This is a genomic window from Moraxella equi (assembly GCF_002027555.1).
Lineage (GTDB): Bacteria > Pseudomonadota > Gammaproteobacteria > Pseudomonadales > Moraxellaceae > Moraxella > Moraxella equi.
The window spans coordinates 1-57,671 of the sequence record NZ_MXAP01000029.1 but is presented as its reverse complement, the minus strand read 5'-3'; the positions used below and the strand labels follow the sequence as shown (position 1 = coordinate 57,671).

The following is a 57,671-nucleotide window of genomic DNA, read 5'->3' as shown; positions in this document are numbered from 1 at the left end:
CTGTACTTTCTGCCATAACCAAGACTTTTGTTATGGCAGATGAATCCACTCTTACCAACTCATCCAATCCGTCAATCAGCAATGAAAGGCATACTTTTGGATTTGAGTGGGCAAATATATTGGCGGCATTCTTTTTAATCCCTAATTGCTGAGCAAGGTTATCTAACAAGTAACTTTTACCTGCGCCAGGTTCTGCAAGTATTACGATAATCTTTTGTTTTTCTGATAATAATTGTAATTCTGTAAATTTGCGTTCATCAGAATTTTGTAACAGTCTAGGAATATAAATCATGATTGTGCCTGTAAGTTAATTTTACCATTAAGCCATTTGCCATTATTTGGTAAATTGGGATGTTTTTTTACTTTACAACACAATTAATCAATCATTATTTTTTAATAAGTACTTTTATATGCATACTTGTTTATAAATCCAAAAACCGCCCCTTTGGACAGCATTTTCACACAAACACCCTTTGCGCCAATATCATATACAAAATCGTCCCCACACCAATGGAGATAAACATATTTTTTCGCCATAGGTGTAGCCCCACGACCACCGCCCCTGCGATAAACTCCGCCATGCCGTGATATTGCCCCAACATATCCACGTTTTTATAGCAATACACCACAAGCAGTCCAAACACCGCGGACGGCAACGCCTTGCCCAAATATTGCACAAAATCAGGCACTTTTTTGTGAGCAGGAAACGCCCAAAACGCCACCCAACGGCACAGCTGAACAGCAACAATGGCAGTGGCAATGGTCAAAAGTTGTTCGTTTAGGGTCATTTTGCCACCTTATTGGTCAATTTGTCATGAAGTGCGGAGCGTCTAACAGTCAAATACACCAAAATCCCAAGCATGGCAGGGATTAAAAAATTACTCTTACCAAACACCACCAACGCCAAAACCGTCATGCCAATGCCAAGGAGCGAGCTTTCGTGCGTGGCCTCCCTACCCCATTGCTCCACAAAAATCACCAAAAACAGTGCTGTCATCGCAAATTCCGCCCCTTTCAAATCAAACGGCAATACCGCCCCCAGTGCCGACCCTGTTACCCAATAAATGTGCAAAAACAGCGTAACTAACACCATAAACCACGCCTTATCCACGCCTGCCTTGTCTGTGTCGGCGGTGTAGTTAATGGCAAAGCTCTCATCCACCATGCCTGCGATGAGATACCAGCGTTTCCACCCCGTAATGCCCCGAAACTTATCCAACATAGAAATGGCATAAAAAATCTGTCTGGCACTAATCATCGCCACAAGCAAAAACACCGATGACAGGTTAAATGCCATGATAAGTAGCCCCGCCACGATAAATTCCACCGACCCTGCAAAAATCAGCACCGCCATGATGATAGGATACCATGCCGAAAAGCCAAGCGAGTGCATATACACCCCATACGCCATGCCCAAAAACAAAAAGCCCGACAAAATGGGCAAGCTCTGGGTAAAGGCGTATTTGGCGGTGGTTTTAAAACAATAATCGGTGGTCATGGTGTGGGCAGGTTATAAAAAGAGAAATATTTTACTTGAAAAGACGACAACTTATCATGACAAATTATTATCCTTTAAAAAGCAAAAAGTTTGTAAAGTTTGTCATGCTAGGTTTGTACAAATCAAGCGATTTTGGCAAAATTATGTTAAAATAGCCTTTTATTATTTTGTAATTTTATGATGAAAACCTTATTATTTAGCCTAGCATTGGCACTCACCCTAACCGCATGCGGACAAAAAGGGGCGTTGTATCTACCCGAAAAATCGCCCACTCCAACACAAAACGAGCCTGTGGATATGCCTGTTAGCACCGATTCCAATGATTATTGACTTTATAAATTTTGATAAATGAAAAAGAGAATCCCATGAGTAAAGTTATCCCCCTATTAAACAAAGACGGCATTGAAAAAATGAAAGTGGCAGGACAGCTTGCCAGTGAAGTTTTGCAAATGCTAGATCCCCACGTCAAAGCAGGGGTGAGTACGGGCTTTTTGGACGATTTGGCGTATAAGCACATCACCGAAGTCCAAAACGCCATTCCCGCCTGCCTAAACTACAAAGGCTATCCTTACACCCTTTGCACCTCCATCAACCATGTGGTATGTCATGGTATGCCTGACCACGAGCGTATCTTAAAAGACGGCGACATCATCAACATTGACGTAACGGTCATCAAAGACGGCTATTATGGCGACACGTCCGCCATGTGGATTGTCGGCGAGGGTTCAGTCATGGCAAACCGCCTATGCAAAGTCGCCCAAGACGCTCTGTATGCTGGTATCAGCGTGGTCAAAAATGGGGCAAGACTTGGCGACATCGGGGCGGAGATTGAAAAGATTGTCCTGCCTGAGCGGTTCTCCATCGTGCGTGAGTTTTGTGGTCATGGCATTGGCACAGAGTTTCATTGTGAACCCCAAGTCCTACACTACGGCAAAGCAGGGACAGGCGTGGAGCTAAAAACCGGCATGGCTCTCACCATTGAGCCGATGATTAACCAAGGCGTATGGCAAACCAAAATCATGAAAGACGGTTGGACGGCTATCACCAAAGATAGGAAACTCTCCGCCCAATGGGAGCATACGCTCATCGTTACCGACAATGGCTGTATCATCACCACAGGGCGACCTGATGAGGATTTGAGCTGGGTGAAAAGCTAAAACCAAAACCCCGACATGGATTTTGTTGGGGTTTTTAGGGCGTGTTAAACATTGATAACATTTTATAAAACTAAGATGAAAATTTGACAATTTCAATCAATTTTTGCATGAAAAATGGCTAAATCTTGTGGCTCGAAGTCAAAAACTTGTCTGATAGAATAACTATCAGCCTCAAGTTTTTTTCTTGAAAAACGTGCGATTTTTCTCATTTTTCATGGCAAATACCAAAGGCAGGCACACCCTAACTTCCATTCCTTTTAACCTTTTAACACACCGTCAATTTAACACACTGCCATGACCCAAGCCAGCTTACCCCCCTTGCCCCCCTACACCCCTACCGCTTATAAGGCTTATCTAAATGAGCTAAATACCGATATTGATAGGCAGATTTGTGAGCAGGGCATACACGCCACACAGACGATAGACAGCCACATCGCTAGGCGAACGCAGGCGGTGGATGACATGCTTGTGAGTATGTTTGAAGCGTTATTTGGGACAGATAGCCAGCTTGGGTTATTTGCCATTGGTGGCTATGGGAGGGGAGAGCTGTTCCCAGCGTCAGATGTGGACATTTTGATACTAGGCGACGACACGGACAGCCATCAAGCCCAAATAGAAGCGTTCGTGGCAAGCCTGTGGGACATCGGCATAGAGCCTGCCATCTCGGTGCGGACAGTGAGCGATACGATGACTGCCGTCACCGAGCATACCGTGGCAACCGCTCTCTTAGAAGCCCGTTTTTTGGTCGGCAATGATACACTGGCTGACGTGCCAACCCTTGCCGTCAAAGGAGCATGGACTGCTAAAACCTTTTTTAGTGCTAAGATGAGCGAATCCAAAGCCCGCTATCTTGCCCATAACGCCACCGAATACAACTTAGAGCCGAACATCAAGACCGCCCCTGGTACACTAAGAGATTTGCACATTATTTTGTGGCTTGGTAAGTTTTATTTTGACGGGGTGCGGGACTTTCATGATTTGGTTGAAGTGGGCTTTTTAAGCCCTGACAAATACGCTACCTTGGAGTCTGCCAAACGCTTTTTATGGTGCCTACGTCATCATCTACACACCCATGTCGCACGCCATGACGACCGCCTGCTCTTTGACCGTCAGCGTGCCATCGCTGTTAGCATGGGGCTGGCACATGCCGATGATGACAACCGCCAAATCACGCACGCCTTAGAGCGACTCATGCGAACCTACTATCGCCATGCGATGACCACCGCCAGTCTCTCCGAGCTTTTGTGTGCGTATTTTAATGAAAACCATCTAAACCCTGAGTTTATCACCACGCCCATTGATGAGCATTTTTATGCCATCACCGAACAGGCAACCCCCATTGACTCATCCCTACACCAAGACGGATTGGCAAAGGACGTACTCATCAAGCAGGGCAAACTACCAAGCCACGACCCCAAGATTGCCGCGCATGACCCACACGCCTTTGACAAGAATCCCGCCCTACTACTTCGCATCTTTTTGGTCATGGGACAACAAGGCATTAAAAAAATCAGTGCCAACACCCTGCGTGCCATCTACCTTGCCACGCCACTCATTGATGATGACTACCGCCAGCATCCTACCCATCAAGCCCTATTTTTGGCAAACCTACAAGAACCCAACTACCTATTTCATCGCCTACGCCTGATGAAACGTTTTGGCGTGTTAGGCTCATACCTGCCTGCCTTCGGGCAAATCATGGGGCTTATGCAGTATGATTTGTTTCACCGCTACACCGTGGACGCTCATACCCTGCTACTCATTCGCATTTTGCACCGCTTGACGGATGTGGATAACGAGATTTATCAGCAAAAATTTGACCTAGTCAGTCAGATTTATAAACAAATCCACCGCAAAGACATACTGGTCATCGTCGCCTTATTTCATGACATCGCCAAAGGACGTGGGGGCGACCACAGCGAACTCGGGGCGATTGATGTGTATGAATTTTGTACATCGCACGGCATGACCGAGAGCAACAGTCAGTTTGCGTCATGGCTCGTGCGTGAACATCTGACCATGTCGCTCACCGCCCAAAAGCAGGACATCTCCGACCCTGATGTCATTGCTCGCTTTGCCCATTTTGTCGGCAGTGTCAGCAGGCTAAACCACCTGTATGTACTGACCGTTGCCGACATGAACGCCACCAACAGCGAGCTATGGAACTCATGGCGAGCCAGTCTGTTAAAACAGCTTTATATCAGCACCAGACGAGTGCTAAACCTTGGCATGGGTGTCGTGGACAAAGACGTCTATATCACCGGTCGCAAAAGCAAAGCCCAAGCCCTACTGACCGACATCAACCCCACCACCTTGCACGCCCTATGGGATGAGCTGGGCGATGAGTATTTTTTAAAACACAAAAAACTTGACATCGCATGGCAAAGCCGTGTCATCTTAGAACAAAAATCCGCCATTCAAGACGCTCGCCCCATCATCGCCATTCGCCCCCACACCGATTTGGCATTGGACGCCATTCAGCTATTTATCTGCACCCCCGACCGTGATGATTTGTTCGCCATCAGCGTGTGCGTGCTTGACCGTTTTGGCTTGTCGGTGCTGGATGCGACTATCGTCAGCGCCACCATCGATGGCGTGCCGTCCGCCCTGGACAGCTATGTACTCATTGACCGCTTTGCCACACGAGATGAGCATGGCACGCTCATGAGTGATTTTCTGACCGCCAGTGACAGACGGGACGAGCTTGTGAGCGAACTTAGCCAAGCACTCACAGGAGATGCCCCTAAGTGTCAGATAGCCAGTGCCAGTTTTGGTTTTAACTTGACCTTAAAACACTTTAACGTCCCCACGCAGGTACACATCGAACGTGCCGCCCCCTTTGCCCATCAAGGTCATCACGCCCTATCACTCATCACCAAAGACCGCCCTGCCCTACTTGCCAAAATCGGGCAAGTCTTCTCAAAGCTCGGCGTGGCGGTACATGGGGCGAGAATCACCACCCTAGGCGAGCGTGCCGAAGACATCTTTTATCTGTCTGACAAAGACGGCAGTTTGCTTGATGATGATAAAATTGAGTCACTCAAAGTGGCTTTGATTGAAATTTTACAATAAGTCAAGTACAATAAATCCGTTTTTCCATTCATTGCTTTTACTCATTTGGAATCATTCATGAACACTTCTTTTTTTACCCCATCCACTTCTCGCCCAAAGCTTGCCCTATGCCTTGCCCTATCCGTTTTTGCCACGACAGGCGTCAACGCAGAAGACAACGTCGATTCGGACGATTACGCACTCTTCGACTTATCAGAAGACATCGACGCCTGCGAAGATGACACCAAACTGCCGACAGGTTTTAGCTACAAAGAGTACACCAGCGACTGTCAGTACAACGAAAACATGACCGTCATCACCGATGGCACGGTGTATGGCTTTGCCAACAAAGACGGCAAGGTCATCATCCGCCCCACCTTTGAAGACGCTCACGACTTTGATGAAGGGCTTGCCTTGGTCAAACAGCAAGGCAAATACGGCTACATCAACCCCAAAGGCAACATCGTCATCCGTCCTGCCTTTGAAGACGCATGGGGCTTTTGGGAAGGGCGTGCCAAAATCGCCCAAAACGGCAAATACGGCTTTATTGACAAAAAAGGCAACATCGTCATCAAACCCAGCTTTGATGAGACAGGCAACTGGTTTGAGCAGGGCTTAGTGTCAGTCAAAATCAATGACAAATGGGGCTTTATGGACAAAAACGGTCAAACCAAAATCGCCCCCACCTACGACCATGTCGAAGATTTTAGCGAGCAGTTGGCTTTGGTTGCCAAAGACACGGGCAAAACCGACAACGATGGCGACCCCATTTGGCAATATGGCTACATCGACACCAAAGGCAAAATCGCCCTACCCATCAAATACGATTATGCCAGCAGTTTTACCGAAGGCTCTGCGATGGTCATTGCCGATGATGAGATTTATTTTATCAATAAAAAAGGCGAACGAGTCGAGCCTGAATTATAAGACTGTTTTTGTAAAATGGGTAAGATAAACACTTGCCCATTTTCTTTTTGATTTGACAAATCGTTTTTTGTAATTAATATGGCAACTCTTTTCTAATCAACGCCGAATATTCTTGCGATGAAATACTACCACGATTACCCAGATGAGCCACTTTGGGATTGGCAAAGGCACTCTTTTTCCAAACGGTCAAATCATGCTTATTATCAATCACCTCTTTATCATACAAATAATCCGCCAATCTGCCCGAAACAATAATGCGATAATCCATCGGTACATCATCAATCTGACTTGCCATTTTATAAACAACCGTTGTACAGTTACTAAATAGCGAATGATAAAATTTGGGCGTGTCATTTAAGCGATGACCATAATCCAAATAGGTCAAAAACAGATTTTTTATTTTCTCTTTATCATACAAAACAGGATAAACGGACACCTGCTCATCTCTGATATTGGTGCGAGTATAAATCAAATCCCGCTCATCCCCTGCAATGATGGACAAATCATACATTCTAAAAAATCCGCCAATCGTTGAAAACTCCTCGCCAATCTCTTTTCTTGTTTCCACCGAAAAAACAAGCCTGTCAGTATTACCTGCCCCATCATCAAAGCCAAACGACACCATAATATGGGCAATCTTGTCATTACCCCATGTCGTGCTAATCATATCAAGGCTTGATAGGTGATTGAGATTATAAGTGCGAGTATCCCAACGCTCGGTATAAGTATCGCCATGCCAATCAAAATCACGCACGTTATTTATGGTAATGATGTTATTATTTTGGGTATAAGTGAATTGATGACGAAATTCATCTTGCCATACTCTGTCATTGCTAGGCTTCATGCTAAAAAACCAAGCAAACACAATACCAACAACCAATCCAAAAATGCGTATAGAATAATAACTCAATTTATCAATAATCAGCGGATTGGCAAATTTATTAATATAACCATCAGGTAAAATTGCAATGATGGATAATAATAAAATAAAGCCAATGATAATATACGTTAATTTACCCAAAGGCATATGCACCCACAATGCCAAACACGTCCATATCGCCAATAAAATAATCATAAAAACATATAACATAAAAAGTTTGGTCATGGTTTGTCCTTAACATTTGTTATAAAATGGCTGTGGCAAATAGTAAAATTAAGCGGAGTTATGAGATGATAATAAAAACGAGATATTGCTATCATACCCCAAATTTGCTAAACTTGCATTTATTTTATTTGGAAAATTATCATGATAAAAACCCAAGCCATCGCTGATTTCACCCCCAGTGACAACCTAACCATTTGGGACGTGCGAGATACTGACAGTTATCAGGCAGGGCATATCGCCCATGCCATCAATGTGCCGATTGAGTATATCAATGCCGAGACACTCGCCCAGACCACAAGCGACATTTATGTGTTGTGTGGCGGTGGCACCAAGGCAGGACGTGCGTGTGAGCTGTTAGAGAGCCTTGACCCGAGCCGTACTTACGTCCATCTGACAGGTGGCACTCGTGGAGCCAAGGCATTAGGCTGGACACTCATTGAGAATTGATTTATTAAAAAATATTAAAAATCAATATCTTACAAAAATTTTTAAAATTTTTTAAAATAAATGATTGACACCGCCCAAAATTACGCTATAATACGCACCACTAACAGCGATGACACATCGCAAATTGGTAAATCGGGGCGTAGCGCAGCTTGGTAGCGCATCTGCTTTGGGAGCAGAGGGTCGGGGGTTCAAATCCCTCCGCCCCGACCATTTAAGGCCTGTTTGGGCTTTTTTTGTTAGTATCGTAAGTTGAGCGCCTGTAGCTCAGTTGGATAGAGCATCCGCCTTCTAAGCGGGTGGTCGCAGGTTCGAATCCTGCCAGGCGCGCCATTTGCCTGATTATGAATGGCACATCTCATTATGGTGGGTATAGCTCAGTTGGTAGAGCCCCGGATTGTGATTCCGGTTGTCGTGGGTTCAAGTCCCATTACTCACCCCATATTGAAAACCACCCAATTGGGTGGTTTTTTACATCTCACCTTTTTGTTTTTCGCCCATACCCATCTAATAAAAAGGGCGTGTTCAGCACGTCTCTACATCTACATATTATTAAATTTATGACAACTTTAAAAGCTCTTTGGTCGCACCTGTCTTTACTTATCTTAAATGACTGACTTCATCCACCAAGTCATCAAGCAGGACATCAAAAATATCATCGCCTGACAGCTGTTCTAATGGTTTATCGGGCTTATGAGTGGATTTTGGTAGTGCTTGCGTTTGTGTCTGCTCTGTCAATGTTTGGTTGGTTTGATTATTTTGGTTGGTTTGATTGCTCTGCACAGCATTATCCATCACGTCGCCATTTTTACTAGCCTTGTTATCCATAGCAGATTGTTGGACGGTGCTAGCACTTACCTGTGGTTTTACCTCCACTTCTTGCTGTGGCTTTTGACCTGCTATTGGCTCAGGCGGATTTTGCACGTCCTTGTCGCTAACATCTCTGGCGTCTTTGGCATGCCAAAAGCTGTAGCGATTAACCGTCCACCACGCCAAAAACCTACTGGCGGTAATGCTGTGTAGCTCATCAGGCAGTTTTACCACGTTTAAGCCTAGCTCTTGCCAAGCACACTCATCCGTCTCACCCTGCTCGCACGACTCCTTTGCCACAAAAATCTCATCTAACAAGCCATCATACACCGCTCGCCTATCCCACGCTTTTTGGGTCAGGTTCATGCGTGTGAGCTGATAAAACACGCCATCATGCCAAATGACATAACTGCGGTGTTTGGGGTGAACAAAAATCACATCTATCATTCTGTTGGCATTGCGACTGGTTGGATTTTTCATGGCAGGAACATTAAAAAGGGCTTATTTCTATTTTATCAAATTTTTTCATTATTTTAGCAAAATTCTCCCAAAATCCACCCAAAATATCCCTTGCATTCATGGGGGATTTTGCTATACTGTTACTAGATTTATAAACTAAGCGGTATCCTTTTCACACCTTTATTAAGGAGCTTGCCATGTATCAGCACGTGTTACTTGTTACCGACTTAAATGACGACACCGACATTGTCGCCAGTAAAGCCAAATGGATTTTGGATTCATCACCATCTGCTCAGCTGTCTGTGTTACATGTGGTCGAAGAGACCATGCTCGGCTTTGGCTATGAGCTAATCCCTGCATCTGCCCTGCACGAAGAGATAGACGATGAGCGTTGCCAAGTGGCTCGCACTCGTCTTGCCGAGGTGTTGGCACGCAATAACCTACACGCCCACAACGCCAAGATCAAAACCGCCATCTCAGGACGTAAAGGCATCGTGGATTACTGCAACACCCACGCCATTGACTTAGTCGTCATTGGTCGCCATAAGCGTACAGGGCTATCAGCATGGTTGGCAGGGGCAACCGCCGACAGCATTTTACCTGATGTGGACGCTGATTTACTCGTGGTGCAGTTGGGCTCAATTGATTAAACTATATCAAAATATTTATCAATAAGGGCAAAATTCAGGTTTGCCCTTATTTTTTGTGCCATTTTTAAAAATGCTTATTCATCCAAATTTTCTACAACCCCTTTAAAACGCCATTTTCCCATTATCACTTTTTTGGGTTTATTTTTCAGCTTTTTCCCATAAAACTTGACAAAATCCCCCCAACCCTTAAAATAGTAGCTTTATCACAACCAGCCAACCGCCATGACCAACACCCCCCAAACTCTCACCCTTATCCAGCCAGACGACTGGCACATTCATCTAAGAGACAATGACGCCCTTGCCACGACCGTACCGCACGCAGCCAAGAGTTTTAACCGTGTCATCTGTATGCCAAACCTAGTCCCGCCCGTCAAAACGACCGAACAAGCGACCCTCTACCGTGAGCGGATTTTGACCGCCCTTGACAAAGCGGATATTCCAAGCCAGCGTAAGGCTGAGTTTGACCCACGCATGGTCTTATACTTGACCGACCACACCACAGCCGATGAGATTGCCCGTGCCAAAGCGTCAGGCGTGGTGTCAGCCGTCAAGCTCTATCCTGCGGGGGCGACCACCAATTCGTCAGACGGCGTTACCGACATTTTGGGGCGGGCGGACGTGTTTGAAAGTATGCAAAAACACGGCATTCCGCTCCTTGTACATGGTGAAGTTACGCATCATGACGTAGACATTTTTGACCGTGAAAAGCGGTTTTTGGATGAGATTTTGTCTGTGATTGTCAAAAATTTCCCCGAACTTCGCATTGTGATGGAACACATCACCACTGCTGACGCTGCCGACTTTTGCCTTGCCCAAGCGGACAACGTTGGTGCAACCATCACGCCCCAACACCTGCTGTTTAACCGCAATCATATGCTGGTGGGCGGTGTCAAGCCCCATTATTATTGTCTGCCGATTTTAAAGCGAGCCGACCACCAAAAACGCCTGTTGGAAGTCGCCACGAGCGGTAATCCCAAATTTTTCTTAGGCACGGATTCTGCCCCCCACGCCACCCACACCAAAGAGTCTGCCTGTGGTTGTGCAGGGTGCTACTCCGCCCCCCACGCCTTGCCCCTGTATGCCACCGCTTTTGAAAGCGTGAATGCTCTTGATAAACTTGAAAATTTTGCAAGCCGTTTTGGGGCAAGATTCTACGGCTTGCCTGTCAATCAAAGCACCATTACTTTGGTCAAAAAAGAGCAAGCCATTCCCGACAATTACCCCTACCTTGGCGACAAAAGCCTAACCCCACTTTTGGCAGGGCAACCCTTAGCGTGGTCAATCCAATGAGCGACAAAGAAAAATCCCCCCTTGCCAAACGCTTTCGGGGTTTTATGCCTGTCGTTGTGGACGTGGAGACGGCAGGGTTTAATGCCCAAACGGACGCTTTGCTTGAAATCGCCTGCATTCCCATTTTGATGAATGATGACGGCAAACTTTATCAAGGCGAACCGCTAAACGCCCACATTGAGCCGTTTGTGGGGGCAAATTTGGAACCGTCCGCCCTAGAATTTACAGGCATTAACCCCGATAGCCCCTTTCGCAAAGCCATCGCCCAAGACGAAAAAAAGGCAATCCGCCAGATTTTTAAATCCCTAAAAGAGACCAAAAACGCTCACGGCTGTCGCCAGTGTATTTTGGTGGGGCATAATGCTCATTTTGATTTGGGTTTTTTAAATGCCTTGATTGCCCGCACCAATTCAAAAAATCAGTCGCCCTTTCACGCATTTAGTGTGCTGGACACGGCAAGCCTATCCGCCCTTGCTTATGGGCATACGGTGCTTGCCAAAACTTGCCTGATGGCGGGGATTGAATTTGATAATAGCCACGCCCATTCGGCACTTTACGACACCCAAAAAACGGCCGAGCTGTTTTGTCAGATTTTTAATGAAATGGACATGCTTGACATTAAGGGCGAGTGAAATTTATTTAAAATCAAAACCTTACCAATTTAATATTTTTAACTTTAATAAGGAAAAACCATGCCGTCATTTGACATCGTTTCAGAATTAAACGTCCAAGAAGTGCGTAACGCCATTGGCAACACCGACAAAGAAATTGCCACACGTTTTGACTTTAAAGGTAGTGATATCACGGTAGAGCTAAACGACAAAGCCAAAACCGTAACCATTACCTGCGACAACGAACTGCAAGCCGACAACGTCTATGCCATTTTTGAAAAACAGCTCATCAAGCGTGGCGTGGATTTGCAAAGCCTAGACCCACAGGACAAAGCCCAATCAGGCAAACACACTAAGCAAGTCATCAACCTAAAAGACGGATTAGACAGCGACACTGCCAAAAAAATCAGCAAGGCAATCAAAGAGAGCGATTTGAAAGTCTCGGCAAGCATTCAAGGCGATAAAATCCGTGTGTCCGACAAGAAAAAGGACAATTTGCAAGCGTGTATGGCGTTTTTAAAAGAAAAATCGTTTGGCGTGCCACTGCAATTTAACAATTTTAAAGATTGATAATTTTAAAAATTTGTTAAAATTCATCAAGTTATAAACTTTATTAAATTTTTTAAAAATCTTGCTTGACGGACAAAAATAATCTGCTATAATAGCCCCACTTTTGAGAGACACGGTGAAAGCGTTCAAAAGTTGGTAAAGCGATTATCGCTAAATTAGCAAGTAATCAGTTTTACGTCCTTGTGCTCCATTCGTCTAGAGGTCTAGGACACCGCCCTTTCACGGCGGTAACAGGGGTTCGAATCCCCTATGGAGTGCCAATATTTTAAATCCCCAAGTCATCACTTGGGGATTTTATTTTATCCAGTCATTCATTGTTCACTAAAAACACCTTTTAAATTTGCAAAATTACAACAACATTGTCTCTTGTAAATTTGCTATAATTTGCCATTTCCATTTATTCATCAACGCTCTTCATGCCAAAACAAAAGCTCAAAAACTGGCTCCCCACTCCCGAAAAATTGCGTGAAAACCGCATCGTAAGCCTGTTCGCTCCATTTTTGGCTGACCCACGTCTATGGCAGTTAAACCGCAACGCCCTAACCCGAGCGGTGTATGTGGGCGTGCTGTGTGCCTTTTTCCCCCTACCTGGTCAGATGCCCCTTGCCCTGATTGGGGCGTTAATCTTTCGTGCCAATGTGCCGATGAGTGTCGCCTTGACATGGATTACCAACCCTTTGACGACCATTCCGATTTTTTGGTTGGCGTATTCGGTCGGGGCAATACTACTGGGCGAGCCTGTCATTGGCATTCGAGGCATGGGGCTGATTGTGTCGGACTTGACACTATGGGTAACTGGCAACGGTGGCAATCCTTTTGAGATGCACTCGGTGTTTTCCTTTAAGGCGTTTGCGTGGGGACTGCTGGTGTGTGGCATGATTACCAGTGTCGTGCTGGGCATTGCCTTTCGCATATTTTGGCAGTATCGTATCGCCAATGATTGGCAAAAAAGACAAGGCTACAACGCAACCGCCCCCAAATTTCGCACCCAAAAAGGACATAAAGCCAGAGAACAGGCGAAAAATGTCGGCTCTGATGATTTTTCTATTTAAGCATTTTTTTAATCAACGCTTTACATCATTACACCCAACGCCCAAGGGTTGCATTGACCGCACTCTCAGTTCGCAAAATCCGCTCGCCAAGCGACACCGCACGCACGCCCACACTTGCCAAAAGCTCAATCTCATAAGGCACAAAGCCCCCTTCTGCTCCGATGATTATCATATCAGGCAGGGGGTTTTTATGGATAAACTCCTTAAAACTGGTATCAGCATAAGGGTGAAAGACGAGGGCGGATTTGTTATTTATCAAGCTAGGTAATATATCCTGCACAAAGGGCTTAAAGCGTTTGGCAAAGGTGATGGTAGGTGGCACGCTATCCACACCCTGCTGTAGCCCTTCTAAGACAAACTCATCAAGGCGAGTAAGCAGGGGCGAGCCCCAATAGCTTTTGTCGGTGCGAACAGAATTGATAAGAATAATATGATGAACCCCAAACGCCGTCATATCCATAATAAGCCGTCTTAGCACCTTAGGACGTGGCAAGGCGAGTATGACGGTTACGCCGAGTTTGGGCGGTGGGTTGGTGTCTAGGCGGACATTTTCCAAAAGGCAATGCGTGTCATCTATATGAGCAATTCGCCCCACGCCCATTTTGTCGCCCAATTTGCCGATTTTTAGGGTGTCGCCAACGCTTGCCTTTAACACCGTTTTGATGTGGTTAAGCTGTTCGGCATTGTCAATCGTGGCGGTGGTATCGTCAAAGGCGGACGGGGGCAGGATAATGACATTCATAACAATTTCCTTATCATATCAAATTGCACCTTATCCGCCCCTGCCCGCTCTTGTACCAGTCTTTGACCGCTCTCGCCTGCTTCTTTGGCAAGAATAGGATTATCAAACCATGCTTTGATATTATCATACAGTCCGTCATCATCGCTTTGCATGAGTACGCCCACATCGGCAAAATCACGCACTATCTCGGCACAGTTTTTGACATACCGCCCCATGATGACAGGCGTGGCAAGGCTCACAGGCTCAATGGGGTTATGACCGCCCTTATCCACAAACGAACCGCCCACCACCGCCACATCGGACAACTCATACCATATCATCAGCTCGCCCATGCTATCCGCCAGATACACCTGCGTACTATCGGCTATCGGCTCGCCTAGGCTGCGTCTGTGATAGGTAAACTGTGTGCAAAGGCTTGCAACCTCATCAAAGCGTTCGGGGTGGCGTGGCACTAGAATAAGCAGTAGATTGGGGAAAACAGCAAGCAGTCGCTTGTGTGTATCCAACGCCAATCGCTCCTCGCCCTCGTGCGTGCTTGCCATGACCCAAATGGGACGGTTTTTGACAAAATCGATAGAGTCGGTAAGATTATTAAAGTTATCAAGGGTTTGGGCTTTGCCAATCTGACCGCTCCATTTTAGAGAATACGCCTGCTTGACTTTATCTGGATTTGCCCCAAGTGCGATGAAGTTATGATAACTTTGCTCATCTTGGGCGATGATAAGGGATAAATTTGCCATCATGCTTTGGCTAAGCCCTTTGAATTTAGCATAGCTATCAAAGGAGTTTTGGGTAAGGCGGGCATTTGCCATGACGCTCGCTATGCCCCGCTTTGCCAATACCGATAAGGTATTTGCCCACAGTTCGGTCTCAACAAATACCGCCATCAAAGGGCGGATGTGTGCCAAAAACCGTCCCAATGCCGCCACATCATCAACAGGGACAAAGCTGTGCTGTACCGATTTGCCCAGTTCATCTTTAAAAAGCACCTTAGCACGGTTAAATCCCGTCTGCGTGGTACTCGTTATCCACAGATGATAGCCATCGGACAGCATACGTCTAAGTAGCGGATAGGCGGTGTTTAGCTCGCCCAAAGACACGGCATGACACCAAATGACGGGCTTATCATGACTAATAGGCAAATAGCCCTGTCCGAACCGCTCGGCAATCTCACGCTCATAATGGGGCAAAGTATCCTTTTTGTGTGCCAAAAACAAGCGATAAAGCGGTTTTAGGGCGGTAATGGCAAGGCGATAATATAAGGGCGGACGCATGTTAGGACATCATACTTAGCAAGATAAATAACAATACCGCCCCTACGCCCACAGCGATGAACAGCATGCCATAACGCTTGTCCGAGACCATCTCGGTGCGGTAGTCACTTTTTAGAAGTTCCACTTGATTCATGTAAGCACAGACCTTTTTGGCTTCGGGATGTCCGCCATCGGCTGATTTGCGAAGCCAATGCTCGCCCATGCTCACGTCCATCGCCATACCGCCATCATTGGGGGCAAAGCCTTGATAATACAGACGGCTAAGCAGTTTTTGGGCTCGGATATCGCCCATCTCGGCAGAGCGTTTGGTGAGCATGACCGCTTTATTGATGTCCACGCCCACGCCACGCCCACCAAAATAGTACAGGGCTAGGCGAAGCATGGCAGACGGATTGCCCTGCTTGACCAGTCCCACCAGTAAGGCAATTGCCTGTTTGCGTGCCTGCACCTGCTTATCATTAAACACAATCTCATCCATCTGCTTGCCTTCGGCGATTTTGGCATCGATAAAAGCATCAAATTTGGTCAGTACTGCTGTCGCCTTTTGGTACTCACTCACGGCATCGCTTGGGGTGTTGATATTAAGCAAATCTTGGTACGCTTCATCAAAGAGCTTGGGCGTGTGCGACGCTCTCGCCCTTTGCTTATAGGCGGAAGGGGGTAAGTTTGTGGCATTGGATTGGTGCGGACTTTTGGTTTGATGTGGTGTGTTTGGGCTTACAACATGAGCTTGACTGGCAGACTTGGCAGGTTGTAAGGTTTGCATATCTTGCACAACTGGGGCTGGGCTGTGACTGATTGGTTGTCCATCCACCATGACTTGATTAAAACTTGTTAAATCATCTTGCCCATCGTTTGTCAAAGGGTTTATTGAATGATTTTGCAAGTCGTTATTTAAATTATTTTGCCCATTATCTTGCAAACCATTTTGTGAGCCATTTTGCAAGTCATTTTGCAAACCATCTTGCAAACTATTTTTTAAAACAGCCTGCTCATCTTGCTCATCAAACGCTTGCACTGACTTATCTACTTGCGTTAAAAACAGCGGTTGCTCGCTAAATAACTGCTTAGCTCTGTCATCGGCAGTTGGGTCGTGTTGCAACTGTTTAAAACGACTGATAAAATCATGCACCGCCCAATACAGACTGTCTTCTGCCACGCCCACGCCTTGCCCATTATCATCAAGACCTGCCACAAAGGTGCGGTCAATCGTGCCAAACAGCCTTGCCCCGATGACAGGCAGGATAAAAAACCTATCCGCCACCGCTTGTCCTGCCTGCCCCACGCCTTGGCACAATACGCCCATGCCATAATAAAAGCCCTGCAACTGCTCATCTGTCATCTGACTTTGGGGGTCTGCCCCCATCTGCGAGAACAGGCGAGCATAGACACGGCTAAACCCTTGGGCGGTGTAGATATTCACGGTAGGCTTAACCACTGACTGGGCAAGCTCTTGCTTTATCACCTGCACGACATAATACACCAAGATGATGATGAGCCGAGCAAAGTCATCATGAGATAGCACACGAGCTTCGCTCACACTCTTGCCTGCCAAGTCTGATTTGACCGCTGATAAAAACACATCCAGCAGTTTAAGACTGTCCAAATCCGCCTTGAATGCCGTCTGCTGAGCGATGAGTGTAGACAGTCGCTGATGATAGGCAAAGCGTTTGCCCGTCACACTCATGCCCTGCCACAGCTCATGCACTTCTTTATCAAATTCAAACCACACAAATGGGGTGACACTCATGCTTTATCCCCGAGCATATTATTTAAAAATTCAAGCACGTTTTTGGAGCTTGCTTTTTGCTGTAAGGCGATAAGCTCCGACTTGACCATCTCTTTATCATCGCCCGATAGCGTGTACCAGCGAGCCAGAGCGGACAAGGAGCGAGACGCTAGCACAGGATTGATCACGTCTAGGCGAGCCACTGCCGACAGATACAGAGAAATGCCGTCTTTTGTCCATAGTTGAGTGGGTTTGCTTGCCAATCCGCCAAGCGTGGTACGCACACGGTTTGGCGTTTGCCAATCATAATCCGATCGCTCCATAAGAGCCTTGATAAACGCCACATCACGGCTGTCCGCCCCTGCTTGCACGCTAAACCATGAGTCAATGACAAGGTCGTTATCATGATATTCTTCATAAAACTGAGCGGTATAATCGTCTGCATTGGGCAAGCCGAACTCAATCATCGCCCCCAATGCTCCGAGCTGTTCACTCATGCAAGTGGCGTTGGTGTACTGGCGTTCGGTGCGTTCGGTCATGTCAAGTTTGGCGGTCAGTGCTAGATTGAGTAACACATTTCTAAGAAGTCGCACCCCACGAGCGTCAGGCGTGTCTTGATACGGCACGATAGGCAGAGCGTCATACCACACTTGTACATGGTCGGCTAGGGCGTGGGCGATTTGCTCTTTTAGGGCGGTGCGTGTCGCCTTGACCGCTTGTGGGTCATAGTCCTTATCGTACGCCACCGCAAGCTCGCTTTCGCTTGGCATATCAAACAGGCGAGCGGTCAGCATGGGGTCTTTGTGCATGAGCGTTGGCACGATACGTTTTAGGGTGTCAGTTAGCAAGGCGACATTGTCCGATTTGCCAAACAATAATCTACCCACCAACGTCTGCACCGCTTGCCATTGGTTAAAGCCTTCGTTTTCAAATTGTACGATTTTTACCAAATCTTCATCGGTATAATCAAATTCTAGCTTGACAGGAGCGGAAAAATTACGCAGTACCGACACCACAGGACGCACCCCGCCCAAATCCAATCCGTCAAAACCAAACGTATCGCTGTCTTTGGTCAAAAGTAGCAACTCTTGGGCGAGTAGCTCCCCACTCTCCCCATGAAAAATCGCCACATCTATCGGTATGGGCAAGGCTTTTGGCTCATCAAATCCTGCCACATGGCGAGTTTGTTGGCTAAATGTCAGTTTGACACTGTCGCCCGCCACGTCAAATCCGCCCGTCAGCACAGGCGTGCCTGCCTGAGTGTACCACGCCAAAAAGTCAAGCACACGGCCATCGCCCACACTCATCGCCGACAGGAAGTCTTCAATAGTAACGGCTTGACCGTCATAGCGAGCAAAATATTCGTCCGTGCCTTGGCGGAATTCGTCCTTGCCAAGCAAGGTCGCTATCATACGCACAATCTCCGCCCCTTTTTCATAGACGGTAACGGTGTAGCAGTTGTTAATCTCCACAAAACTGTCAGGACGCACAGGGTGAGCCAGCACGCCTGCGTCTTCTTTGAACTGATGAGCCTTTAAAAAACCCACGTCATCAATGCGTTGCACCGCAGGCGAGCGATGACTTGCCGAAAAACTTTGGTCTCTAAATACGGTAAAGCCCTCTTTTAGGCACAGCTGAAACCAATCACGGCAGGTAATGCGGTTGCCCGTCCAGTTGTGAAAATATTCGTGGGCAATGACCGCTTTGACATGAAAGCTCCGCTCATCAGTCGTGGTTTTTGGGCTAGACAGCACGCAAGACGTGTTAAAGATATTTAAGCCCTTATTTTCCATTGCCCCCATGTTAAATTGCCCTGTGGCGACAATCATATAACGATCAAGGTCATACGCCCGCCCGTAATGCTCTTCGTCCCACGCCATGGCGTCTTTTAGGGCGGTCATGGCAACGTGGCATTTGTCAATGTCGGCAGGCACGGCGTAGATTTCTAGGAGTACTTCACGCCCCTCACTGGTCGTGTAGTGGTCGCTTATCACCGCCAAATCCGCCACCACGCACGCAAACAGATAGCTTGGCTTTTTGGTGGGGTCATGCCAGACGGCAAAATGTCTGTCATCGCCCACGTCGCCTTTTTCTATCAAATTACCATTGGCAAGTAGCACAGGAAAACGCTTGTCCGCTTCTACCCTTGTGGTGTATTCGGTCAAAACATCAGGGCGGTCAGGGAAAAAGGTGATTTTACGAAAGCCCTCTGGTTCGCATTGGGTAACGAACATCAGCTCATCGCCCGTACCCGACTGGTACAAACCCTCTAAGGCGGTGTTGGTTTGGGGCGTGATTTTTACGTCAATGGCGACTTTGGCGACATCGGGGGCGTTGTGAATGGTTAGGCTCTCGTCATCTAAGGCATAATCATCAGCCGTTAGCACTTTGTCATTGATGCTAATATTTAAAAGTTCAAGCTCACGCCCTAGCAGGACAAGTTTGCCGTCATGCTCACGGCTCATGTTTAGCACGCTAGATACGGTGGCGTGGTCATCAAACACTTTAATGTCTAGGTAAATATCATCCACACGATAAGTCGGTGGCGTGTAGTCTTTTAGGTAGATTTTTTGGGGGTCTTTATTGCTACTGGTCATGGTTTTTCCTAGCTTAGGTTTGGATTTAAATTGATAAATTAACACGCCATACTATCAAATTTTTACCATGAAAAAAAGACCGTCTCACCCCCAAAATCACCAATATGGTCATTTATTTTGCCAACGCTTATCAAAAACCCCAAAAACAGCCAATTTTTCCGCCCAAATACCCCAAAAACAACCCTAAAATGACTTGCTAAGCCCATCAAATTTTGTCATTATAGAGCATGATTTTCTCACATGATTTTGCAAATTGTCATTAAGTAGCAAACTGTGGTAAAATGGTACAATCGTCAAAATGGTTTTATAATTCTTCAATTAAGGAGCGTTTATGCTTACTTCTAAAATCTCAAAAGCCCTAGTGTTAGCTTTGACTGCCAGCACCCTTATGGTGACAGGCTGTGCCAGCAAAAAGCCAAAATCACAAGTAGTCGTTGCCCCCCTAGGTGGTTACGGTACGAGCGGTGGCTATACTGGTGGTGCTTTGGTCAATAACTCAGATGCCATCCAAAACGCCGCTCGCAACATGCAAGGCGTGGTGCATTTTGACTTTGACTCTGACGCCATCCGTGCCGACGCTGCTGCCATCTTAGACCAACAAGCCCAATTCTTGAACACTAATCAAGGTGCACGCGTGCAAATCGCAGGTCATACCGATGAGCGTGGCACTCGTGAATATAACATGAGCTTGGGCGAGCGTCGTGCCGCTGCTGTACGTAGCTATCTTGCCAGCAAAGGCGTAAACACTGCCAATGTAGAGATTCTAAGTTTTGGTGAGGAGCAACCTGTCGCCACAGGCTCAAACGAAGCATCATGGGCTCAAAACCGCCGTGCCGAGCTAAGCTACTAATTCAATCAGCTTTATAAAATAAACCCAAATCTTGTGATTTGGGTTTATTTTTGCTACCTCAACCAATTGTAAACCAAAAAACAGCCCCATAAAAGAGCTGTTTTTATCATCGTTAGATTAGAAACGGTAAGTTGCACCAACTTTAACGATTGGGTACCAAGTAGGGTTATTATCTCTGATGGTACGCTCTAAGTCTGCTTGTAAATCCTCTCTTGATTTACCGTCAGAAACGTTAGCTTCGGTTAAGTCAACGTCAGTCTTCCACTTACCAGTATAAGCAGCACCGACCTCACCAAAGAATCCGACACGGCTATTGCTGTTAATATTTGGCTTAACACCCAAAGTTAAATAAGGAGCCAGAGCATTGCCTGATTCTGCTTTTACTTTGATATTGCCATCAACATTGTAGGTTTGACCATCGATTTGAATGGCTGCTTTACCCTGCTCAGAAGTTAAAGTTGCATCAAGTTCATTGTCTTGAAAGATAACGCCTGTACCCACAGTAAAGCGATTTTTCCAAGGGCGTAGGTTAACACCAACATAAGGGTTACTATAATCGCCATCAATTTTTAGGTTGCCGTTGTAGTCATTCCACTCATCGCCTAACACTTTTTTCCAGTTGATGATAGAGTCGCTACCACCGATGTCAGTATCCACATCAAAGCTGCCGCCATTCCAACCAGCAACCACTTCTGTTGACTCATTGGCAGACCATGCAATACTAGCACCATAGCCTAGCGTACCTATCTCAGCGTTTACTGCACCTGGCTTAGCTAAGGTTGTGAATACGGTCTTACCACTGTCTACGATGGTGTTACCCGCATCAGTTACAACGTTTGCCATGGCAGTGCTTGATAGTAATACAGCACTACTTAAAGCAACTAATTTTAAAGTTTTCATAACTTTTCTCCAAATAAAATTAAAATATATAAACCACTTAATAATTTATATAAGTTAATTATAATATTAAATATCCATTAAATCAATATTCAATTTTACAGAATTTGTGATATTTTCATGGCTTTAATGTTTTGTTATGTAACAAACATTCATTCCAAGACTTTGATTTGCAAGTGTTTTATTCTCGCCACTCATCGCCTGTCCCGCATTTTCCTGCACGGCATTTTCTACCATCTGCGTGCAATTGCAAGTTACCATCGTTCTTCATTTGTCCAGAAGCATTAGGCGTTGCTGTAATCACCCATTCATTGGATAAGAGGTCTATCTCTACGGCATATAATTTTTGACTCTCAGAACTCGCCGATGAGACAATTGATGAAGCAGGTATATTGGCATAGCCACCCAACAACATTTTCTTAGATTCAATTTGGCTAGCCATGTTCTGCATATCCGCCATCATATTAGCACGCTTGGTTTTAATTATATAATTCTGATAGTTAGGATATGCTATCGCTGCCAGCACACCAATAACTGCAACAACGATAATCAACTCAATTAAAGTATAACCTTTTGACTTATGAGAAACTACCATGCTACCGTCCCCGTACCACATTCACATTGATTATTAGGAGTTGTGCAAAAGCTATTTGACACACTCTTGCATCTGAGTCCACTACTGGTTAATAGCATACGACTCGCTCCAGTTAACGTAGCATCTGGCTCTGCAATCATAACCCAAGAAGTTGAATTCCTGGCACCCTCCAACTCCCTGCCATTAATACCACCAACAAAATCAGTGCCAGCACCATTTACAACACGAATTGTATATTTATTCTTTGTGGTTGTTAATGGCTGTTGCGGTCTAAAATTACGATAGCTAAGCGTACTAGCCCTCCATCTCTCAAGCTCCATCTGAAGACTCATCATTCTAGCCTGAGCTTGTGATTCAGCATTCTTGACAATATATCTTTGATATGAAGGAATTGCGATACTAGCAAAAACAATTAGGATGGCAAGAATTATCATTAGCTCTATTAAGGTAAAGCCTTTTTGTTTTTTCATGAAAACCTCCTATTCGTTCGATGTCGCAGACATTTCATACCATCTTTGCGGAGTTAATGTAGTACGACCTTCAGCTCCTAGACCTGGACTTCCTCCAAACTGATCTTGTTTTTCAAGATTAGTTTGGCTGATATTACCTTCTTTTGTCTTTGTCTGTTCAAACAGACCAGGTTGATTGCCATCTCTACCATATGCCGCATTACTATGATCAGAGGCTAACATTGACGAAATCAATACACGAACCCTTCTCTGTGCATCGCTAGATCCTGAAGGTCCAAAGGCTAATTCTTGAATACCAATACCTGCCCTTTGGTAGCCTGCAAGTGGACTGCCATTATCACAAACACCATAAGGCAAGCAGTAGAACTGTCTTTCAGAACCACCCTTAACTTGGGCTGTACAACTGTCAGCCTCCGTATAGCGCATGTCAGGATTGTAGACACTTGTGTATAGATAGCTTCTCTCTTGGCCATCTTGTAGCCCTCGCACCACTTCTGACTTGCCCATGCCTTTGCTATACAAAGCATTTTTAAAACCTTCAAAATAGAATAAAGGATAGTACCAACCTTGTTTGCTTTTATCGACGATTTGATTCTCAACTTCATCTTTTGTGATAGCACTGTCACCCATTCGAATGAGTTGCTCCTTACTCACAGCACCATCTCGAATAGCATAAGAAGGGCTAGATACAAATAATTGTGAATTAGGCTTGGTTAAATCATAGTCAAAAATAGCGTATAGTCTATCGGCAGTATCATTATTATTACGCATTGTTGAGAGCGGAGAGCTTCTATCACCTGATATCACCATGGCTAGCCCGTAAGTACCGTGGCTTTTATCAGCATAAAATTCAACAACTGGTTTTTCGTAAAAACGACGCTTATATTGCCCTTCGCCATCCTCATGAAGCACTCTAATCACGCCATAATTTCTAAACCCTTGGGCGGTTTGCTTATCTTTTAGTTTGTCTCCATGATTCACAAAATCAGCTCTAAACATTTGTCCACCCAGATCGGCAAAATACAAATGATCCATAAAGCCATCGTTATTGCGATCCAACACTTCAATACTACCTACGATACTATTTTTAATGGTATCTACCTTTTTTAGTTTGGTATCGGTAGCACTTGAATAACTTGATGAAGCGGACCAAATTAATTCGCCAGTCTTGGCATTTACAATATACACGGCGTTACCGTCAGCAACTGTTTTTGTGTTACACTCAGCATTCTTAGAAGTATTTTCACCAACTTGAAATGCCTCATCTTCATAACACATATCATAACCACCACCAAATACCAAAACATCGGTACCATATTTGTCACTAGCATTCATCTTGATACGAGCAAATGTTGGTTTATTCCATAAGTAGCTGATACGGTCAAAATTCTCAGTCTGTGGAGTGATAACAAAATCAAGGGCAGGCTTGTCTGTTGCAGTTGATGACTTGGACATTTTGGTCAAATCAATACCATACAACCCTTTGGCACCCATCCTAAAGCCACCAAAAGCATGCATACCACCTAGTCTATTTGTCGCTCTTTCTTTGCTTGTCTGTCCATTTTTGTTAACAGTAATCTCTGGTTGCTCACCTACAGTTACCTTATTTTTACTGGAGTCGTAGACATGGTTAGCAACCACCAGCCACGGGGCGTCAACGCCAAATGCCGGCTTACCCTCATCCTGATGATCTGACATTGATAGAGCTCTAGGCTGATTTTTTAGCATGACTTTAGGAATGATGGCCAGTTTTTCTTGACCTCCATTAGAACTATTTGTTTTATCATCGGTGTTCACCAAATGCAGTGCACCATTCATCGATCCAAACAGCAAGTAGTCATCACGACCATCAGCTCGAATAGCACCCGTATCATCAAACGTTGCTGAGTAAGACACCAAGCTTGGACTACTATGTAAAATAGCACCCAACTTAGGCTCAGCACCTGATGGTGTTACCTTAACAGTACCCAAATCAGACAGCCGAGTAGTGTCTGGCATACCATTATAACCAACAAACGCCAAAAGATGGTTTATCACATCTATGGTATAGGTAGCGGCATCTCTAAAAGTATTTGAATTGGAGATTTTTTGATTGTCTAATAAAAGCTCTCCAGTAGCATTAACGCCAAACTTACGTAGTGTTGGTTTATTATCTGCACCCATATCTTCAATAAACACAGCACGTTGCGAACCTGTATTAGCTCCTGGTTTTTTCAGATTGCTGTATACCCCGCCTGAGGTGACCTGACTATTTCCAGTTGCACCACTGGTAGCAGACCATAAATCCACGGCAGCAGGATTTAGACTGACACCTTTGATTCGCCCATTACCGCCTGATTCAGCATAAAGCCTGACATTACCTCTGCCATAGAAAGTACCATCCTCAATGCTATATTTCTTCAAGTTGCCCTGCCAAGCTGACTTACGACTCACCAAATCAGGTTGAACCATAGGCAGATAAGCAATGGGTTGCTGTGAAACCGTAGAATAAGGGTCATCAGGAATGGTGATCGAACCTGCAGGCAGTGCTGAGATGTCGTTGTCAGCCGTCAAATCACCAATAAAGTCAGTCACAGCATTTGCTAAGGCAGATGCACTACTGGTAGAAGTAAAACCGCCATTGCCCCAACCACCTGTCTGTTTGCTGTTATGCTGACCAGGATACTCACCCCATAGGCACAGATTCTTAGCATCAACGCTACGTGCGGTGTTGCAGTCGGGAATAATTTTATCCTTAAATCCTGAGCTGGACTTAGGATCAGGCACTTTAATGGTCTTTGTGCCAAAGCCTGCAAAATCACCACCAAAACCGACCGTAGCAGTGCGTATCTCTTGCTTTTTGGGATTATTAACATTACGCAAATGCTTGGCATACGCACCAATATACTGCCAACCCGAACCTGCTTGTGCCTCAGCACCTGCTATAGATAGATCGTTAGTACCACGCCCTGATACACTTAAATTAGACCCTCTTAAACTAGTATTCATAGAAGTGGCGGTTGCTGAATCGGATGTGTTAGGCACACCATCAGTTAAGAAGAAAATACCATAACCATCAGGCCCACATTGATTCTCACCCTGTGCTTTGATTGGTGAGTTGTAATTACTGCCGTTTTTGGTCTCAGCAGCAGAGTAGTAAAAACCAGATACATTCCCAGATGTGCTGGTACCCAACATATACGCCCCCGCCTCAGCATAGGCGTTAGCACTCGGGGTAGAGTTATTTGCATTCAAATCTTTGATGTAATTGATAAGTTTCTTTCTGTGCTCAACAGTTAGCTCTGCAGTAGGGACACCTATACTGCCTGCATTCGCACCGCTCTTACTCGGCTCTGAATATCTACCAAGACCGATCTTATTTTTTTCATCAAGCTTAGTACCATCTGCCAGTAAGCTAATCAAACCTACTTTTAGACTAGAGAATCTATCCGCCTCACCACCAGCAATCTCATAACCATTACCAGTCTGGTGTAGTGTCAATGCATTTGCTGTGGTGGCACAGCCTGTGATGGTATAGCTAACAGAGCCAATCACTTTACCTTCCGCATCAGTAATGTCATTGGATACCACATAATCTCGAACATCCACCTGTCTTTGATTGTATAAATTATTACCACTACGGGTACCTACCACACAATGCCCAGGAAAGCTGTTGGAGCTTGATGACGAATTATTTAAAATTAATCTGCCATATACCGGTCGATTGGTCCAAGTATAACCCGAAAGCACCATCACCCCAACATTGTCCGCCTTAGGGTCAATAAATTTCATCGACCCTGAGGTGTCAAGCATCATGGAGATGATGGCAGCACCTTTTTCGCCCTGAGCTTTTTGATAGATTTCAAGGTCGCCAATATTTCTAGTGGCTGCTTGAGAAGATAATGCTGACATAACACCTAGTGTAGCAAGGGCAAGCTTAGTAAGTGAACTTTTTAATTTCATGTTTGGTTTTTTCATTACTGAGTGTTTCATAACAACCTCTTAAGAAAATATAATCTATCGATTAAGGTGAGTTTTAATTTATCTATTAGAAAGCTTGGTTTCTTCCGCCACTAAGGCTTGTTGATAAATAACCTTATAAGGCGAATTAGATCTAGACAGACAATCCATCAAAGGGCTAGGATTCCTACCGTCAGGCACTGATGAATTAGCGAAACAACCATCGGGATTGCCATAAGAAGGGATAACCGAGGTGGCATAAATATCAAATTTATACGACTTTTGGATAGATTTACCCTCTGGATTAACTTTATGTGCAAAACCTCTAGTATCTTCATCAGTATTATCTTTTGACTCTGGCAATACAATACTCACCTGAGTAGCCACGGTACCTCTATCTGTGGTGTAAGTATAATCCCCGCCATTCACCTGGCAAAAACCACTATCACCCCCCATACTACCACCTCCGCGAAATACAGTGGCCAGTCCCATCAGATAGTTTGTTCTATTACTATGACAAAAAACAAATTCATCACCACGGTTATAGTTGTTCGCTCTACTAGTAGTAAAGTAACCAAACGCTCCAATTTTTTTCTCAACAAGATTGCTGTAAATTGGAGTTCTATTGCCATTAACAATATTTTCTAGTTTCTGGTTGGCACTTTCTGAGGACTGAAGTAATACAGTTGACATTTGATCAGCGGTGGCTGATTTTAGATCTGTACTACTTCTCTTGACAGCCACTACACCAATCATAATGATGATTATTAATACAAGCAGTACTGCAATTAAAGCGGCACCTTGCTGATTGGGCATGGAAGAGGATTTCATTAATTTATTATTCATACTAAACTCATTTTCAGGTGTTTTAACTGACGTGCATAAGGCGTGCATTTCTCAAAAGGACATTAGTTTCATATACCGCCCTAACCTGAGGTCGTGCATCAGCTACCAGTGTTTGCTCGCGTCCAAAAATAGTAAATCTTGTCGCCGATTGCTCTCCTAAAATCGGAGTGCCACCGCGACTAAGAACAGCAACACGAATAGAGACAATAGGTTGATTCATGGCTTGGTATTGACCAACTGTTAGATAGCCCACATTAAAAGTAGTCTCATCTTGGGCACCGATCAAAACCTTAAACTGATCGACATTTTCCATAAAAATCGTGCCTGGACCATTGACACCTTCAGTAATACCTGTTGGTACACCATCTGCATTGGTAGTAGCACGACCAGCATCGCAAAATAGATGTAAATTTGGAGCCGTCCCCGACAGAAAGTAACGTTCAATCGCCATCTCATCTGGGTTTATTGCATTACCTTGGCAATCAAACATGGTTCTCCCCGAGACATTACGGTAAGATATCGTTAACTGGTCAGAGTTCACATTATTAACATTAGAAGGATGAGCATTATCCCGTGTCACCATATCAGGACCAATACCAGCAAGGTTAGCATCGGTTAGAACCACACCTCCAGCAGGTGTAGCTCCGTTAATCTTTCTATGACTATTCCCCAAATTTGCAAGTCTTAGACCATCCTCCAATCTTTGCAACCCAAAAATACTGGCATTTTGAATATTACTACCGCTCTCCTGTATATTATTGGTTCGAATACTCATGATATACACCTGCATGACAGCAGCAGCTATCAACAATCCTAGCACTAAAGAAATCATCAATTCAATTAATGTGAAACCTTTTTGACTCGCCACACTCATTAGTATGCCTCCATAACAAAACAGTTGGCATTCGGGTGCTGTACACCCGATGTATTAGCACAAGCAGGAGCATCTGCACCAAAGCTTGGCTGGGTGTCATCCCACGCTGCAATCATGCATTTACGTAACTGCTCACCACTAGTTCCTGGGCAGTCATGCAGACCCAATCTAATGCCATGATTGGCAGCAAATTGATTCAAAATTGCCGCATCTTTTGCCGCAATTTGATCCGGTGTGCAAGACAAAGCACCAATACAATCATTTGAACTTGCCTGTCCTACATTGGGAGTGTTAAGAGCTGCCTGAAAAGCATTAATGGCTTGAGCATGTCCACGCATGGTCTCTGCACCACCACGCATGATGGTTAATGCACGGGTTCTCATCAGACTTTCATCCGTTGTTCTGACTGCGGTCATTTGCAATGCACTAAACCCAAGAACTGCGATGGACAGCAAGAAAAGAGCCACCATCACTTCAACCAAACCAATACCTTGTTCGTTTTTAAAAGTTATCATGTGCAACTCCCTTGATTGGAAACCACTCGAATGTTTGCTGTAGGATCAATTAGGATGGATTTTACCGCTCTTGAACCATGATAACAAACAACAAAACCGTTGTTAGCATTTAAATTTGATGAGTTAGCACCATTCTTTACAACCTTGTTTGCTGTGAAAACAATGGTTGTTGGCGTATTTCCCAAAGGGGTAATAGTGACATTCTTAGGAACCTTAACTGGCTTAATAACACTCTGATTGTTAAGTCCAGTTGCTGAGAGCATCTGATTATTGCTTAATTGCACTGTAATATTTGTTCTTTTAATTAATGCTTCCGCCCTTGCCTCTTTTAGTGCGGATTCAATATCTCCTGCAGTCTGTGCCACACGAGCTTTAGCAATTTGTGATTGCAGACCAGGATAGGCAATGGCGGCAATTACCCCCATTACTGCGATTGTTATTATCATCTCAACCAAGGTAAACCCTGACTGATGACGGTAAGAATGTAAATTTAAATGAAACACGAGTCGTCCCCGACAGGCTGGGATACAAATTATCCCAATTAAATAGTAGTGAAAATTAATGATAATGTTGCAAGAATCATGCCCTAACCATCGTTGATTTTTGGGATGAATATGCCTAAAATATGGTTAAAAATACGTCACTTTATTGACAAAAATTGACAATTCATTCATCTATTGTAGCAAAAATCAGCACCAAAACCAACACCGCTTATCCCTGCCAATCCATGAATTAAGCGACTAAATAGGCTTGGGGTCTTTACCCATCCAAAATCGGCAGATGAATCCCCTCTCGCCCATGTAATGCACAAACGCCATGAATTTTGGCAGTGGGGTGTTCTACCCAAATGGCATTTGCCATGGCAAGTAGTGTTGAGCCTGTGGTCACAACATCATCTACCAGTATCGCGTGACGAGTCGGCAAAGGGTCGGTCAGATAAAAATCATGCTTGACGTTATGCAGGCGGTCGCTACGGCTAAGACCACGCTGATGAATGGCGTTATCCAAGCGAGCGACACCCTGCCATATCGGTATCTGCCATAAAAAGGATAAATATCTGGTCAAAATCAGCACAGGATAAAATCCCCGCTCCACCAAACGAGAGCTTGTGGTCGGTGTTGGGATAAGCACGGCATTATCAGCATTTACCCCTTGGGGTCGCTTGACATATCTCATCAGATGATACAGCACCATGAGTGATGACACATCGCATTTATCCTTAAAGGCGGTCATGACCTGCTTTAACGGCACATCATAATAAGCACTCGCATACAAAGCAATCTCTCGCCCATCATCACGCATGGCAAATATCGGCAATCTACCCGCCCACTGGGCATGACAATACATACAAAGCAGTGGAGCATGGTAAAAGGGTGCATGGTAAACAGGAATATGACAAAAAGAGGCATGGTCAGCCACACCCACTATATCCAACTTAGGCTTAACCTCTATCGTCTGCCCACATAACTGACAGCACTCATGCACGTATGATGAGAGCATGGCAAGGACATACGGGGGCAGGCGAGCGAGCAAAGGTTATAATCCCATCCAGTCATTTAACATCACGCCCACACCCACGGTCGTGGACTCATGATTATAATCAATGATGGACTGACCATAGCCATGGAACAGCTGAACATAACCACTCACGCCACGACCAATGGGGCGAACATAGTCAAGCTGAACCGCTCCTTTGCTGGTCTTAGGGTTATAACGCAGTGTGCCTGAGATATTATTGCCCTTATCAAACTGATACATAACACGCACATCACCATGACCATAATAGTCTACAATATCAGGGTTATCATCAGGACGGCTACTGTCACTGGTCTTAGCAACCTCCGCCCCTGCCATGATATAGGCACGGTTCCATGAGCGTGACAAAGGGTCATCTTCGCCGTTTGAGTGGTGTACCACACCCGCCCCGAGCATACGCAGTTTACCATCAAAGGGTAGGTCTGCGACCACAGGCTGAGTGATAAACAGCTCTGGCTGATAGTCATGAGCCCTAAATGGACGTGAGTTATCTTCGTTATAGACCTGCCAATGCGACTGCTGAGTATAGCCAAACCACATGTCTGCGTTCGTGCCAAACAAATCTTCGACAACTTTGGATTTGAATGAGAGTTGGAATTTTAACTCGGTGCTACGGATGTCATTATCGGTATAATCCACTGCTTCTTGGGTTGGGGCGCTGACCGAACGATTGGGTTTGGTATTGACAAACACTGGTAGGACATACATGGGGTTATGGGGACGAGCCTTCCACACTCCACCACTGTTTCTATCCAAGTCATAAGCCAAACTCAGCGGTGTGTATCTACTACCATCCACCTTGCCAAAGCCACTGGCACTGATGTCGGGATTTATCTCATCATCCGCCCCATTCTCTGTTGGGGCGATGTCAGCAGTCGGCAAATCACTGGCAGTCTCGGCAAGCACCACCTGTGGGTCGCCCTTGATGGTGCGTTTAAAGGTCTGTCCCAAATCAAGGGGGCGTTTGTCTTGAAGCACGCTTGGCACTTTGCCTAGGGCAATGCTGTCAAAACATGCCAAACGCTCACCATCATTGGCCACGGATGCACAGTCAAAGAACAGTCGTTCGCCCTGCACAGGGTCGGCAATGTCAGGCTCACTCGTCTGCACCGCACTCACTTCGGGCATGGGCAGGGCAATCTCTTCTGCCCATGCCTGCCCACTCATCACGCCTAACGACAGTGACGAGAGCGTCACAGCAAGGCTTAATCGCTTTGGGATAAACTTCATAAAATATCTCACACTGGGTAAATGACAAGCTTAAATCATTCTGCGTTCATGCTTGTCATGTTTTGTTAAATAATAAATCAAATTAAGACCAAAAGTTAAATTTTAAAAACATTAAACGCAAAGACCGCTATTCATATTTTTGCCCATCAAACATAATCCAGCCCCCTTGGTGTCTGCCCGCAGGGTCATGATGCGTCCAATGCACCACCCCACCTTTGTCGGTGTATTCATACTCGCCATAAAATGACACACTATCGCCCTTTTTTAGCCCTGTCACATAAGGGGCTAGGTCAATGTTATGGGCGATAAGCACCGTCATGTCCACCCCGTCTAATGAGACGATAAATTTTTGGTGACGTGAGCCTTTGTTGTCATCGGGCAGGGTTGCTTTGACCGTGCCACACCCTGCCACTTGGACATCAGAGCGTCGCTCGGCAAAGCTTGTGACGATGAGCTGATTTTGACAGCTTGGATTTGACTGCTTGGGCTGTGTGTTTTGGGCGGTTTGGGCATCCACCAAAGTCTGAGCCTGCGATGTTTGGGGAGCTTGCTTGCTTGGGTTATCATCAAGGCAAGCGGTCAATGCCAAACACATCACTCCTAATGTCGCCCCCAGTACAAATGGTCTTGCCCAGTGTGTACATACACCCAGTGCTGTCTTGGTTTGTCTAGCCTGTTTCATTTTATCTGTCTGTTTATTCATTTTGCCCAAATGTTTTACCCACAGTTTGCCCAAAGCAAGTCATCAGAACATGGCTTAAAACTGCATATTTTAACAAAAGCCAAACACGCTTGCAAAATAAAGTTGTAAACGCTCGGGTTCACAACTCTACCTCACCTAAGATTACCAATTTTTACCAAACTGACATTTTTTGTCAATGACTTACAATTTTTGTCAGTTGTTTGTTGTTGGCTTTGTAAATTTTATACCTGCATTTAAATGACGGCACTAATTTTTAGGGCGTGCCTACCCTTTATAACACTATTTACAATATAGAAATATTTTAGAAATAAACTAATCGTTTTTGCATGAAAATGACTAAATCTGGTTTTCATCGTCAAAAGCTCGTTTGATAGAATGACTATCAAACCTCACTTTTTTCTTGAAAAACGGGCGATTTTCCTCATTTTTCATGGCAAATATAAAAGGCAGGCACGCCCTAAAATAATTTTAAAAAAATTTCAAAATCATCAAAACTGTGCCAACGCCGTCTCAAAATCCGCCCGTTTGGTCTCGCCAAGTAGCATGGTTTGCAGCTGCCCTTGTTTATAAATAAGCAATGCCGGAGGCCCAAACAGCCCATAACGTGCCAGTACCGCTCGGCTGTCATCATTGGTCTCGGTAATGTCTAGCTTGACCACTTGATAGTCTGACAGTGCCACAGGGCGATTGGTAAACAGCGTACGTTCCATGATACGGCATTCGACACACCAGTCGGCGGTCACATCCACCAGCACTTTTTCATGACGGGCAAGGATGGGATCAAGCTCGCCCAGACTGCTGATTTTGATGTCCGCCTTGGACTCGGCAACAGTCGCGGTCGCCCCCAGTTTGGCGAGCGGTAGCCATGGGTCAGTTGTCCCCATGCTCGCCCCCACCACAAGGCACACCGCCCACAACGCCCCCACCAAGGCAAATGCGTGCGACGCCAGATTTTTCATTCTAAACAGCCACACTGCCGTCATCGCAAACCACACCGCCCAAATGATGAGCATGACAGGCGAGAACAGCAGTCGCTCTAATAGAGACAGCGACACCGCGAGCAATAACAGCCCACAAAATTCCTTGACACGGTTCATCCACTCGCCTGCTTTGGGCATAAGCTTGCCCTGTGCCAGACCGATGAACATGAGCGGTATGGACAAGCCAAGCCCCAACGAAAACAGAGCGATGAACCCAAAAGGCACGCTACCACTTACCGAGACTGCCGTCAAAGCCCCTGCCATGGGGGCGGACACACAAGGCGACACCACCAATGCCGACAACGCCCCAGCAACAAAGCTACCGCCCACACTGCCGAGCTTATCATCGGCAGATTGGGATTTTCTATGCAACATGTCTCGCACGCCCGACGGCAAAGTTATCTTGATAATGTCAAACATATACAGGGCAAGCAAGGCAAAAATAATGGCAAACACCCCCAGCACATAAGGGTTTTGCAGTAGTCCAAGCACACCCACCGCCTGCCCAAACCACGCAATCAGACCGCCCAACACACCATAAGCCGTCGCCACACCCAGTCCATAACTGCCCGACAAGGCAAATCCCTTTAAGGCGGTATGGGACTTATTATGAGCAACGATATTGGCGACAATCGGTATCATCGGATAGACGCATGGCGTAAAGGACAGCAACAGTCCCGCCAAAAAGAGCAGTAGCACCGCTAGGGCAGGATTTTTGTTAATGCCAAACGGGTCGCTTTGGCTGCTTACTGCCTGATGACTGGTGTCTGCAGCCGCCGTGCTTGTTTGGGCATTTGGGGAGCTTGCCATGTTAGCAGATGATTCATTACCCAGTCCGCCACCCATCTCATCATTTGATTCGCCAGTTGGGGCATTCCCCTGCTCATCGCCAAATACAGGCGTGACCAGTGGCGATGTTGGGGCTGACAGTGTTTGGTCGGGAGCGGTGTTTTGCGTGGCAGAGACACCTACCCCATCTTGGCTCATGCCTGCCTGTGACAACTGGGTAAGCTCTGTGGTCGGGCTAGTTTTGCCTAAGTCTAAGTTGTCATTTAGCTGATTATCCAAGCCAAGCCCCATGCCATCTTTGGGTGTGCTTTTGCCCGATTGGTTGGCTTTATTTGCGACCGTGGTTTGACTGCTTGGTGTGTCTGGTTTTTTTTTGGCATTGCCTGTTAGGCTAATGGTCGTTTTTAGTGTCTCAGGCGGATAACACAGCCCTGCCTTGGCACAGCCCTGCCAGCGGATATTTATCGGGGCGGTCACATCGGCAGTGGCGGTCAGTTTGACAGTTGCCACCACGTCTTCTTCAAATACCGCCACTCGCCCAAACTCAGGATCATCTATCATCGTGTGTGGTTTGTTAAACGACCACGCACCCATGCTCACGCCATCAGGCAGGGTCAGTTTGATTTTGTCTTTATAAACATAATGCTCGGGCGTTACCCCAAATGTCACCGCAAGCGTGTCGCCCTGCTGACTGGCAGAGACGTTAAAGGCTTGGTGAACGGGTAGGAATTTGGATTTGGACTGATGAGCAAACAGCCCTGATAGCGTGCCATCGCTTTTGGCGGTATCGGCAGACAGTGCCATCGCAGACATGGGCAACGCCAAAGCAAGCGATAAGGCGGACAGGCGGGATAAGGAAGTTAGTGAATGAGTAAATTTTGACATATTGTATCCTATTCTCAACTTTATATCAGCGATTGATTTATCAAGGACGAATTGCAATTCACCCCTACAACCCGAAAAATAACCATCAGATAATCAGTAAGTTACCATTTTAAGTTGAGAGTGAAGTATATTGTTTAGCTATGATAAAATGGCATAAGCCACAGAAAAAAACGGCTTATTATATCATAAGCCGTTTTTTAACGATTATACGCAAATCACACGTGATTGTGGATTTTTGTTAATTTTATTTTAAATGATTTAAATTAATTTTGTTTTAAATAAGGCCACGCCGCTTTTAGATAAATCATCATCGACCACAGGGTCAATATCACCGCAATAATCATCAAGGTATAGCCCAGCGTCTCCAAAATCTGCCAGTTGAGTAGTAGTACGGTAATGGCAACCATCTGAAATGTGGTTTTTAATTTGCCTACATATGAGACCGCCACCGATGTGCGATTGCCAAGCTCTGCCATCCACTCACGCAGTGCTGACACGGCAATCTCACGAGAGATAATCACAATGGCACTAATCGCCATCACGATGTTCGGATGCCACTGTACCAAGATAATAAGTGCCGCCGCCACCATCAATTTGTCCGCCACAGGGTCTAAAAAACGCCCAAATGCCGAGCTTTGGTTGAGCTTGCGTGCCAAATAACCATCAAGCCAATCAGTCAGTGCCGCCAATATAAAAACAAACGTCAGCAAAAAATGACGAAGCATGTTATCGCTGTATTCTAGCATACCAAGGCGGGCAATGGCATTATCAGGAATGGCAGGCATGCCAATACCGAGTGCAGGAGGCATATACGCAATCGCCACAAACAGTGGTATCATGACAATGCGAGCAATCGTCAAGTTATTGGGCAGGGTAAAAATGCTAGTCTTGTTGGGCTTATCGTTAGACATGGCGGGCTGAACATAAAAATATGGGCGTATGATACCCTAAAATGGGGTGTTTTTGTGTAAAAATTTAAGATTTTTACACAGATTTTGGGTAAAATAAAGCAATTTTTATGCCCACTTTATTTTTATCTTTTATTCTCTACACTCATCATCAAATCATCACACCATCATGACTCATCCGACCCCATCATCGCCCAAGTCCGCCACCCACTTTGACGCCATCATCATCGGTGCAGGGGCTTCTGGGCTGTTTTGTGCCTTTCATCTTGCCGAACGTGGCAAAAGCGTGCTGGTGCTTGACCACGCCAACAAAGCTGGCAAAAAAATTCTCATGTCAGGGGGCGGACGGTGTAACTTCGTCAATATGGACGTGCGTCCTGAGCATTTTATCAGCCATAATCCGCATTTTGTACGGTCGGCATTGGCAAAATTCACGCCCCATCATTTCATGAATTATGTCTATAAGCATGGCATTGGTTTTCATGAAAAGTCGCACGGGCAACTGTTCTGCGATGACTCATCCAAAGACATCCTAAACATGATCCTGACCGAATGCGACCATCATGGCGTAACCATCTGGCTAAACACCAAAATCAGCACCATCAACAAGAGCGACACATTCACCCTAACCACGCACAAAGACAACCGTGAGCACACCCTATCTGCCCACTCACTCATCATCGCCACAGGCGGTCTGTCCATTCCCACGCTCGGGGCGAGCGGTTTTGGCTATCAGATTGCCGAGCAGTTTGGACATCAGGTACTGCCAACATCGGCAGGTCTTGTGCCGTTTACCTTTACCGACCACATTGGAGCCATGGCAAAAGAGCTAAGCGGTATCAGCATGGACGTCATCGCTTTTAATGAAAAAGCCCAATTTGCCCTACCGCTACTGTTTACCCATCGGGGGCTGTCAGGCCCTGCCATGCTTCAACTGTCCAACTATTGGCAAATCGGCGAGTACATTCACATCAACCTACTGCCACACATGAGTGCAGGCGAGCTGTTAATCAAGCACAAACACACGCACCCCAAACAGCACATTCGCACCGCCTTACAACCCTATTTTGCCAAAAAATTACTATTGGCGTTAGAGAGTCACTTTTGGCAACAGCACAAAGACAGCGAACTTGCCAACATCAAGGACAAAGAACTCATCACGCTCGGCAACGCCCTAAACGACTGGCAAATCAAGCCATCAGGCACCGAAGGCTACCGAGTGGCAGAAGTAACCCTTGGCGGGGTGGACACCCGTGATGTATCTAGCAAGACCTTTGAGAGCAAACTGTGCGATGGTCTATACTTTATCGGCGAAGTACTGGATGTCACAGGTCAGCTTGGCGGTTATAATTTTCACTGGGCATGGGCAAGTGGCTTTGCGTGTGCGATGGCGGTGTGAGCATATGCTACCACCCAATCAATGCAATCTCATCATCACTTAGTCCATACAGCTCATACACCATCTGATTAATGGCGTCATCTAGGGTGTTAATTTGAGCTTTAATGTTCATTGTTTTTTTGTTGCTCACTGACAAAATCGTCTTCCCACTCGCTTTTTTGGGCAAGGGACAGCTTTATCTTTTTCTTGGCAAGCTCGTTGATGAAGTCTTTATAATCAAGCTCATACCACGATTGTAAATTTTTGGAACATTCTGATAAATCAAATTCACGGTCAAGCGTGCGTAAAAACCTGTTAATACTTTCTTGGAATTGTTGGTTTAAACAGAGCATTTGTTCTGTTTTTTCAATAAAGGGTTGTTGCTTGTCTTTTAATATTTCTGGAATGGGAAATTTACCAACCCCACTTGCAAAAAATTCAAAAACGCTACTACCCGTTTGCTTTCCAATGGACTGATAACGAAAGAAAATAATTTACTATTTAAAATTGATAGCAAATATTTCAAATCAATATCTGCATTAGTATCAAAAATAACCGTCGTATTTGTCAAACCGATATAATCACTACTCTCATCTAATACAAAGGCATTTTTGCTACTGCGGTAAGAACACCAAATTTTATTTAGATGATAACAGTCTTTGTGCATAGGTCTGGCATATCTATACCATATTCTACCTTCATTTTTTACAGTTGCGCGATTTTTTAAAATATCTTGATTACTTATTAAATGCTCTTGTATGGATTTTGGCAAATCATCAAAATTATCCACATTCTCAGAATACAAAAGATAATTTTCACTAGAATTTAAACGATAAGGGTTAATATTTTCGCCTATCATTTGTTTTCTGATAAATTCCTTAGGAAATTGTTTTGGAAAATAATCAAATGAAAACACAGAATTACAAGCTGTTTCCATGCCTTTTCCAATTAAAATAATATCTTGTAATTGCCTATGACTACCATCTATTTTTTGATTTATTTTTGCAATTTTATCATTAACTAAGGCAAAAACATTATTCATCTCAAAATTTACTTCAAATGCGTTTTTATCATCATCAATAAAATTTGCAATATCGGTAATTTCATAATTTTTGTCTTTTAATAAAAATACCTTTGTTTTATCTTTGTCTTTTTCAAACAAAATAACGCAAGATGTAATTGATGCGTCTTCAAAAATCATATACCTTTCAAAATTTACAACCGTTGATAAGCGATTATCTGTAATAATTTCATTTCTTAACTTTTGAGCTTTATCTGAAAATAAAAAAGCATTTGATACAATGTATCCAATTTTATCTTTACTGATTTGCATTGCCTTTTTTATAAAATAAAAAAGAATATCGCTTTTATCTTGCCAAATACTATCATATTCATTTTGCAAATAATGAACAATCGAAGATTTTGCCCCCAATGTCTGCACATTAAAATAAGGCGGATTACCAATCACCACATCAAACCCGCCTTTTTCAAAGACTTTGGGAAATTCTTTTTGCCAATCAAAGGCTTTGTCGCCTGCCACTGTGTCATCATCGATAAGAGAGTTACCGCATTTGATGTTTTGGTTGAGATTGGATAATTTGCGGTGCGGTTCGGCGGTGCGTAGCCATAGCGACAACTTGGCAATCTCCACGCTTTCGCTATTAATGTCCACGCCAAATAGGTTGTTTTCTAGGATATGATTACTGATATTTTGATAAGTCAAGCTACTGTCCGTCAGCTTGCTTTCTAATTCATCAATATAATGATGTTCGTCAATCAGATAATTCAACGCTTCATTCAAAAACGCCCCACTACCACACGCAGGGTCGCAGATGGTAATATCAAGTAGCCATGTGCGGTAGGCTTGTAGGTTTTGATAGAGTTTTTCTTGGGTTTTCTTTTGGCGGTTGGGGACGTATTCGGTGTCGATGATGTTAAGCGTGCTTTTTTGTCATCGCACAGTTTGCCGATGGTGTTTTGGACGATATAGCTTGTGATGTATTTTGGGGTATAAAATACACCGTCTTTTTTGCGTTTTGATTGGGATTTTTCTAGCGTTTCGCCATTCATTTTGGCTTTGATTTCATCGATTTCATTCAATGAATTTTCAAAGATATGCCCCAAGATATTGACATCAATCTCACTCTTAAAGTCATAATCCGCCAATTTTTTGATGTGCGTATAAAGCACATCGTCAGAGATGACAAGATTATCCAAAATCTCATCGGGCTTAAACAGTCCGCCATTATAAGCAAATATCTCAGTATGCTCGTCTTTGTAGCCTGTATTTAGGTAATTAAAATAGTTTTTGAGATGTCCATAGATAGAGATGTTAAGTTTTAGGGCTTTGGCTTGCTCCCATTCTTTTATCATCGTATGGGCGGTATTGGCAGGCAATAGGCGACTGTCTTCGGCAAAGAAAATAAATAGCAAGCGGTCAAGCAGTTTTTGGGTTTTGCTAAATAAAACAAATTGGTCAAATTGGCTATTATGTTTTGTCAAATTATCAAATAATGCTTGCTTAAAGTTGGAATAATCTTTATACAACGCCTTAGTGATTTTTTCTTCTTGTCCGATACTTGCTTTTTTGAGTGCTAATGGCAAATCATTTAACAGATTATTGGCATTTAATAATACATATAATAATTGAAATTCATCAAATGAGAGAGTAAATAAATTAAATTCCAAATACTCCACTGCATTGTCTATATAAAAGCGGATTTTTTAGAAATTGGACATGATGACATAACGGCAGTTGGGCTGGTTATTTTTGTAGCCGAATGCTTGGGCTTCTATTTTTGATAGGTCGGTTGTATCCATACCCTTTAATTCAATGACGGCAACCGCTTCATTGTTTTTTAAAATCGCCCCATCGCATTTTTTTGAGCCTTTGATGTTTTTTAGCTCGGTGGTTAGGTTAAAATTGGGCTGTGGATTGAGGGTGTAGCCAAAGATATGAACAAACAAATCTTTCAAAAAGCCTTCTTGATACTGCTCTTCTTTGGACGCACGGATGTTGTTTTGGATAGCCGTATCATGAAAATGAGCGGTGAATTTGTCATAGGCGGTCTGCATGTCGCTGATGTCTTGCTTGGCGATAAAATCCTGAATAATAATAGACTGAAACATAAAAAATCCTTGGCAAGCTTAATAAATGAGTATGGGATAATTTTGCCATTATAACAAATTTTATCCGCAAAAAATCGGGGACATGCCCCGATTTATAATAACGAATGGTTTTTTTAAATGATGTTTTAAGATGATTTTTGCAAACCTTTTAAAACAGTTTTAAAATTTTAAAACAACCCTTTTATCCAATCAACCAAACTCTCCCACATACGACTGACAAAGCCCGCCTGCTCCACGTCATCACCTGCGATGATGGGTGTACTGGCAACGGTCTTGCCGTCCATGACTGCCATCATCTGACCAAGCTCTTGCCCTTTTTTGATGGGGGCGGTAATGCTGTCATTGAGCTTGATGGCTGTGGTGAAATTACCCGTTTGGTTTTTGGTGGTGAGCACTTTTAGGTCGCTTAGCGTGCTGGCAGTTACCGTATCCGCCTTGCCAAACTTCACAGGTATCGCCCCTGCGTCTGTGCCTTGAGAGGCAACCATCACATTGGTAAAATGCCCAAAGCCGAAGTCTAGCAGTTCACGAGCTTGGTCGGCACGGGCTTGCATGCTCTTTGCCCCAAGCACGATGGCAATCAGACGCATGTTATCTTTGTGACTTGACGCCGCCAATGAATAACCCGACTCGGCGGTGTGTCCTGTTTTTAGACCATCGACGGTGGCGTCCGTGAATAATAAGGCGTTACGGTTGCCTTGTTTGATGTTGTTATAGGTAAATTCTTTTTCGCTATAAATGGGGTAGTACTGTGCTGAGTTCTTGATGACCGTGCGTGCCAATACTGCCAAATCCTGAGCCGATGAGCGATGTCCTTCGGCAGGCATGCCTGTGGCGTTGGCAAAGTGAGTATTAGTCATGCCCAGCTTGGCAGCTTCATCATTCATAATCACCGCAAAGGCAGATTCTGACCCTGAGATATGCTCCGCCACGGCAATTGACGCATCATTACCCGACTGTATGATGATACCCCGTAGCATGTCAATGGCGGTAGCACTCTCGCCCAGTGGCACATACATGCATGACTGACTGCTTGACCCACGACACCATGCCTTCTCGCTGACCTTGATGGGCGTGGTCTCAGACAGCTCGCCTGAGAGCAGTTTTTGCTCCAAGATATAACTGGTCATCATCTTGGTCAATGACGCTGGGGGCAGTGGTTCGTTGGCGTTATTTTGGGCAAGTATTGTACCTGTGTCATAATCCATAAGCACATAGGCAGCATTGTCTTGCTTGGGGGGATTAATGCCGTTATTGGCAAGGGCGGTGACAGAGACTGTCAAAAACGCCAAGGCTAGGGAAGTTTTCTTAAAAAAAGTCATCATACCGCAAATTCACTCAAATTTATGCATAAAAAGTGCTAACTATACCAAACTTTACTAAAAATATAAAATTGTTTTTGTCGTTTTGACAAAATTCCTTTTGGTCATCCAGTCCAAACTGCCTTAAAATGCTCGGCTCACATTGGCAAAATCAGTGCATAGTTCTCGGTTTTCGTTTTGGGGGAAACTTTTTGTCCATGAACGCACGCTTTGGAGTACCGCTCGGTAATCTCGCTGTGTGGACAAATAATCCAATATCTCTTCGGGGTCATCAGCACTGGGAATGAATGCCCGAAGCTGATTGTTATAGGCTTCATAAAACTGGCCCTTTTGTCGTCCGCTTAACATCTGTGGGCATATCTCTGCCATGACTTGCACCAATGCCAACTCGTATTTGGTCACTCGAATGTCTGCCACGTCATTGGCACTGATGGTGTAGGCTTTGGCGGTTTTGGTGCTTTTGGCATGGGTCTGCATGGGTAGGCTTGCGGTAACACAAGTTACCAAAATAATGATAAAAGTTTTTAATAATTTAGCGACATCTGCCACATCAACGCCATGACAACGCACCATCAACTCACGGCGGACAGTGGCAACAGCAGACTTGGCAAGACTTTTGGGGGATACTGACATAAGCATGGGCGATAACCGACTTATTGACCAAATTAACGGCACTATCATACCCATAAATCTTTAAAACAATATCTCAAATTTGACCAAAAATGTAGAATAATTGTGTTTAAAAATCAAGTTTAGCAATGATACAGCAACAGTTATGTTTTACTTGTGAATGGCTTGATTTGACATGAGATTTACTCTTGTCTTCACTCCTACTTTTTGAAAAATTAATTCATAAAATCATCACATTGTCTGTATTTTTCTTTATAATAGTCCTTTTTAATTTAATAACATCATCATGAATCATAACCGCCTAATCGACCCCAACACCAAAAAAGATGACAATCTCGACCGTGCCATTCGCCCCACCACCCTATCTGACTACATCGGACAACCCAAAGTGCGTGAGCAGATGGAAGTGTTTATCACTGCCGCCAGACAACGGGGGGAGGCGTTAGACCACACGCTCATTTTTGGCCCCCCTGGACTCGGCAAGACCACCCTTGCCAACATCATCGCCCGTGAGATGGGCGGAAATCTACGCTCCACCAGTGGCCCTGTGTTAGAGAGAGCGGGTGATTTGGCTGCCATGCTCACCAACTTAGAAGAAGGGGATGTATTATTTATTGATGAAATTCATCGCCTATCGCCTGTCATCGAGGAGATACTCTACCCTGCGATGGAGGATTTTCAGCTTGACATCATGATCGGCGAAGGCCCTGCCGCCCGCTCCATCAAACTTGACCTACCCCCTTTTACGCTCGTGGCAGCGACCACTCGGGCAGGGCTTTTGACATCGCCCTTGCGTGATAGATTTGGTATCGTCCAACGCCTTGAATTTTATGATGTGGCGGACTTGACTACCATTGTGAGACGTTCGGCACGCCTGTTGGGGATTGACATGGAGGAGATGGGGGCGGTCGAGGTCGCCAGACGCTCTCGTGGTACGCCCCGTATCGCCAACCGTCTGTTACGCCGTGTGCGTGATTATGCTGAGGTCAAGGGCGATGGCGTGGTTACAGGGCAGATGGCAAGCCTTGCCCTAGACATGCTTTCGGTGGATAAACAAGGGCTTGACCACTTAGATAGGCGTTATCTGTCCATGCTAAAAGAGCGTTTTGATGGGCGACCTGCGGGCGTGGAGGCGATTGCGGCGGCGATGGCGGAGGATAGAGGGACGCTTGAAGACGTGATAGAACCATATCTTATTCAGCAAGGTTATATTCAGCGAACACCAAAGGGGCGGATACTATTGGATAAGGGCATGATGGTGGAAGATTAGGCGAGAATTGTATGGGAAATCTAACCCCAAAAACAAAACCACGCTCTTTGACGTGGTTTTGACCCATTAAACCGTCTTAGATTAAGTCGTCTTAGACTTTTTAAACCACCGTCCCACATCGTCCATCAGTGTATAGACCACCGGTATCACCACAAGGCTCAAAAACGTGGACGTGATAAGACCGCCAAGCACCGCCACTGCCATCGGACGGCGAAAGGTCGAATCCACCCCACCCCAGCCGAACACCAATGGCAACATACCTGCCCCCATCGCAATGGTTGTCATAATGATAGGGCGAGCCCGCTTACGACACGCGTCCAGTATCGCATCTAGGCGAGATTTGCCCTGTTGCTCGGCAATGATGGCATAGTCCACGAGCAGGATAGAGTTCTTGGTGGCGATACCCATGAGCATGATAAAGCCAATCATGGACGAAATGGACAAGCTAGACCCTGTTACCACCAAGCCAATCAACGCCCCACCGATAGATAACGGCAACGCCATCAGGATAGTAAAGGGCTGTAACACCTTGTGGAACAGTAGCACCAACACGCCAAAGATGCAAAATATCCCCACGCCCATCGCAATGACAAAGCCTGTAAATAGCTCCGCCATACTATCAGCTTGCCCCTCGTCCATCGCACTCACACCATCAGGCAGGTTGGTTAGGCTTGGCAAGTCCTTAACGGCACTGACCACCTCGCCTAACTCCTGCTCGGACTGTACCGTGATTTTGATACTGCGTTCACGATTGAGACGGCGAATCTCCGCCTCGCCTGTGGTAAAGTCAATATCCGCCACTTCCGAGAGCTTGACCGCATTGCCCGTACTGCTTGGCACATACAGGCTAGACAACGTCACAGGGTCGGCACGCACGCTGTCAGGCAGTCGCACGACAATGGGGATTTGACGTGTGTCAAGGCTCAGCTTAGAGAGTGCCTGTTCATAGTCGCCCTGTGTGGCGATACGCAAGGTATCAGCAAGCGACTGCGTGGTAACGCCCTTATCCGCCATACGCATGGGGTCAGGGATAACGGCAAGCTCGGGCTTAGGCAACGGCTTGTTACTGCTCACCAATGAGACGCTTGGCAGTCCACGAATCTCCGCCATGACCTTATCCACCGTCTCTTCTAGCAGTCTGGGGTTATCCGAACGTAGCGAGAACCCATAGCCCGTATCGCCCCCTGCCGACATACCCACCGTAAAGCGAGCAGACGGCACGCCTTTGATGACGTCCGATATGGCGTGTTCTATCTCTGTCTTTGTAGGACGCTTGCCACGTGGGGCAAGCACGACATTGAGTGTGGCGTTATTTTCCGCTCCTGCGGATGCATTGCGACTGTCCGCCCCACCGCTTGCCGTCCCCACCGACACGAATACCGACTGCACGCCATCGATGTGGCGGATACGCTCGGCAGTCATGTCTGCGATGACGGTCGTGTCTTTTAGCACCGCATCAGGGGTTAGCTCTAAGGTGAGCTGGGTCTGGTCGCTATCATCTGCTGGCACGAACTCACCCGAGAGTAGCCCTGCCATCGCCAACGAACCGATGAACAGCACAATGGTCGCCCCAAGCGTGATAAAGCGGTGCTTTAATGTCCATGACACCAGTTTGAGATAGGCGGTCATGGTTTTGCTTGTCGTCTCGGTTTTAGGCTGTTCAGGTTTTAGGATGTATGCCGCCATCATGGGCGTAACCAGACGTGCCACCAATAACGAGATAAACACCGAAATCGCCGCCATCCACCCAAACTGCTTAAAAAACTGCCCCACCACCCCACTCATAAAGGCGGTCGGCAAAAACACGGCAATGAGCGTAAACGTGGTCGCCACCACCGCAAGCCCAATCTCATCTGCTGCCTCCATCGCCGCCTCGTATGGGGTCTTACCCATGTGTAGGTGTCGCATGATGTTTTCCACTTCAACAATGGCATCATCAACCAACACACCGATGACGAGCGACAAGGCAAGTAGTGAGATGATGTTTAAACTAAAATCAAACACATACATCGCCAAAAAGGTCGGTATGATCGACAACGGCAGTGCCGCTGCTGCCGCCAAAGTCGCTCGCCAGTTTCGCAAAAACAGCCACACCACGACCACCGCCAAGATACAGCCCTCGATGAGCATTTTCATGCTGGCATTATAATCTTCAAAAACGGGCTGAGCGTTGTCATAGATTTTTTGGACACGGATATGCGGTATCTCTTGGGCGAGTTTGGCAAGCTCATCATCAATGCCCTTTACCATATCCACTTCGCTTGCCCCACGTGAGCGAGTAAAATTAACCGCGACCACCGTCTGTCCGTCCAACTTTGCCACGCTACTTCGGTCGGCATGAGCGTCATCAATACTGGCAAGCTGACCTAATGGCACGCCCCCTGCTGGGGTAACGACTTGGATATGAGCCAGCTCCTCAACACTGCGTGCCGCCCCTAGCACTCGAATGGTCTGCATACCGCCACCGATTTTGGCGGTGCCACCTGTGGCATCTGTCTGTGAAGCACTGATTTGGTTGGACAAATTACCAATGGGTAACCCCCACCCATTTAGCTTTGTCACATCAGGAGCGACGATGATTTGGCGTTCAATACCGCCCACACGGCTCATCGTCCCCACGCCTGCGACATTAGAAAGACGTTTGTTTAATGTATCATCAACAAACCACGACAGCTCCGCCTCGCTCATGTTATCAGACGCCACCGAATAGCCTGCCACAGGAAAGCCTGCGGTGGAGACCTTGGTAATAATCGGCTCTTCGGCAGCAGCCGGCAAATCACTGCTAATCTCATCTAGTGCCGAACGCACGTCATCGACCGCCTCCGCTAGGTCTTTTTCTAGGGCAAATTCGGTATGTACCGTTGCCACGCCTGTCTGCAAGGTCGAGCGAATGTGCTTAACCCCTGATATGGACGTGATTTTGTTTTCTATTTTTTTGGCGACGTCTGTTTCTAGCTGGGCAGGGCTTGCCCCCGAATACGCCACCGTAACGATGACGGCAGGCACATCAATGTCGGGGAACTGCTGAATTTTCATGTTGTTAAAAGCAAGCAATCCACCGAGTGTAAATAAGGTAAATAACAAAATCGCCACTAAGGGATTTTTGATAGAATAGGCTGAAAAATTCATGGTTGCCCTGCCTTATCCCCTGCCATGTCTTGGGTCATGACGATATTTACCAAATCATTTTCATTTAAAAAACTCACCCCATTTGCCACAATGAGCGTATCAGACGGCAAATCGGTCGCCACTTTATCCTGCTCACGAGCCAAAACGGTGATTTTTTGGCGTTGGGTTTGGTAAACGTCCGTCTTGTCGGTTTTGGCAAGTTGCCACACATAGTCATAGCCGTCCGTACTCATGACTGCCGAGCTGGGTATGGCGTGATGACTTTGACTGCCTAGCACAAACTGTCCACGCTGATACGTCCCTGCTCTTAGGGCGAAGTGGGCGGGCATGGCGACATGCACGACTATCTCACGCCCTGCATTGGCGGTTGGCGACAGATGAGTAACCGTCCCTACCACGCTCTCATCGCCCACCATGACCTGTGCCTGCTGTCCGACATCGATACGCTCGGCATCGGCAGGCGAGAGTGTCGCTTGCCATTCGAGCCGTCCGCCTTTGATAATACTAAATAATGGCGTGCCACTAACCAGTACGCCCACCTGTGCGTTTTTGGCACTGATAATCCCTGCCACAGGGGCAGTGATTTGGGTGTTATTTAGGTTGCTTTTGGCGGTGCTAAGGCGTGCCAAACTCGCCTTTTCGGTCGCTTGGGCTTGTTTTAGGGCGGTGCGATAGCTGTCCACTTGCTGACGGCTGACCGCATCAATGGCAAGTAGTGGCTCCACGCGTGCCAAATCCGCCTGTGCCTGCTCACGGCTCGCCCTTGCCTGCTCATAATCCGCCTGTGCCTGCACCGCATTCTCACTCATGGTGTCTTTATCTAGCACGGCAAGCACCTGCCCTGCCTTGACATAATCGCCCACTTCAACGAGTACCTGCTCAATGGTCGCCCCTGTGATTTTGGCACTGACTTCGGCAGTCTCTTTGGCACTCATCACGCCACTGGCGGACAAGCTATCTGATACAAGCATGGGGCTTGGTGTGGTCGCCTGTACGGTCATGGCGATTTTGGTGTTATCGGGTGCGTCAATGGACGTGGCACGTTCGGTCTCTGACGGCTTGGCGGTCAGTCGCCCTATTAGCACACTAGACACCACAAGGGCAATGGCACACATCGCCCACAATAAGGCATTTTTGGGATTAAAAGTCGGCTTGTTCATGGTGATTTTATGAGTGATAAAAACAGCATTGTAGCAAGGTCGGGGGGATTGTCAAGGGTATTTGTGCTACTTCACGTCCGTGTTTTTATCAGCTCCCTTAGCCTATCTTTCTGCCCTATCAGCTCCATTTTTTGATTATCAAAATACTCCTGCCAATCATCGATACTGCTTACCACTTGATGGCTTTGACTTGCTTTAATCTCATCAATGATAGCTTTAAGACTATCCAGCTTTTGGGATAATTGACTTTTGATGAGTTTTAATTTGTCGCTTTGGCTGACGGTCTCTGAGCGAGCCTTAAATATCCCTTTTTGCAAATCATCAAGTATCCGCTCCACCGTTTTTAGGTCATTTTGTTCATAGGCTTGTCGCAACTCATTAAACACCGCCATTGCCATGTCCTTTTGCTCGTCATTGACACGGTCGGGGTGGCATATTTGACTGGCTTTGCGGTAGGCTTGTTTTAGGCGTTTTTGTTCATCGGCATTTAGTTCATAATGCGTTTTGGCTTTTTCTTTGTCCAACTGCTCATTAAATGTTTGCTCGTCTTGTTTGGCTTCATCGTAGGCATTTTGGTCGCCTTGCTGTTTGGCAAGTTGTTTTCGCAAAGATAAAATTTCACTGATTAAATCACCCAAATTCATGCTGTGCTGATGATTAAAATCGGCAAGTAATTTTTCTAATTCCGCCTTTTCGCTGTCGTATAAATTGATTTCATGTTCCAATAGCCGAATTTCCAATTTTAACGCCATAATATCAGCGTCAGCATAAATCGCAATCGTATGATATTTTTTGACAAACTCATCAATTAAGCTAATCGCTTGGCTAAATTGCAAAGATTTAATCGACCCATAAATACTCGCAATATCTTGCTCACTTTCAAATTGTTTTAGTTTTTGATTTTCCCTTGTAATGTCGTCCAAATCTTCCAATATCACATAATTTTTTAAAATCTCTAAGCGTTTGATGATTTGGGCGATTGGTAAAATAATCTCATTATTGGGAATGGGTTTATCAATAATTTTGTAAAATTGTTGATAAAATGCCTTTGCCAACATTGTATCTTGGCTAATGGTAATGTTTTCAAAATTATTCTTTTCGGCTCGCATACTCCAATTAAATGAACCTGTAATTACCACTGAATTATCAATCACGCAAAATTTATTGTGCATTAAGTCTTTTTTACCGTCCCCAATCCAATAAGTCTGGCAATCTGAATAATGATTTAACTCATCGTGATTGATTTTGACTTTATCGCCTTTGTTGATACGGTCATTTGATATAATCAGTTGCACTCGCACACCGCTTTTGGCTTTGGCAATTAAAATTTCAAAAAAGTCGGCACGAGTAAACCACGCTACCGCAATATAAATGCTCTGCGTGGCTTTATTTAATTCAGCAATAATATGCTGTGGAATATTATCAAATAAGGCTTGGGTTTGCATTTTTTGTCCTAAAAGTAAATATAGCAATTTGGTAGTTGTTGTCTTAACCATTCAATATCTTGGGGATTGATTGGATTATCTCTCAAATCAAGATCTTCAAGATTTATTAAATTAACTAACACGGAAATTTCTTGGATTTGGTTTTTCCAAAAATAAAGTCTGGTTAATTGCTTTAAATTAGCGAGTATAGAAATATCTTGAATATCATTATCTGACAAATCAAGTTTGGTTAATTGAGTTAAATTAGCCAGTGCAGAGATGTCTTGGATTTGGTTATGGCATAACCAAAGTGTGGTTAGTTGAGTTAAATTAGCAAGTGCAGAAAAGTCTTGGATTTCGTTTTCGTTCAAAAAAAGCACTGTTAATTGCGTTAAGTTGCAATTCTTTTAAATAACTAAAAGTCAATTCACGATTAAGCCAATCAAAATCTTTTTGATAATGATAGTTTTCATCAAAACCCCAATCATTATTTGGCCATAACTCCAATTTTAATCCAAGTCTTAAAAATAACCACTTCCACTCATCACTAAGCGATAGCCACCATTCCCACAGCTCATCATCACTCATCTCACCAATACCCTTTACCCCTGTTTTGGCAAGGAGTTTATTGGTAAGGCTTATCAGCGTATCGGTACGGCGTAGGGTTAGCCCTGTTTGGCTTGGAATTAGGTTTGACATGATTTTTCCTTTTTAAAAGGGTGATTTTAGCATAATATTCACGCCCCCACAAACTCCCCACTCTCTTTTAGCCATAGCCCTATCATCGCTTGGGTTAGGGCGGTTTTGTTGGGTTGATTGATGAGATGATTGGCAAGGTTTTGGGCGATGTGGAGCAGGCTCTCATCTCGCACGATGTCCGCCAGATAGTAGCCCATGTCACCCGTTTGGCGTTTGCCCAGTAGCTCGCCTGCCCCACGCAGTTCTAAGTCCTTTTGGGCGATGACAAAGCCGTCCGTGCTATCCCTTAGGATATTGAGCCTCTCGATGCCTGTGGGCGATAGGGGCATTTGATACAGTAGCACACAAAAGGACTTTTCTAAGCCACGCCCCACACGCCCACGCAGTTGGTGGAGCTGAGATAAGCCGAGCCGTTCGGCATTTTCTATCACCATAAGAGACGCATTTGGCACGTCCACGCCCACTTCTATCACGGTGGTGGCGACCAGTAGGTCAATGTCGCCTTGATTAAAATCATTCATCACCGCTTGCTTATCACTGGCTTTCATTTTGCCATGTACCAGTCCTATCCGTATGTCCAACCGCTCGCACAAATCTTCATATAACAGCTCTGCCGACTGTGCGTCTAGGGCGGTGGACTCTTCCACGAGCGGACACACCCAGTAGGCTTGTTTGCCGTTTTTGCAGTTGATGCGTATCCGCTCAATCACTTCATCACGGCGGTCTCGGTTAATGGTAACAGTGGTAATAGGCGTGCGGTTGGGCGGTAGCTCATCTATCACCGACACGTCCATGTCGCCATACATACTCATCGCCAGCGTGCGTGGAATGGGGGTGGCGGTCATGACAAGCTGATGCGGGGTGCTGTTTGCCACGCCTTTACTGACGAGCTTCAATCGTTGCTCCACGCCAAAACGGTGTTGTTCGTCAATGATAACAAGCCCCAATTTGGCAAATGCCACACCGTCTTGGAAGAGGGCGTGCGTACCAACCACGATTTGCACCTCATTATTGATAATGGCACCTAAACTGGTATTACGTTCTTTGGTGGTCTGTTTACCGGCAAGCCAGCCCACGCCAATACCCATCGGCTCAAACCATTTTTTAAAATTAATCAAGTGCTGTTCTGCCAAAATCTCGGTCGGTGCCATGATTGCCACTTGCCAACCGCTGTCAATGGCATGACACGCTGACAGACCTGCCACAAGCGTTTTGCCCGCCCCCACGTCCCCTTGCACAAGGCGGAGCATGGGCGTACTGGTGGCAAGGTCGGCAACTATCTCGCTAACGACACGCTGTTGGGCATTGGTCGGGCGAAAGGGCAGGCTCGCCACAAGCCTATCGGCAAGCGGACTGACACGCTCGCAAAAAGGGGCTTTGTGGGCGTGTAGGTTTTGCTTGCGGTACAAAAACACAAGCTGATGAGCGGTAAGCTCTTCTATAATGAGTCTTTGACAAGCAGGGTGGGTGCGGTCTTTTAGCCCTGTCAAAAGTGCCGTTTGGCTAAAAATATCCGCCTGTGGGTCAGGCAGGTGTATGGCACTCAAGGCGGACAACAAATCGCCCTGCACGCTTACGCCCACGCTGTTAAAATCATCATCAGACAGGCAAGTTAAAGGCGTCTCACGAACAGCGTTAATCGCCATGCGGACAAGCTGACGCAGTTTGTTTTGATGAAGCCCCTTGACGGTCGGATAAATGGGTAAAAGCCCACTTTCAAACGTCTTTGTCCCTGTGATGTGGTACTCTGGGTGAGCCATTTGCACGCCATAGCGACTGACCTTTATCTCGCCAAATGCGGTGATGTTCGCCCCCATGGTCATGGTTTGCAACAGAGTCGGATAGGTTTTAAAAAACTGCAAAACAACCATGCCAGTGCTGTCTTCTAGGCACACCGACAGCCGTCCTTTATTGCTCGCTACGTCCGTGATAACCCCTGCAATCATGCACACTTGCCCATTTTCTACCGTATTCATCGGCACGGTACAGCTACGGTCTTCATAATCGCGGGGCAGGTGCATGAGCAAATCAAAAATGCGATGAATATCAAGCTCGGCAAGTTTTTTTGCCAACGGCTGACTCACGCCTGCAAGGGCGGTAATGGGATATTGGGTGGGGGCAAGGGTTGTCATGGGCATTTAATCAAATATTTTTTGTCATTTTAAGGCTTATGGTATAAATTGACAAGAATTTATCTTTTGAAATGATAAATTTTAGTAAAACAATTATTCACCTAATCACATTTTTACGCCATTTAACCAAAAAAATAAACCGTTTATTTTTTTATGGCATAAACGGCAGTTTATACCCTACCGAAAACCACGAATGTTGTGCAAGTTTTGTGATACATTATTTACAATTTGATGACTTTTGGTGTAAAATGTCATCAGCATTACCCTATTTGGGGTTCATTTAAAAATACAATACGGCACATAACTTGCAATATCGCCAGCATTGGCAAAGCACGAAGAGACACACATGGCAAAAGTAGCAACTGAACAGTTAATTGATTTTAAATACTCGGGCACCAACCGACGTGGACAAAACGTCAAGGGTGAGATGACCTCTAAGAGCATTGAACTTGCTCGTGCCCAACTACGCAAGCAGGGCATCATCGTTCAAGACATCCGTCAAAAGCCCAAACCGTTATTTAGCATGAAGAAGTCAATTAAAGCCATTGATATTGCCATTTTTGTGCGTCAGCTTGCCACCATGATGAAAGCAGGTGTACCACTAACACAGTCCTTTGAGATTGTCGCCGATTCACTTGACAATCCTAGCATGAAAGACTTAGTATTAAAAGTTAAAGCTGACATTGAATCAGGGAGCAACTTTGCCACTGCCCTGCGTAAGCACCCCAAATACTTTGATGACCTCTTTTGTTCATTAGTCGAGTCTGGTGAACAGTCGGGTGCGTTAGAGACCATGCTTGAACGTGTCGCCACCTATAAAGAGAAAAGCGAGTTATTGAAAGCAAAAATTAAAAAAGCAATGAAATATCCAATTGCAGTCATTGTAGTTGCCATCATTGTTACTGCCATTTTGCTTATTAAGGTTGTCCCTGTTTTTGCTGAAATGTTTGAAGGTTTTGGAGCTGAACTGCCAGCATTCACTCAAATGGTAGTCAATATGTCAAACTGGATGGCAAAATACTATTTGGTTTTTTTTGGTGCATTGGCAATTATTGTTATCGCATTTAGCCAAGCAAAACTACGCTCTAAAAAGTTTCGTGACTTTTTGGATAAACTGACCTTAAAACTACCCATATTTGGTGACATTGCTTATAAAGCCATCATTGCTCGTTTTTGTCGCACTTTATCGACCACTTTTGCTGCCGGTGTACCTTTGATTGATGCTCTAGACTCTACCGCAGGGGCAACCAACAACGTGGTTTTCTATAATGCCACCCAACGCATCAAAGAGGATGTTGCCACCGGTCAACAAATGCAGTTTGCCATGCGTACCACCAACCTATTTCCTAGCATGGTTATTCAAATGGTCGGCATTGGCGAAGAAGCTGGTAGTCTAGAAGAAATGTTGGATAAATCCGCTACTTTTTATGAAAATGAAGTGGACAATGCTGTTGATGGCTTAACCAGTTTGATGGAACCCATGATTATGGCATTTTTAGGCGTGGTTATTGGTGGTTTAGTTATCGCCATGTATCTACCAATCTTCATGATGGGCGATGTTATCGGATGATGAATTGCTTTACCTTTTTATCAGACAATTTATGGTTGGCACTTGCCCTAGTTGGACTGCTAGGGCTTTGTGTTGGTTCATTTTTAAATGTAGTGATTCACCGCACACCACTCATCATGAATTGCGAATGGCGTAAAGATGCAGCGTGGTTTTTAGGCACTCAATCCGACCTTGACCCCAAGCATGTCAAGCCCATTCAAGATGTCATCACCAATGACATACCCATCAGCCTATCCTTTCCACCTTCTCGTTGCCCCAAATGCAACCATCAGATTCGTGCTTACGAAAACATCCCCGTTTTAAGTTGGCTTATCCTATTGCGTGGTAAATGCTCTGGCTGTGGTAATCCTATTAGCATGCGTTATCCATTGGTGGAACTCATCACTGCCTTACTGTCCGTTTTGGTGATTTATACACTTGGGGCAAATATCGCAGGTGCTTTGGGGCTTATCTACCTGTGGATACTTATTGCTTTAACTGGCATTGATTTTGATACTCAGCTACTACCTGACCGTTTGGTTTTTCCGCTAGGCATGATAGGTCTTATGGCAAACACCCAAAATGTCTTTACTTCGCTTGGCTCTGCAGTATGGGGTGGTCTACTTGGTTTTTTATCCTTTTGGTCGGTTGCCAAACTCTATGCACTCATCACCAAAAAAGACGGCATGGGGGCAGGCGATTTTAAACTCTTAGGGGCGATTGGAGCGTGGCTTGGCGTGAGCATATTACCCTTTTTGATTCTTGTATCTGCTGTACTAGGCTCTATCGTGGGCGTGGTTTTGATGAGACTGCGTGGCGAAAGCCGTGCCTTTGCCTTTGGTCCTTATATCGCCATTGCAGGTGTCATCGCCCTACTGTGGGGCGATGACATCATGGGTTGGTATTTAAATATGTACAAAATGTAAAAAAGTGCTTGCCATTTAAAATTTATCTGTTATAATAGCACCACTTTTAGGCGTATAGCTCAGTTGGTTAGAGCACCACCTTGACATGGTGGGGGTCGATGGTTCGAGTCCGTTTACGCCTACCATATCCAAACCCCTTGAAATACCGATGTTTCAAGGGGTTTTTGTTTGTCTTGACAAAATTACTGACAACAATAAATGTGTGCATTTTGGACGAAAAATGCGTAAAATAAAGATAAATTTACACCAAACAACCCAATGACTGTCAAGTCATTTTCTCATCAAAATTTATCCCTTGTGATTTGCCCTGTGTTACAATAATCCCAGCCATTTCTTGTACCCCCTATTTCACAAGGACAGCCATGACCACATTTTTTAAAGGCAAATTCCTAAAAAGCAAACCTGCCCACATCCACGCCGATGATACACCCTATCCGCATATTTTTCGTCCGCTGGATTTGGGCTTTACCACCCTAAAAAACCGCATGGTCATGGGGTCTATGCACACAGGACTTGAAGACAGATTTTTTAATTATGGTAAGCTCGCCCGCTATTTTGAAGAGCGTGCCAAGGGCGGTGTCGCCCTAATTATCACAGGCGGTATCTCGCCCAACCGTGAAGGCTGGCTTACCCCCTTTGGCGGAACGCTAAACCGCACCGCCGACATCATTCATCACGCCCGAATTACCCGAGCGGTACATAAGCACGACACCAAAATTCTCTTACAAATCCTACACAGCGGACGTTATGGCTATCAGCCCTTTGTGGTCGCCCCAAGCCCCATCAAGTCGCCCATTTCACCCTTTAAGCCACGCCCAATGTCCGCCAAAAACATCAAGGCAACCATAGACGACTACGTCCACACCGCCAAACTTGCCAAAAAAGCAGGCTATGATGGCGTGGAAATCATGGGTTCAGAAGGCTATCTTATCAACCAATTCTTATCCGCTCGCACCAACCAACGCACCGATGATTATGGCGGTAGCTTAGAAAACCGAGCCAGATTTGCCCTAGACATCGTCAAGGCGATTCGTGGGGCAGTTGGCACCGATTTTATCATCAGCTTTCGCTTGTCTATGCTCGAGCTCGTTGAAGACGGTGCGGTCATGGCGGACGTCATCAATCTTTCCACGTGGTTGGAGTCGGCAGGGGTCACACTCATTAACACGGGTATCGGCTGGCATGAAGCCCGTATCCCCACCATCGTAACAAGTGTGCCACGAGCAGTTTTTATACGGTTTAGCCAAGCGGTCAAAGACGCCATTAATATCCCTGTCATCGGGGCGAACCGCATTAATATGCCTGACACGGCAGAGACGATTTTGGCAAATGGACAAGTGGATTTGGTGCAAATGGCACGCCCCTTTTTGGCGGACGGTGCGTGGGTACAAAAAGCCCAAACTGGCAATGCTCATCTGATTAACACCTGTATCGGTTGTAATCAAGCCTGCCTTGACCACACTTTCGCTGGCGAGCGAGCGACTTGCCTGGTCAATCCACGAGCGTGTTTTGAGAGCGAATACGACATTCGCCCCACCAAAAAAACTAAAAAAATCGCTGTCATCGGGGGCGGTGTCGCTGGCATGACCGTTGCCGTTACCGCAAGCGAGCGTGGACATGACGTGACCATCTTTGAGCGCAACAGCACGCTTGGCGGTCAGTTTAATTTTGCCAAAGTTATCCCTGGTAAAGAAGAATTTTTTGAGACCATTCGCTATTATCGCAATATGATAGAAAAATTAAACATAAAAGTTCAATTAAATCACGATGTTAGCGATGAATTTTTAAAAAATAGCAACTTCGATGACATCGTCATCGCCACAGGGGTCGTACCACGCAAAGTGCGATTTGACGGCATCGACTTGCCACAGGTCATGACCTATGCCGAACTGCTCTCGGGACAAAAGGTCGCCGGTGAGCGAGTGGCGGTATTGGGGGCAGGCGGCATCGGCTTTGACGTGGCAGAATTTTTGGCACATGGGGGCGTGATTGCCAAAGACGTGCATGACCCCACTTATCGCCCCACCGCCCAAAACCCTGATGAGTTTTTTGCTCAATGGGGCGTAAACCCCGAGCCACATTATGACAGCAAAGGCGGACTTGCCAAACCTACCCCCACGCCAAGCCGCCGCCAGATTTATCTACTCCAACGCAGTGAAGGCAAGCTCGGCAAAGGACTCAATAAAACCACCGGCTGGGTACATAAAGCGGTCATCAAGCAAGCCGGCGTTATCCAAATATCAGGGGCAACGTACGACAAAATCACCGATGAAGGCTTATGGATAACGGTCAATGGACAAGCCCAACTGCTCCGTGTGGACAGCGTGGTGCTGTGCGTGGGGCAAGAGTCGGTCAATCATCTCATGCCAAAACTGGGCGACACCCCCAAAGCCCACTACCACATCATTGGCGGAGCAAAAAATGCCAAGCGCCTAGACGCCAAACGAGCGATTAGAGAAGGGTTTTTGCTTGGTATTCATTTGTAAGGGCAAGTTGATAAAAAATCGGGTAAGCCTACACTTACCCGATTGCCGTTTATTTTACCCGAATAAACGCCACATCAATGTCTTGTTTTGGCACAAAGTTATTTTCAATCACTTCAAATTTGCCCTGTCCCACCTTTTTCACTTTGCCTCTACCTGCCCAACAAAACGACACAATCTCATCACTATCACGCTCGACAGTAAGTTTAAACCGCTCAATCGGCTTTGCCCAGTTCGCCCCCGTGGTCAGCACATAACCCAATGCCGAATAAGACAAAGGGTGCGTGCCTGCTTTTTTATCCAAGTTTTGCCGAGTGGCTTTATCCAAACAAAAATTACTGTCTAGACTTTCATCGAAAAAGACACCGCCACCCACTATGGGGCGATAGCTGTGGTTAATGCGAGTGACAGTATTGGCTTTAAATGTTTGTGTTCATTCATATACCAACCGAACCCA

Annotated in this window: 50 protein-coding genes, 5 tRNA genes and 1 pseudogene (1 of these 56 running past the window's edge); 21 read left to right on the top strand and 35 right to left on the bottom strand. The window is 45.5% G+C overall.

Going from position 1 to position 57,671, the window contains the following annotated elements; all coding sequences use genetic code 11:
• The 3 genes from B5J93_RS03255 to B5J93_RS03245 form a co-directional block, all read right to left on the bottom strand.
• On the bottom strand, positions 1 to 292 hold the start of the coding sequence (locus tag B5J93_RS03255; protein ID WP_079324557.1) for an NACHT domain-containing protein. It extends 3,149 nt beyond the left edge of the window; the window shows 292 of its 3,441 coding nt (coding positions 1-292); the start codon lies at positions 290 to 292; its stop codon lies off the left edge, out of view.
• Positions 293 to 458: 166 nt separating this feature from the next.
• On the bottom strand, positions 459 to 788 hold the full coding sequence (locus tag B5J93_RS03250; protein WP_079324555.1) for a branched-chain amino acid transporter permease: 330 nt from the start codon (positions 786 to 788) through the stop codon (positions 459 to 461).
• Entirely contained in the window at positions 785 to 1,498 is a 714-nt protein-coding gene (locus B5J93_RS03245) for an AzlC family ABC transporter permease (protein WP_079324553.1), read from the bottom strand. Before B5J93_RS03245 ends, B5J93_RS03250 begins: the two co-directional genes overlap by 4 nt.
• Before the next feature lie 177 nt (positions 1,499 to 1,675).
• Between B5J93_RS03245 and lptM the strand changes: the two genes are divergently transcribed.
• From lptM to B5J93_RS03225, 4 genes are all read left to right on the top strand, one after another.
• Positions 1,676 to 1,828 (top strand): LPS translocon maturation chaperone LptM, encoded by a 153-nt coding sequence (lptM, locus tag B5J93_RS03240; RefSeq protein WP_079324551.1) that lies wholly within the window; start codon positions 1,676 to 1,678, stop codon positions 1,826 to 1,828.
• 35 nt (positions 1,829 to 1,863) lie between these two features.
• Positions 1,864 to 2,655, top strand: a complete 792-nt coding sequence (gene map / locus B5J93_RS03235; RefSeq protein WP_079324549.1) for a type I methionyl aminopeptidase — start codon at positions 1,864 to 1,866, stop codon at positions 2,653 to 2,655.
• A 294-nt stretch (positions 2,656 to 2,949) separates the two neighbouring features.
• Positions 2,950 to 5,727 carry a [protein-PII] uridylyltransferase gene (glnD, locus tag B5J93_RS03230; RefSeq protein ID WP_079324547.1) on the top strand — a complete coding sequence of 926 codons (2,778 nt, stop codon included), beginning with the start codon at positions 2,950 to 2,952 and terminating at the stop codon, positions 5,725 to 5,727.
• Positions 5,728 to 5,784: 57 nt separating this feature from the next.
• On the top strand, positions 5,785 to 6,633 hold the full coding sequence (locus tag B5J93_RS03225) for a WG repeat-containing protein (RefSeq protein WP_079324545.1): 849 nt from the start codon (positions 5,785 to 5,787) through the stop codon (positions 6,631 to 6,633).
• Between the two features lie 73 nt (positions 6,634 to 6,706).
• Here the strand turns inward: B5J93_RS03225 and B5J93_RS03220 are convergent, their stop codons facing one another.
• On the bottom strand, positions 6,707 to 7,738 hold the full coding sequence (locus B5J93_RS03220) for an Lnb N-terminal periplasmic domain-containing protein (RefSeq protein ID WP_079324543.1): 1,032 nt from the start codon (positions 7,736 to 7,738) through the stop codon (positions 6,707 to 6,709).
• A gap of 141 nt (positions 7,739 to 7,879) precedes the next feature.
• Here B5J93_RS03220 and B5J93_RS03215 point away from each other — a divergent pair, with 141 nt between their 5' ends.
• The 4 genes from B5J93_RS03215 to B5J93_RS03200 all read left to right on the top strand — a co-directional run bounded on the left by B5J93_RS03215 (position 7,880) and on the right by B5J93_RS03200 (position 8,624).
• Positions 7,880 to 8,185, top strand: a complete 306-nt coding sequence (locus tag B5J93_RS03215; RefSeq protein WP_079324541.1) for a rhodanese-like domain-containing protein — start codon at positions 7,880 to 7,882, stop codon at positions 8,183 to 8,185.
• Positions 8,186 to 8,318: 133 nt separating this feature from the next.
• A tRNA-Pro gene (locus B5J93_RS03210) sits at positions 8,319 to 8,395 on the top strand.
• Between the two features lie 43 nt (positions 8,396 to 8,438).
• Positions 8,439 to 8,515 (top strand) — tRNA-Arg (locus B5J93_RS03205).
• Between the two features lie 33 nt (positions 8,516 to 8,548).
• A tRNA-His gene (locus tag B5J93_RS03200) sits at positions 8,549 to 8,624 on the top strand.
• Between the two features lie 158 nt (positions 8,625 to 8,782).
• Here B5J93_RS03200 and B5J93_RS03195 read toward each other — a convergent pair.
• Entirely contained in the window at positions 8,783 to 9,472 is a 690-nt protein-coding gene (locus tag B5J93_RS03195) for a hypothetical protein (RefSeq protein ID WP_079324539.1), read from the bottom strand.
• Positions 9,473 to 9,648: 176 nt separating this feature from the next.
• Between B5J93_RS03195 and B5J93_RS03190 the strand changes: the two genes are divergently transcribed.
• The 6 genes from B5J93_RS03190 to B5J93_RS03165 all read left to right on the top strand — a co-directional run bounded on the left by B5J93_RS03190 (position 9,649) and on the right by B5J93_RS03165 (position 13,624).
• Entirely contained in the window at positions 9,649 to 10,101 is a 453-nt protein-coding gene (locus B5J93_RS03190; protein ID WP_029103381.1) for a universal stress protein, read from the top strand.
• A 222-nt stretch (positions 10,102 to 10,323) separates the two neighbouring features.
• Entirely contained in the window at positions 10,324 to 11,391 is a 1,068-nt protein-coding gene (gene pyrC, locus B5J93_RS03185) for a dihydroorotase (RefSeq protein ID WP_079324537.1), read from the top strand.
• On the top strand, positions 11,388 to 12,023 hold the full coding sequence (rnt, locus tag B5J93_RS03180; RefSeq protein ID WP_079324535.1) for a ribonuclease T: 636 nt from the start codon (positions 11,388 to 11,390) through the stop codon (positions 12,021 to 12,023). The genes pyrC and rnt overlap by 4 nt, the downstream gene beginning before the upstream one ends.
• 60 nt (positions 12,024 to 12,083) lie before the next feature.
• Complete coding sequence (locus tag B5J93_RS03175) at positions 12,084 to 12,572, top strand: YajQ family cyclic di-GMP-binding protein (RefSeq protein ID WP_079324533.1); 489 nt, start codon at positions 12,084 to 12,086, stop codon at positions 12,570 to 12,572.
• Positions 12,573 to 12,756: 184 nt separating this feature from the next.
• Positions 12,757 to 12,832: transfer RNA gene (locus B5J93_RS03170), tRNA-Glu, on the top strand.
• A 156-nt stretch (positions 12,833 to 12,988) separates the two neighbouring features.
• Positions 12,989 to 13,624 (top strand): DUF2062 domain-containing protein, encoded by a 636-nt coding sequence (locus tag B5J93_RS03165; RefSeq protein WP_079324531.1) that lies wholly within the window; start codon positions 12,989 to 12,991, stop codon positions 13,622 to 13,624.
• Between the two features lie 28 nt (positions 13,625 to 13,652).
• Here the strand turns inward: B5J93_RS03165 and B5J93_RS03160 are convergent, their stop codons facing one another.
• The 4 genes from B5J93_RS03160 to pepN are packed head-to-tail and all read right to left on the bottom strand — an operon-like array spanning position 13,653 to position 19,966.
• Entirely contained in the window at positions 13,653 to 14,366 is a 714-nt protein-coding gene (locus B5J93_RS03160) for a 16S rRNA (uracil(1498)-N(3))-methyltransferase (RefSeq protein WP_079324529.1), read from the bottom strand.
• Positions 14,363 to 15,640 (bottom strand): 3-deoxy-D-manno-octulosonic acid transferase, encoded by a 1,278-nt coding sequence (locus B5J93_RS03155; protein WP_079324527.1) that lies wholly within the window; start codon positions 15,638 to 15,640, stop codon positions 14,363 to 14,365. The genes B5J93_RS03160 and B5J93_RS03155 overlap by 4 nt, the downstream gene beginning before the upstream one ends.
• A 1-nt stretch (position 15,641) precedes the next feature.
• Positions 15,642 to 17,390: a tetratricopeptide repeat protein gene (locus B5J93_RS03150; protein WP_079324525.1), complete on the bottom strand. Its 1,749-nt coding sequence runs from the start codon at positions 17,388 to 17,390 to the stop codon at positions 15,642 to 15,644.
• Positions 17,387 to 19,966, bottom strand: coding sequence for an aminopeptidase N (gene pepN, locus B5J93_RS03145; protein WP_079324523.1), 2,580 nt, complete (start codon positions 19,964 to 19,966; stop codon positions 17,387 to 17,389). Before pepN ends, B5J93_RS03150 begins: the two co-directional genes overlap by 4 nt.
• Before the next feature lie 331 nt (positions 19,967 to 20,297).
• Here pepN and pal point away from each other — a divergent pair, with 331 nt between their 5' ends.
• On the top strand, positions 20,298 to 20,816 hold the full coding sequence (gene pal, locus B5J93_RS03140) for a peptidoglycan-associated lipoprotein Pal (protein WP_079324521.1): 519 nt from the start codon (positions 20,298 to 20,300) through the stop codon (positions 20,814 to 20,816).
• Positions 20,817 to 20,933: 117 nt separating this feature from the next.
• Here the strand turns inward: pal and B5J93_RS03135 are convergent, their stop codons facing one another.
• From B5J93_RS03135 to pgsA, 13 genes are all read right to left on the bottom strand, one after another.
• Positions 20,934 to 21,716, bottom strand: a complete 783-nt coding sequence (locus B5J93_RS03135; protein ID WP_079324519.1) for a hypothetical protein — start codon at positions 21,714 to 21,716, stop codon at positions 20,934 to 20,936.
• A gap of 178 nt (positions 21,717 to 21,894) precedes the next feature.
• Positions 21,895 to 22,308 carry a type IV pilin protein gene (locus tag B5J93_RS03130; protein WP_079324517.1) on the bottom strand — a complete coding sequence of 138 codons (414 nt, stop codon included), beginning with the start codon at positions 22,306 to 22,308 and terminating at the stop codon, positions 21,895 to 21,897.
• Positions 22,302 to 22,778, bottom strand: coding sequence for a type IV pilin protein (locus tag B5J93_RS03125; protein ID WP_079324594.1), 477 nt, complete (start codon positions 22,776 to 22,778; stop codon positions 22,302 to 22,304). Before B5J93_RS03125 ends, B5J93_RS03130 begins: the two co-directional genes overlap by 7 nt.
• Positions 22,779 to 22,787: 9 nt before the next feature.
• Positions 22,788 to 26,750, bottom strand: a complete 3,963-nt coding sequence (locus B5J93_RS03120; RefSeq protein WP_143823480.1) for a pilus assembly protein — start codon at positions 26,748 to 26,750, stop codon at positions 22,788 to 22,790.
• Positions 26,751 to 26,798: 48 nt separating this feature from the next.
• A complete protein-coding gene (locus B5J93_RS03115; protein WP_079324513.1) occupies positions 26,799 to 27,563 on the bottom strand; it encodes a hypothetical protein in 765 nt (254 codons plus the stop codon).
• A gap of 22 nt (positions 27,564 to 27,585) precedes the next feature.
• A complete protein-coding gene (locus B5J93_RS03110; RefSeq protein WP_079324592.1) occupies positions 27,586 to 28,437 on the bottom strand; it encodes a prepilin-type N-terminal cleavage/methylation domain-containing protein in 852 nt (283 codons plus the stop codon).
• Positions 28,437 to 28,952 (bottom strand): type IV pilus modification PilV family protein, encoded by a 516-nt coding sequence (locus tag B5J93_RS03105; RefSeq protein WP_079324511.1) that lies wholly within the window; start codon positions 28,950 to 28,952, stop codon positions 28,437 to 28,439. Before B5J93_RS03105 ends, B5J93_RS03110 begins: the two co-directional genes overlap by 1 nt.
• On the bottom strand, positions 28,949 to 29,455 hold the full coding sequence (locus tag B5J93_RS03100) for a pilus assembly FimT family protein (protein ID WP_158080673.1): 507 nt from the start codon (positions 29,453 to 29,455) through the stop codon (positions 28,949 to 28,951). Before B5J93_RS03100 ends, B5J93_RS03105 begins: the two co-directional genes overlap by 4 nt.
• A gap of 256 nt (positions 29,456 to 29,711) precedes the next feature.
• Complete coding sequence (locus tag B5J93_RS03095; RefSeq protein WP_143823479.1) at positions 29,712 to 30,485, bottom strand: ComF family protein; 774 nt, start codon at positions 30,483 to 30,485, stop codon at positions 29,712 to 29,714.
• 3 nt (positions 30,486 to 30,488) lie between these two features.
• Positions 30,489 to 31,718, bottom strand: a complete 1,230-nt coding sequence (locus tag B5J93_RS03090; RefSeq protein WP_079324505.1) for a phospholipase A — start codon at positions 31,716 to 31,718, stop codon at positions 30,489 to 30,491.
• A gap of 127 nt (positions 31,719 to 31,845) precedes the next feature.
• Positions 31,846 to 32,421: a DUF3465 domain-containing protein gene (locus B5J93_RS03085; RefSeq protein WP_228144850.1), complete on the bottom strand. Its 576-nt coding sequence runs from the start codon at positions 32,419 to 32,421 to the stop codon at positions 31,846 to 31,848.
• A 488-nt stretch (positions 32,422 to 32,909) separates the two neighbouring features.
• Positions 32,910 to 35,075 carry a cytochrome c biogenesis protein CcdA gene (locus tag B5J93_RS03080; protein WP_079324501.1) on the bottom strand — a complete coding sequence of 722 codons (2,166 nt, stop codon included), beginning with the start codon at positions 35,073 to 35,075 and terminating at the stop codon, positions 32,910 to 32,912.
• Positions 35,076 to 35,338: 263 nt separating this feature from the next.
• Positions 35,339 to 35,986 carry a CDP-diacylglycerol--glycerol-3-phosphate 3-phosphatidyltransferase gene (gene pgsA, locus B5J93_RS03075; protein WP_079324499.1) on the bottom strand — a complete coding sequence of 216 codons (648 nt, stop codon included), beginning with the start codon at positions 35,984 to 35,986 and terminating at the stop codon, positions 35,339 to 35,341.
• A gap of 166 nt (positions 35,987 to 36,152) precedes the next feature.
• On the opposite strand from pgsA, the gene B5J93_RS03070 reads away from it, so the two are divergent.
• Complete coding sequence (locus tag B5J93_RS03070; RefSeq protein ID WP_079324497.1) at positions 36,153 to 37,382, top strand: BaiN/RdsA family NAD(P)/FAD-dependent oxidoreductase; 1,230 nt, start codon at positions 36,153 to 36,155, stop codon at positions 37,380 to 37,382.
• Between the two features lie 101 nt (positions 37,383 to 37,483).
• On the opposite strand, the gene B5J93_RS03065 is transcribed toward B5J93_RS03070, so the two are convergent.
• The 6 genes from B5J93_RS03065 to B5J93_RS03040 all read right to left on the bottom strand — a co-directional run bounded on the left by B5J93_RS03065 (position 37,484) and on the right by B5J93_RS03040 (position 42,445).
• Entirely contained in the window at positions 37,484 to 37,714 is a 231-nt protein-coding gene (locus B5J93_RS03065; RefSeq protein ID WP_079324495.1) for a hypothetical protein, read from the bottom strand.
• 38 nt (positions 37,715 to 37,752) lie between these two features.
• Positions 37,753 to 39,195: an Eco57I restriction-modification methylase domain-containing protein gene (locus tag B5J93_RS03060; protein ID WP_228144851.1), complete on the bottom strand. Its 1,443-nt coding sequence runs from the start codon at positions 39,193 to 39,195 to the stop codon at positions 37,753 to 37,755.
• Positions 39,159 to 40,058, bottom strand: a complete 900-nt coding sequence (locus B5J93_RS03055) for a type IIL restriction-modification enzyme MmeI (RefSeq protein WP_079324491.1) — start codon at positions 40,056 to 40,058, stop codon at positions 39,159 to 39,161. The genes B5J93_RS03060 and B5J93_RS03055 overlap by 37 nt, the downstream gene beginning before the upstream one ends.
• A 27-nt stretch (positions 40,059 to 40,085) precedes the next feature.
• On the bottom strand, positions 40,086 to 40,490 hold the full coding sequence (locus B5J93_RS03050) for a hypothetical protein (protein ID WP_079324489.1): 405 nt from the start codon (positions 40,488 to 40,490) through the stop codon (positions 40,086 to 40,088).
• A gap of 167 nt (positions 40,491 to 40,657) precedes the next feature.
• Positions 40,658 to 41,815 carry a D-alanyl-D-alanine carboxypeptidase family protein gene (locus B5J93_RS03045; RefSeq protein ID WP_115236990.1) on the bottom strand — a complete coding sequence of 386 codons (1,158 nt, stop codon included), beginning with the start codon at positions 41,813 to 41,815 and terminating at the stop codon, positions 40,658 to 40,660.
• Between the two features lie 120 nt (positions 41,816 to 41,935).
• On the bottom strand, positions 41,936 to 42,445 hold the full coding sequence (locus B5J93_RS03040; protein WP_115236993.1) for an MCR_0457 family protein: 510 nt from the start codon (positions 42,443 to 42,445) through the stop codon (positions 41,936 to 41,938).
• Positions 42,446 to 42,728: 283 nt separating this feature from the next.
• Here B5J93_RS03040 and ruvB point away from each other — a divergent pair, with 283 nt between their 5' ends.
• Positions 42,729 to 43,712, top strand: a complete 984-nt coding sequence (ruvB, locus tag B5J93_RS03035) for a Holliday junction branch migration DNA helicase RuvB (protein ID WP_029103245.1) — start codon at positions 42,729 to 42,731, stop codon at positions 43,710 to 43,712.
• 81 nt (positions 43,713 to 43,793) lie between these two features.
• On the opposite strand, the gene B5J93_RS03030 is transcribed toward ruvB, so the two are convergent.
• From B5J93_RS03030 to recG, 6 genes are all read right to left on the bottom strand, one after another.
• Entirely contained in the window at positions 43,794 to 46,841 is a 3,048-nt protein-coding gene (locus B5J93_RS03030; protein WP_115236995.1) for an efflux RND transporter permease subunit, read from the bottom strand.
• Positions 46,838 to 48,001 (bottom strand): efflux RND transporter periplasmic adaptor subunit, encoded by a 1,164-nt coding sequence (locus tag B5J93_RS03025; protein WP_079324484.1) that lies wholly within the window; start codon positions 47,999 to 48,001, stop codon positions 46,838 to 46,840. The genes B5J93_RS03030 and B5J93_RS03025 overlap by 4 nt, the downstream gene beginning before the upstream one ends.
• A gap of 71 nt (positions 48,002 to 48,072) precedes the next feature.
• A complete protein-coding gene (locus B5J93_RS03020; protein WP_079324482.1) occupies positions 48,073 to 49,446 on the bottom strand; it encodes a phospholipase D-like domain-containing protein in 1,374 nt (457 codons plus the stop codon).
• 8 nt (positions 49,447 to 49,454) lie between these two features.
• Positions 49,455 to 49,796: a leucine-rich repeat domain-containing protein gene (locus B5J93_RS03015; protein WP_158080671.1), complete on the bottom strand. Its 342-nt coding sequence runs from the start codon at positions 49,794 to 49,796 to the stop codon at positions 49,455 to 49,457.
• Positions 49,756 to 50,124, bottom strand: a complete 369-nt coding sequence (locus tag B5J93_RS03010) for a hypothetical protein (RefSeq protein WP_079324479.1) — start codon at positions 50,122 to 50,124, stop codon at positions 49,756 to 49,758. The genes B5J93_RS03015 and B5J93_RS03010 overlap by 41 nt, the downstream gene beginning before the upstream one ends.
• A 38-nt stretch (positions 50,125 to 50,162) precedes the next feature.
• Positions 50,163 to 52,256 (bottom strand): ATP-dependent DNA helicase RecG, encoded by a 2,094-nt coding sequence (gene recG, locus B5J93_RS03005; RefSeq protein ID WP_079324590.1) that lies wholly within the window; start codon positions 52,254 to 52,256, stop codon positions 50,163 to 50,165.
• Between the two features lie 346 nt (positions 52,257 to 52,602).
• On the opposite strand from recG, the gene B5J93_RS02995 reads away from it, so the two are divergent.
• From B5J93_RS02995 to B5J93_RS02980, 4 genes are all read left to right on the top strand, one after another.
• Entirely contained in the window at positions 52,603 to 53,826 is a 1,224-nt protein-coding gene (locus B5J93_RS02995; RefSeq protein WP_079324476.1) for a type II secretion system F family protein, read from the top strand.
• The gene (locus tag B5J93_RS02990; RefSeq protein ID WP_079324474.1) at positions 53,826 to 54,731 is read left to right on the top strand and encodes a prepilin peptidase; all 906 of its coding nucleotides are present in this window, start codon (positions 53,826 to 53,828) and stop codon (positions 54,729 to 54,731) included. Before B5J93_RS02995 ends, B5J93_RS02990 begins: the two co-directional genes overlap by 1 nt.
• Positions 54,732 to 54,779: 48 nt before the next feature.
• Positions 54,780 to 54,856 (top strand) — tRNA-Val (locus B5J93_RS02985).
• Between the two features lie 237 nt (positions 54,857 to 55,093).
• Entirely contained in the window at positions 55,094 to 57,217 is a 2,124-nt protein-coding gene (locus B5J93_RS02980) for an NADPH-dependent 2,4-dienoyl-CoA reductase (RefSeq protein ID WP_079324472.1), read from the top strand.
• A 49-nt stretch (positions 57,218 to 57,266) separates the two neighbouring features.
• Here the strand turns inward: B5J93_RS02980 and B5J93_RS02975 are convergent.
• A pseudogene (locus B5J93_RS02975) lies at positions 57,267 to 57,632 on the bottom strand (DUF4424 family protein); the annotation flags it as partial.
• Positions 57,633 to 57,671: the final 39 nt, after the last annotated feature.

Excerpts from the sequence above, each read along its gene's own strand:
- pyrC (WP_079324537.1), top strand. The coding sequence starts at position 10,324 with ATGACCAACACCCCCCAAACTCTCACCCTTATCCAGCCAGACGACTGG.
- B5J93_RS03225 (WP_079324545.1), top strand. The coding sequence starts at position 5,785 with ATGAACACTTCTTTTTTTACCCCATCCACTTCTCGCCCAAAGCTTGCC.
- rnt (WP_079324535.1), top strand. The coding sequence starts at position 11,388 with ATGAGCGACAAAGAAAAATCCCCCCTTGCCAAACGCTTTCGGGGTTTT.
- B5J93_RS03050 (WP_079324489.1), bottom strand. The coding sequence starts at position 40,490 with ATGTTTCAGTCTATTATTATTCAGGATTTTATCGCCAAGCAAGACATC.
- glnD (WP_079324547.1), top strand. The coding sequence starts at position 2,950 with ATGACCCAAGCCAGCTTACCCCCCTTGCCCCCCTACACCCCTACCGCT.
- B5J93_RS03020 (WP_079324482.1), bottom strand. The coding sequence starts at position 49,446 with ATGCAAACCCAAGCCTTATTTGATAATATTCCACAGCATATTATTGCT.
- B5J93_RS03245 (WP_079324553.1), bottom strand. The coding sequence starts at position 1,498 with ATGACCACCGATTATTGTTTTAAAACCACCGCCAAATACGCCTTTACC.
- B5J93_RS02980 (WP_079324472.1), top strand. The coding sequence starts at position 55,094 with ATGACCACATTTTTTAAAGGCAAATTCCTAAAAAGCAAACCTGCCCAC.
- B5J93_RS03215 (WP_079324541.1), top strand. The coding sequence starts at position 7,880 with ATGATAAAAACCCAAGCCATCGCTGATTTCACCCCCAGTGACAACCTA.
- B5J93_RS03045 (WP_115236990.1), bottom strand. The coding sequence starts at position 41,815 with ATGATGACTTTTTTTAAGAAAACTTCCCTAGCCTTGGCGTTTTTGACA.
- lptM (WP_079324551.1), top strand. The coding sequence starts at position 1,676 with ATGATGAAAACCTTATTATTTAGCCTAGCATTGGCACTCACCCTAACC.
- B5J93_RS02990 (WP_079324474.1), top strand. The coding sequence starts at position 53,826 with ATGAATTGCTTTACCTTTTTATCAGACAATTTATGGTTGGCACTTGCC.
- B5J93_RS03165 (WP_079324531.1), top strand. The coding sequence starts at position 12,989 with ATGCCAAAACAAAAGCTCAAAAACTGGCTCCCCACTCCCGAAAAATTG.
- B5J93_RS03120 (WP_143823480.1), bottom strand. The coding sequence starts at position 26,750 with ATGAAACACTCAGTAATGAAAAAACCAAACATGAAATTAAAAAGTTCA.
- map (WP_079324549.1), top strand. The coding sequence starts at position 1,864 with ATGAGTAAAGTTATCCCCCTATTAAACAAAGACGGCATTGAAAAAATG.
- B5J93_RS03090 (WP_079324505.1), bottom strand. The coding sequence starts at position 31,718 with ATGAAGTTTATCCCAAAGCGATTAAGCCTTGCTGTGACGCTCTCGTCA.
- B5J93_RS03135 (WP_079324519.1), bottom strand. The coding sequence starts at position 21,716 with ATGAAAACTTTAAAATTAGTTGCTTTAAGTAGTGCTGTATTACTATCA.
- B5J93_RS03155 (WP_079324527.1), bottom strand. The coding sequence starts at position 15,640 with ATGCGTCCGCCCTTATATTATCGCCTTGCCATTACCGCCCTAAAACCG.
- B5J93_RS03010 (WP_079324479.1), bottom strand. The coding sequence starts at position 50,124 with ATGTCAAACCTAATTCCAAGCCAAACAGGGCTAACCCTACGCCGTACC.
- B5J93_RS03250 (WP_079324555.1), bottom strand. The coding sequence starts at position 788 with ATGACCCTAAACGAACAACTTTTGACCATTGCCACTGCCATTGTTGCT.
- ruvB (WP_029103245.1), top strand. The coding sequence starts at position 42,729 with ATGAATCATAACCGCCTAATCGACCCCAACACCAAAAAAGATGACAAT.
- pal (WP_079324521.1), top strand. The coding sequence starts at position 20,298 with ATGCTTACTTCTAAAATCTCAAAAGCCCTAGTGTTAGCTTTGACTGCC.
- B5J93_RS03175 (WP_079324533.1), top strand. The coding sequence starts at position 12,084 with ATGCCGTCATTTGACATCGTTTCAGAATTAAACGTCCAAGAAGTGCGT.
- B5J93_RS03110 (WP_079324592.1), bottom strand. The coding sequence starts at position 28,437 with ATGAGTGTGGCGAGTCAAAAAGGTTTCACATTAATTGAATTGATGATT.
- pgsA (WP_079324499.1), bottom strand. The coding sequence starts at position 35,986 with ATGTCTAACGATAAGCCCAACAAGACTAGCATTTTTACCCTGCCCAAT.
- B5J93_RS03150 (WP_079324525.1), bottom strand. The coding sequence starts at position 17,390 with ATGAGTGTCACCCCATTTGTGTGGTTTGAATTTGATAAAGAAGTGCAT.
- pepN (WP_079324523.1), bottom strand. The coding sequence starts at position 19,966 with ATGACCAGTAGCAATAAAGACCCCCAAAAAATCTACCTAAAAGACTAC.
- B5J93_RS02995 (WP_079324476.1), top strand. The coding sequence starts at position 52,603 with ATGGCAAAAGTAGCAACTGAACAGTTAATTGATTTTAAATACTCGGGC.
- B5J93_RS03070 (WP_079324497.1), top strand. The coding sequence starts at position 36,153 with ATGACTCATCCGACCCCATCATCGCCCAAGTCCGCCACCCACTTTGAC.
- B5J93_RS03025 (WP_079324484.1), bottom strand. The coding sequence starts at position 48,001 with ATGAACAAGCCGACTTTTAATCCCAAAAATGCCTTATTGTGGGCGATG.
- recG (WP_079324590.1), bottom strand. The coding sequence starts at position 52,256 with ATGACAACCCTTGCCCCCACCCAATATCCCATTACCGCCCTTGCAGGC.
- B5J93_RS03065 (WP_079324495.1), bottom strand. The coding sequence starts at position 37,714 with ATGCTCTGTTTAAACCAACAATTCCAAGAAAGTATTAACAGGTTTTTA.
- B5J93_RS03125 (WP_079324594.1), bottom strand. The coding sequence starts at position 22,778 with ATGAAAAAACAAAAAGGCTTTACCTTAATAGAGCTAATGATAATTCTT.
- B5J93_RS03030 (WP_115236995.1), bottom strand. The coding sequence starts at position 46,841 with ATGAATTTTTCAGCCTATTCTATCAAAAATCCCTTAGTGGCGATTTTG.
- B5J93_RS03105 (WP_079324511.1), bottom strand. The coding sequence starts at position 28,952 with ATGATAACTTTTAAAAACGAACAAGGTATTGGTTTGGTTGAAGTGATG.
- B5J93_RS03220 (WP_079324543.1), bottom strand. The coding sequence starts at position 7,738 with ATGACCAAACTTTTTATGTTATATGTTTTTATGATTATTTTATTGGCG.
- B5J93_RS03080 (WP_079324501.1), bottom strand. The coding sequence starts at position 35,075 with ATGTCAAAATTTACTCATTCACTAACTTCCTTATCCCGCCTGTCCGCC.
- B5J93_RS03160 (WP_079324529.1), bottom strand. The coding sequence starts at position 14,366 with ATGAATGTCATTATCCTGCCCCCGTCCGCCTTTGACGATACCACCGCC.
- B5J93_RS03130 (WP_079324517.1), bottom strand. The coding sequence starts at position 22,308 with ATGGTAGTTTCTCATAAGTCAAAAGGTTATACTTTAATTGAGTTGATT.
- B5J93_RS03085 (WP_228144850.1), bottom strand. The coding sequence starts at position 32,421 with ATGAATAAACAGACAGATAAAATGAAACAGGCTAGACAAACCAAGACA.
- B5J93_RS03195 (WP_079324539.1), bottom strand. The coding sequence starts at position 9,472 with ATGAAAAATCCAACCAGTCGCAATGCCAACAGAATGATAGATGTGATT.
- B5J93_RS03115 (WP_079324513.1), bottom strand. The coding sequence starts at position 27,563 with ATGAATAATAAATTAATGAAATCCTCTTCCATGCCCAATCAGCAAGGT.
- B5J93_RS03190 (WP_029103381.1), top strand. The coding sequence starts at position 9,649 with ATGTATCAGCACGTGTTACTTGTTACCGACTTAAATGACGACACCGAC.
- B5J93_RS03040 (WP_115236993.1), bottom strand. The coding sequence starts at position 42,445 with ATGTCAGTATCCCCCAAAAGTCTTGCCAAGTCTGCTGTTGCCACTGTC.